Origin of the sequence: Aurantimonas endophytica (genome assembly GCF_014196845.1) — a bacterium.
GTDB lineage: Bacteria > Pseudomonadota > Alphaproteobacteria > Rhizobiales > Rhizobiaceae > Aurantimonas > Aurantimonas endophytica.
On sequence record NZ_JACIEM010000004.1, the window covers coordinates 617857 to 661287 of the forward strand.

The following is a 43431-nucleotide window of genomic DNA, read 5'->3' on the forward strand; positions in this document are numbered from 1 at the left end:
GGCGCCGTCAACCCCGTCTGCACCGGCCCTTACATGCTGACCGATTACCAGGCCGGCCAGTCGCTGACGCTGGAGATTAATCCTGACTATTTCACCGACGGTCCGAAGGGTACGCCCTCGATCGGCAAGATCGTCTACCGCACCATCAAGGACACCGAGACCCAGATCGCCGAACTCGTGACCGGCGGCGTCGACTGGATCTGGGGCGTGCCGCCCGAGAACGCCGAGATGCTCGGCAGCATGGACAACCTCACGGTTGTTGCCGCACCGACAATGCGCATGTCGTTCCTGTCACTGGACGCGGCCGGCCGGACCGGCGACACGCCGATGACGGACATCCGCGTGCGGCAGGCGATCGCGCATGCGATCGACCGCGACGCGATCGCGCAGAACCTCGTCGGCGAAGGCGCCGAAGTACAGGAGTCGCTCTGCGTGCCGGTGCAGTTCGGCTGCGAGACGGACGTGACGCAGTATCCGTACGACCCGGAGCGGGCGCGGGAACTGCTGGCGGAAGCCGGCTACGAAAACGGCCTGAGCGTCCCGTTCTACGCGTATCGCGATCGCCCCTTCTCGGAAGCCGTGCTCAACTATCTGCGTGAGGTCGGCATCAATGGCGACCTGCAGTTCCTGCAGTGGCGGGCGCTGCGCCCGCTGATCGCGGAAGACAAGACGGAGCTCGTGCATCTGACCTTCGGGTCGAACGGCATGCTCGATGCCTCGGCCTCGACCGGCTACTATTTCCAGTTCGGGCCGGACGATTATGCCCGCGACGAGGAAGTCCGCGACTGGCTGGCCGCGGCCGAAGCCACGATGGACGAGGCCGAGCGCCGCGACCTCTACTCCAAGGCGCTGAAGAAGATCGCCGACGAGGCATACGCCATCCCGCTCTTCGTCTACGGACGCACCTACGCGTTCAACAGCGACCTCGACTATCCCGTGACGCCGGACGAGATGGCGCATTTTTATCTCGCCCAGTGGAAGTAGTTTTCTCCGGATATCGGGGCGCAAAGGCGTCCCGGTATCCACTTTCGGGAAGCCCATGCTCCTTTTCATCCTGAAGCGCCTGGCATTGACCGTACTGGTCGTCGCCATCACCTCGATCATCGCCTTCCTGCTCGTGCACCTGTCGGGCGATCCGGCCGCCGCGATGGCGGGTGAGGGCGCGTCGGCCAGCGACATTGCGGCGGTCCGGCAGCTCTACGGCTTCGACCGGCCGCTCTTCGTGCAGTATCTCGACTGGATCGGCCGGGTCCTGCAGGGCGATTTCGGGCGTTCCCATTATCTGCGCATGGACGTGCGCACGATCCTCGCCGAGCACATACCCGTCACCGCGACACTTGGTATCCTGGCCCTCAGCTTCGCGCTTCTCCTGTCGATCCCGCTGGGCGTCCTTGCCGCGCTCCGGCCCAACACGCTGGTCGACCGGATCGCGCTCTGGATAGCCGTTGCCGGGCAGGCGCTACCGTCGTTTCTCTTTGCCCTCGGGCTGATGTACCTCTTCGGTGTCTATCTGCGCTGGCTGCCGATTTCCGGCGGATCGACCTGGGTGCATTTCCTCCTGCCCTCGATCGCGCTCGGCTATTACGCGACGCCGGCCATCATGCGCCTGACACGCTCTGGCATGATGGACGTGATGCAGTCCGACCACGTGCGCACGGCCCGCGCCTACGGGCTTTCGCCCTGGCGCGTCGTCGTCCGCCACGGCCTGCGCCACGCGATCATCCCCGTCGTCTCGCTGGCTGCCGTGCAGCTGGGCTTCATGCTCGGCGGCTCGATCGTGATCGAGACCATCTTCTCGCTCAAGGGGCTGGGCTACCTCGCCTGGGAATCGATCCAGCGCGCCGACATCGAGGTCATCCAGGCGATCCTTCTGGTGATCGCCGTCGCCTATGCGGTCCTGACCCTTCTCGCCGACCTTCTCAATGCGGCCCTCGATCCGCGCATCCGGATCAATTGAACGCCATGGCAACCGTCTCCCACCATCCGCCTGCCGCGATATCGCTTTCCCCCGGCCGCGTCGCCGTGCGCCGGGCCCTGCGGCATGGCAGTTTCTGGGTCGGCGGCACGATCGTGCTGCTGTTCATCCTGGCGGCCATCTTCGCGCCGCTGCTGACGTCGTACGACCCGTCGGCCCAGGACCTGACGCAGCGCTTCGTGCCGCCGGTCTGGGACGCCGAGGGGAGCGCTGCGCATCTGCTCGGCACCGACGGTCTCGGACGCGACTATCTGGCGAGGCTGCTCTACGGCGCCCGGATCTCGCTGATGATCGGGTTCCTGACGGTGCTGATCTCCGGCACGATCGGTACGGTCGTGGGTGTTGCCGCCGGCTACTGGGGCGGCCGCGTCGATCTCTTCGTCAACTTCCTCATCACCATTCGCCTGACGCTCCCGGTCGTCCTCGTCGCGCTCGTCGTGGTGGCGCTGATCGGCAGTTCGCTCACACTGCTCGTCCTGGTGATCGGCCTGCTCCTCTGGGACCGCTTCGCGATCGTCATGCGCAGCGCGACGCAGCAGCTGGCCTCGCGCGAATACATCACCTCGGCGCGCGCGATCGGCAGTTCGACGGGGCGCATTCTCTTCCGCGAGATCCTGCCCAACGTCATGGGCCCGCTGATCGTCGTCGGCTCGATCGAGCTCGCACACGCGATCCTGCTCGAGGCGGCGCTGTCCTTCCTCGGTCTCGGCGTCCAGCCGCCGCAGGTCTCCTGGGGCCTGATGGTGGCTGAAGCCAAGAGCCAGCTGCTGTTCCGTCCGTGGATGATCGCCGTCCCCGGCGTGGCGTTGGTCCTCTTGATCTTCGCGATCAACCTGGTCGGCGATGCCCTGCGCGACGTGACCACGCCCGAAGGAAAGGCCTGAGCGATGACCACACCCGTGCTCGACGTCGCCGGCCTGAAGGTCGAGATCCCGGTCGCCGACACGATCCTGCGGCCAGTCCGGGGCATCGACCTGACGGTCCATCGCGGCGAGACGGTCGCGATCGTGGGCGAATCCGGCTGCGGCAAGAGCCTCACCGCGCTCGCCATAATGGGTCTCCTGCCGCGCAGCGCCCGGCTCACCTCGGATCGCATCGACCTGACCGGCGAATCCCTCAGCGGCGCCTCGCACCGCCGCTGGCGCCAGCTGCGCGGCGACAAGATCGCCATGATCTTCCAGGACCCGATGACCGCACTGGATCCCTGCTACCGGATCGGCGACCAGATGAGCGAGATCCTGCGCCAGCACCGCAAGGTGTCGGCGAGCGCGGCCCGCGAGCGGTCGCTGGAGCTCCTGAACAAGGTCGGCATTCCCTCGCCGGAAGAACGGCTGGGCCAATTTCCGCACCAGCTGTCGGGCGGCCTTCGCCAGCGCGTCATGATCGCCATGGCGCTTCTCTGCGAGCCGGAGCTGATCATCGCCGACGAGCCGACGACGGCGCTCGACGTCACAATCCAGGCGCAGATCCTGCGGCTCCTGCGTGACATCCAGCGCGATACCGGCATCGGCCTGGTCCTGATCACCCACGATCTCGGCGTCGTCGCCGGCATGGCCGACCGGATTGTCGTGATGTACGGCGGCGAGATCGTCGAGTCGGGCGCCTGCGACGACGTGCTCGCCAAGGCGCTCCACCCCTATACGGAAGGGCTGATGCGCTCGATCCCGGTGCCCGGCGAGACGAAGGCCGGGGAAACGCTGGGCTTCATCCCGGGCGTGGTGCCCCGTCAGACCGGCGACCTGACGCGCTGCGGCTTCCTGGAGCGCTGCCCCTATGCGCACGTACGCTGCGCCGAGGGGCCGATCGCACTTCGCGGTGCCGGCGAGGGCCACATGATGCGCTGCGTGCTGCCGGCGGACGGCAGCGGCCGAGACCCCACCGCGTGGACGCGCCAGCCGGAGGCCGCGCTATGACAGAAGACGTCCTGTCCATGCGCGGCGTTACCCGCGACTACGCCGTCGGCGGCAGCTTCCGCAAGAAGCGGACGTTGCGGGCGCTGCGCGGCATCGATCTCGCCGTCGCGCGGGGTCGCACGCTCGGCCTCGTCGGCGAATCCGGCTGCGGCAAGAGCACGCTGGCCAAGATCCTGCTCGGCGTCGAGAACCCGAGCGCCGGCACCGTCCTCGTCGGTGGCAAGCCGATCGAGACCTATGACCGTCTGGAGCGCGCCCGCCTGATCCAGCCGGTCTTCCAGGACCCGTATTCCTCGCTCAACCCGCGCATGACCGTCGAGCGGATCATCGGCGCGCCGCTGAAGGTGCGCGGCGAGGGCAACGCCGCCTCGCAGCGGGCGCGGGTCCAGGAGATCGCCGGCGAGGTCGGTCTGCCGCACCATCTCGTCGAAGCGTATCCGAGCCAGCTCTCCGGCGGGCAGCGCCAGCGCGTCGCCATCGCCCGCGCGCTGATCGGCAAGCCCGAAATCCTCATCTGTGACGAGCCGACGTCGGCGCTCGACGTCTCGGTCCAGAGCCAGATTCTCAACCTCCTGCATCGCCTCAAGCGCGAACTGAACCTGACGATGATCCTCATCAGCCACAATCTCGCGGTGGTGAACCATCTCGCCGACGAGGTGGCGGTCATGTATCTCGGCCAGATCGTCGAGCACGGGGCGAGCGAGGCGATCTTCGAGCGCGCGCACCACCCCTATAGCAACGCCCTCCTCAAGGCAGTGCTGCCGCCGCGGGCGGGTTCCCGCCTGCCCGAACTCGGGTTGCAGGCCGATTTCCCGAGCCCGCTCAATCCGCCCTCCGGCTGCGCGTTTCACCCGCGCTGCCCGAAGAACGACGGGACGCTGTGCGTCAGGGTCGATCCGCCGGCGGCCGGCGGCAGCCATGTCTACCGTTGCCACCATCCGGACCACATGTCGGACGCCGACATGCGCGTGCTCGAACCGTCCCGCTGAAGAAGACGGCCATGACTAACCGGATCGACATCGACATCGCCGAACGCCAGGATTTCGCGGGCGGCCAGGAATTTGGCGAGACCGGCGCCTACGAGAGGCTCCGTGGCAGGGTCCGGTTCAGGGTGGATCCGTTCGCCGAGCCGCAGAGGGGCGTCACCGACATCGAGCTGGCACCGGTCGACGACGGCGGCCTCGTCTCCTTTACCGCCGACTTTTGCATCCTGAAGCCGCGCGACCTTTCCCGCGGAAACCGGCGCCTGTTCTTCGACTACGGCAATCGCGGCAACAAGCGCGCCCTGCAATTCTTCAACGACGCCCCGGCCAGCAACGACCCGATATCGCCCGCCGACGCGGGCAACGGCTTCCTGATGCGCCGGGGCTATGCGATCGTCTGGCTTGCCTGGCAGGGGGACCTCCTGCCCGGCGACGGGCGCATGATCCTCGACGTTCCGGTGGCGACCGAGAACGGCCGGCCGATCACCGGCATCACCCGCGCGGAATATATCGCCGCCGAGCCGGGCATGACGACAATGCCGCTCAGTTCGCTCGTCTCGACCCGCAGCTATCCGGCCGCCTCGCTCGACACCCGCGCCGCGAAGCTGACTCGGCGCCGCTACGCCAGCAGCCCGCGCGAGGAAATCCCTGCCGACGCGTGGTCGTTTGCGCGGGTAGAACGCGGCGGCGGCGTCGACAACCAGGGCATGGAGAACGCGGTTCTCGCCTCGGACAGTCACATTCACCTGCCGGGCGGCTTCGAGACGGGCTGGATCTACGAACTCATCTATGAGGCTCGGGACCCGCTGGTCCTGGGTCTCGGTCATGTCGCGGTGCGCGACTTCGTCGCCTTCCTGAAGTCGGGCAAGGCGAGTGCTTCGGGCGAGGCCAATCCGCTGGCCGAAGGCGACGTGCGCATGGAGAAGGCCTATGCTTGGGGCCGCTCGCAGACCGGCCGCTGCATCCGCGACTTCCTGCATCTGGGCTTTAACGCCGACCCCGCGGGCGGGCGCGTCTTCGACGGGGTGATGCCGCACGTGGCCGGCGCCGGCAAGATGTGGATGAACCACCGTTTCGCCAACCTCGTGCTGCTGCCGGGGCAGGAGCACGAGAACCACTTCACGCCCGCCGACCGGTTCCCGTTTTCCTACGCCGTGTCGACCGATCATTTCACCGGCCGCGAGGAGGGCATCCTCAAGCGCCCGGCCACCGATCCGCTGGTGATCCATACCGACACGGCCTGCGAATACTGGCACCGCCGCGCGTCGCTGGTCCATACCGACACGAAGGGCGAGGATCTGGCACAGCCGGACAATGTCCGCGTCTATCTCTGGTCGAGCTCGCAGCACTACGCTTCGCCGCTGCTCGCAGGCCCCGCACGGGGGATGGCGCAGACCTATTTCAACACCGTGGCGACCTCGATGTTCTTCCGCGCCAATCTCGACCGGCTGGACGCCTGGGCCACAACCGGCGAGGCGCCGCCACCAAGCCGCATACCGCTACGCGCCGACGGCACGCTGGTGAACGTCGAGGGATGGCGGTCGGCCTTTCCCGCGATCCCGGGCGTGGCCCTGCCGCGCTCGCCGAGCCGCCTCGAACGGCTCGATTTCGGCGACGCGATCGATCGCGGCCGGATCACCAGAGAGCCCCCGGCAATCATCGGCGACGATGTCTATCCGGTGCGCGTGCCGGCCGTCGACGCCGACGGCAACGATGTCCCCGGCGTACGCGCGCCAATGGTCCAGGCGCCGCTCGGCACCTATACGGGCTGGAGCCTGCGCCGCCGCGAGCACGGCCATGGCGCCATGGTCGGTATCACCGGCAGCTACATTCCCTTTGCCGACGCGCCGGACGAGCGCGAACAGACTGGCGATCCGCGTCCCTCGGTTCTCGAGCGGTACACGAATCCGCAGGATTACGTCCGGGCCATCCGCGCGGCGGCCGAGCGGCTGGTGGCAGAAGGGCTGATGCTGGAGGAGGACGTCGAGCGTGCCGTGCAAGGCGCCTCCGACTGGGGCCGCCCGCGCCACGACGTGCGGCTGTAAGGCGATGGCCCAGTCGTTGAAACCCAACGCGATGGTCGTCTGTCCACAGCCCGAAGCTGCCGAGACCGGCATCGAGATCCTCGAAAGGGGCGGCAACGCCGTCGATGCGGCGATCGCCTGTGCGCTGGCGCAGGGCGTCGTGGATCCGCTGATGTGCGGGATCGCGGGTTTCGGCAGCGCCGCCGTGTATCTGCCGGGGCAGGGCGTGCACCGCTATCTGGATTTCCATGCACCGGCGCCGGCGGCGGCGCGGGAGGACATGTGGGAGGATCTCGTTCGTGGCGAGACGCGGGACGGCTTCGGCTTCATCCTCGAGGGCCGCGTCAACGATCTCGGCTACCAGTCGATCGCGGTGCCGACGGCGCTCAAGGCCTACGAGACGTTGCACCGCGCCCATGGCCGCCTGCCGTGGAAGACGCTGTTCGAACCGGCTGTCGCTTGGGCACAAGACGGCTTCTTCGTCCGGCCGGCCATGCACACGTTCTTCATGGAGGGCGCCAAGATGGGCCGGGCGGCAACGGCCGAACGCCTCGCCTACAGTGCCGATGGTCGGGCGCTCTACTGCCGCCCCGACGGCACACCCAAGGAGATCGGCGCCCCGCTCGCCAACCCGGACTACGCGGTGACGCTGCAGCGGATCGCCGAGGCGGGGGCGGACACCTTCTACGGGGGCGACATCGCGGCGACGATCGCCGCCGACATGGCGTCGCATGGGGGCCTGCTGTCCCAAGAGGATCTGGCCTCCTACCGTCCCCGGTGGAGCGAGCCGCTGACCGCTTCCTATCGCGGGCGTCGTATCACCACTAACCAGCCGCCCGGCGGCGGCGTGATGCTGATCGAGATGCTCAACATCCTGGAGCATTTCGATCTCCGGGCGCTCGGCCACAACTCGCCCGACTATGTCCGGATCGTCTGCGAGGCGATGAAACGGGCGACCATCGACAAGGATCGCTACGTCGGCGATCCGGACTTCGTCACCATCCCCCTTGATCAGATGACCGACAAGGCCCATGCGGGCGCAATGGCCGACGAAATCAAACGCGGCGTGCGCGCATCCGTCCCGCGCCTGAAGAGAAACGACCATGAATCCGTCAACACGACCCATCTCTGCGTCGTCGACGGGGAGGGCGGCCACGTGTTGATGACGCATTCGCTTGGCATGCCGTCCGGCGTCATCACCGAAGGGCTCGGCTTCTTCTACAATGGCTGCATGGGCGTGTTCGACCCGCGTCCCGGCCGGGTCGGCAGCATCGCGCCTGGCAAGTCGCGGTTCAGCGCCATGTGTCCCACCATCGTGTTCGAGGACGATCAGCCGGTCCTGGCCCTCGGGGCGCCGGGCGGCACGCAGATCGTCATGGGCGTGCTGCAGACGATCCTGAACGTCTTCGACTTCGGCATGGACATTCGAGAAGCGGTGGCCGCGCCCCGCTTCTCGTCAACCGGCGATTCGATCGACGTCTCCAACCGCATTCCACGTTCGGTGACGCGGGCGCTGGAGGCGGACGGCTACGAGGTCATCCGGAACCCCTATGGCCACACCATCGGTTGGGTGCATGCGATCCGAATGACCCGGGGCGAGATCGTAGGCGCGGCCGATCCTGGCCGCGACGGCGTTGCCTACGCCGCCTCCATCAGCACGTGATCCCACCGGTTACCTACGCGTCCCGGCTGCATCGTGCCCATTCGTGCCGTTCAGAATACGAGGAATGTGTGCCCACGCTGCACTAAAATCTCCCCCAAACATCACGCAGATGATCTAAGGGGTCGTCAACGGATGGGTTGTCACGGAATGGATAGTCTTCTCGAACAGCATTCGATCATCGTTCTCGCCTACCACGGCGTAGAGCCGATCGACCTCGGTGCGACCTGTGGCGTCCTTTCTATGGCCCGTCGCATCATCCCAAACCTGACCTTTCAACTTGCGGCCCCCGAAGCCGGCGTCTTCGAGATGGCGAGCGGCGTTCGCGCCATTGCCGACCATTCCTATGCGACATGCCCTGCGGCCGACGTCTACCTGATGCTCGGCGGTCCGGGGTGGCCGAATGTCGCGGCCGACGAGGCGGCGCTGGGATTCCTGCGCGACGCGGCGACAAAAGGCGTGGTCGCATCCGTGTGCACGGGTGGCATGATCCTCGCCGCGGCGGGCCTGCTCGATGGCCTCCCGGCCACGACGCGCCGGCAACGCGCGCCGAACGAGGCGACCGCACCGCTGGATGCGATGGCGTTGTTAAGCCGCGGCATCAAAGCTGTTCCGGCGGTCTTCATCGATGCTGGATCGATCGTCACGGGCGGCGGTGTGACCCTGGCGATCGATACCACGCTGCACCTGATAGCTCGGCGTTACGGCCGCTCCGCGGCGCAGGACGTGGCCCGGCTGATCGAGTACGATCGGGCCTGGGCCGCTAATACGACCGCGTCCGACTTTCTCGCAGCTGCGTCCTAGCCGTATCGCAGGTCGCTTGCAGACCGAACGCGAACGATGCAGACCGACGACGGCTCCGCTTGACGCGAAGGCCGATGGCATCTCGAGATAGCCGGCGAGGAGGACGATCGTTGTCAGAAGCATTGCGGCGAGTTGCGGACGAGGGCATCAGCGAGCAACTGATCATTCTGGCCGAGGAATTGCGAAGCCACCGCAAGCGACACGGTCTTTCTCTCGAGACGCTAAGCGGCCTTTCCGGTGTCAGCCGGTCCATGATCTCGAAGATCGAGCGGTGTGAGACCATGCCGTCGACCAACACGCTGTCACGCCTGTCGGAAGCTCTCGGTACGACCTTTTCGCAATTGATGGCGCATCCCGTCGAGCGGGAGATCCTCGTGATCCCTGCCGCCGTGCAGCCGGTTCTTCGCGACGAGACCTCAGGATTCCAGCGCCGATGCCTGTCGCCGGTCCTTCCGGGCCGCGGCGTCGACTGGGTCCTGAACTATCTTCCTCCGCAAGGCTCGACAGGAGAATTCGTGGCGCATCGCCGCGGTGTCGAGGAATACATCTACGTTGCCAAGGGGCGACTTAAGGCGGTCATCGGCGAGCGCAGCCTCGTCCTGGAGAGCGGCGACTCGCTGTATTTCCAGGCCGACGTGACCCACGCCTTCGTCAATGTGGGCTCGGAGGCGTGTGAGTATTTTCTGATCATCGACAGCTCGCGCCTGCGATAAACATCATCTTTCCATCGAATGGAATTTAATCCACTATCGGTGCCATACCGACCCGTGGAGAATTCGATGACTGATCGCCGCCCCATCGCCACCGAAAAGGCATCCCCCGCCGCCGGCCCCTATTCGCAGGCCGTCGCCGCAGCGGGCTTGGTCTTCGTTTCCGGACAGTTGCCGACGGACCCGGCGAGCGGCTCGGTGCCCGACGGTATCGAGGCGCAGACGAATCAGTCCATTGCCAACGTGCTCGCCGTTCTGGAAGCAGCCGGGGCGAGCGCCGCATCGGTGGTCAAGACCACCGTCTTCCTGAAGGACATGAACGACTTCGCGACCATGAACGGCATCTATGCCGAAACATTCGGCAACAGCTTGCCGGCGCGCTCGACCATCGAAGTTGCCCGCCTGCCGCGCGATGTCCTCGTGGAAATCGAGTGCATCGCCGTGGCGGGCACCGTCTGAGGGCGCCGTCGTGACAATCTGGTCAGGCGGGCAGCTTCTGAACATCCACATCGCCCCGGCGGCCTCCTACGAGATGGAGGAATTGACGGAAGCGCGGCTGATCGAAGGCCGCGGCATCGAAGGCGACCGCTACTTTCTCGGCACCGGGACCTATTCGCCCAAGCCGGACGTGCGGGAGGTCACGCTGATCGAGATCGAGGCCCTTGAGCATCTCGTTCGGAACGACCCGCCGCTCCAGGAGGGGCCGCTGTCCCTCTTGCCGGTCGACCATCGGCGCAACCTGACGACGCGGGGCGTTCCGCTCAATCATCTGGTCGGCAAGCGCTTTCGCGTCGGCGAGACGATCCTCGAGGGCGGGCGATTGAACTTTCCTTGCAAGTATCTCGAGGAGTTGCTCGGGATGCCTGTATACCTTCCGCTCTACAACCGATCCGGACTGAACTGTCGGATCGTCAAGGGCGGCACGATACGGCGGGGAGACGCGATCGAGCCAGTCGAGTCGCACGGCGTCCAATGACCGCACGCCTCATCATGAAGCTCGTCGTGACGGACCGGCGCCGCGATGCGATCGGCGTCGACGTGATCACGCTTCGCCACCCCACCCGTCCGCAACTGCCGGAATGGTCGGCCGGCGCGCATGTCGACATTCGTCTCGCCGACGGGAAGATCCGGCAATATTCGCTTTGTGGCGACCCCGCCAATCGGCAGACCTATGTCGTCGCGATCAAGCGTGAACCGGCTGGCAGGGGCGGCTCGCTCTGGCTCCACGACAACGTGGCCAAAGGCGACGTGCTGCACGTCTCCGCACCGCGCACCAACTTTTCCCTGGTGGCCGGTTCGAAACGCCATGTCTTCGTCGCCGGAGGCATCGGCGTGACGCCGTTCGCCGCCATGGCCGCTACCTGCGTCGCCGCCGGGCAGGAATTCGAACTGCACTTCTGTGCGCGGGAGCGGGCCGCCGCGCCATTGCTCGCACGGCTGGAAGAGATCTGTGGCCCGCGCCTGCACACCTATTTCGCAGATGAGCGGCGCTTCTCTGCGCCAGACCTGTTGGCCGGACTTGTGGATGATGGTCAGACGCAGCTTTATGGATGCGGCCCGGCGCGGCTGACCGATGGATTGAGAGATGCTGCCAATGCAGCTGGTTGGCCTGACCAGCACCTGCATTTCGAGGTCTTCCAGGCAACCCTCGACGAGAACTTCAAGCCCGAGCCCTTCGACGTGACGATCGCCTCCACCGGGGAAACACTCCGAATCCCCGCGGACCGGTCGCTACTCGATGTCCTTCGCGAAAGGGGCTTCGTGCTGCCGGCGTCTTGCGAACTCGGCGTCTGCGGAACCTGCGATTGCGGCTATCGTGACGGGACGGTGATCCACCGCGACGCCGTGCTGGGCACCGCTGCCCGCCAAGACCGCATGATGCTCTGCGTTTCGCGCGCCCGGGTCCATGTGACGCTCGATCTCTGAACCTGACCTTCCGCTCGGCAGGGTAGCGTGCCGGAAGCGGCCCGGTCACTCGCGTTCGAGCGGGGTCGGCCAGTTGCTTTCCCCCAACGGTAAAAATTTGAGCGCTTCGGGCGTTCGCTGCGTGAGAATTGCGCGGTTGAACCCTGTGAGTGAAACGTCCGGCAGCGTCAAAGACCGGAATGCCGTCCCGAGCCATCTTGTTGCTCTTACCAGTCGGAATGGCACACGCCTTGCTTCTCATTCAGTGGAATAAATCCACCGTAGAGGAAAAAGGGGTTGGCTATGACACAGACATCGACACGCCTGGCACGGCAATTTCTAGCCGCGACGGCTCTCATGTGTTTCGTCGCGCCCGCTGGCGCGCAGGACAGCGCGATCAAGTGGAGCATGCAGAGCTGGTTCCCCAGCAACCTCCCGCAGGCGGGCACCCTCGGCAAGGAGATCGAGCGCAAGATCGAGGCGGTCTCCGGCGGCAATTTCCAGATCCAGTTCTTCGAGCCAGGGGCATTGATGCCGCCGGCCGAGTGTTTCGACGCGGTCTCCGCCGGTGCGATCGAGGCGTGCTGGACGATCGCGGCCTACTGGCAGGGCCGCAATCCGGCCTTCTCCATTTTCGCGGCGACACCATTCGGGCCGCAATGGCCGGAACTGCTCGGCTGGTTCTATGACGGTGGCGGTAAGGAGCTCTACGAGCCGCTCTACAACCAGTTCAACATCCATGGCATGCCGTGCGGCGGCATGAGCCCGGAGGCGGCCGGCTGGTTCAACAAGGAAATCAATACGGCGGAAGACTTCGCCGGCCTGAAGATGCGCATTCCCGGTCTTGGGGCCGCGGCGCTCGACAAGGCAGGCGCGTCCACGCAGTTGCTCGCCGCTGGGGACATTTACCCGGCGCTGGAACTGGGAACCATCGATGCGACCGAATTCGCGACGCCTTCCGCGGACCGCGTGCTCGGTTTCCACGAGGTGGCGGCGAACTATTACTTCCCGGGCTGGCATCAGCCCGCGACCTTCTACGAGCTGATCATCAATCTCGACAGCTGGAACGGCCTTTCCGACACGCAGAAGGTGCAGCTCGAAATGGTCTGCGGCGACAATGTTCGCCAGGCGATCGTCGAGGGCGAAAGCCGGCAGTCCGATGCGCTCGCCTTCTTCGACGAACAGGGCGTGAATGTCGCCCGCCTGCCGGAGGAGGTGCTTGAAGCCCTGAACAACCACTGGCTCGCGGTCGTTGAGGAATACTCCGCCCAAAGTCCGGAATTCGCGGCGGCGTGGGAATCGCTCGAGACATTTCGGGCCAAGCACAAGCGTTGGTCGGACCTGCAGGAAACCCATTCACTCGAGTTCCTCAACGACTGATCGCCCGGCGCTCGCGGGCCCTCGGGCTGGCGAGCGCTCCCGTGCCCTTCGAGGACCTGATCGATGCGTTTCCTGCTCCGGGCCAGCAGAGTGCTGGCGCTGCTCACCAACGGTGTCGGCAAGCTAGCTGCCTGGTGCCTGTTTCCCCTGATGCTGGTGATCGTCGGCGACGTGGTAATGCGTCGCTATTTCGCGATCGGTTCGATCCGGCTGCAGGAGTTCGAGTGGCACCTTCACACCGTGCTGTTCATGCTGTGCCTCGGATATGCCTATCTGTGCGATGCCCATGTCCGCATCGAGCTGGTGCGCGAGGGGCTGGGCGAGCGGGCGCGCCTGTTCATCGAAGCCACCGGCATCGTCTTCCTCCTCCTTCCACTCTGCTGGGTCATGGTCGACTACAGCGCCGACCTGGTTTCGCGTTCCTACGCGGCCGGCGAGCGTTCGCCGCACCCATCGGGTCTGCCCCATCGCTGGCTCATCAAGGCTGTCATGCCGGTCGGCTACGCCCTTCTCTCCTTGAGCGCATTGTCGATCCTGGCGCGCAGCGTCGTGATCCTGTTCGGCACGCCCGAACAACGCCAGGCGGCCCGGCTGCTGGTGGCGCCGAACAAATTCGAGGACGAGGCAGCGACGCAGGGTGCACGGCCATGATCGTCGAGGCCCTCCCGATCCTGATGATCGGCGCGCTCGCGCTGCTGCTCTTCACGGGTTTTCCCGTCGCCTACGTCCTGGGCGGCGTCGGTCTCGTCTTCGCTCTGGTCGGCAGCTCGCTCGGGGTCTTCCCCTTCGCCCGTTTCCTGATCATGCCGGGACGCGTCTTCGGCGGCATCGCGGAAAACCTCGTCCTCGTGGCCGTGCCGATGTACATCTTCATGGGCACCGTGATGACGGCCAGCGGCGTCGCGCGGGACCTGCTGATCTGCCTCCAGGTGCTGATGCGGCGGATGCCAGGCTCGCTGTCGCTCGCCGTGGTGGTGATGGGGACGATCCTGGCCGCGACGACCGGCATCGTCGGCGCCTCGGTCATCATGATCACCCTGCTCGCCCTGCCGGTGATGCTGGAGCGCGGCTATTCGAAGTCGCTCGCCACCGGCACGATCGCCGCCTCGGGCTCCCTCGGCATCCTGATTCCGCCGAGCATCATGCTGGTCGTCATGGCCGATCTTCTGGCAACGTCCGTCGGTGGCCTTTTCGTCGCGGCGCTGCTGCCCGGGCTGCTTCTATCGGCGCTCTACGCCGGGCTGATCGTCCTGACGGCCAAGCTGCGCCCCGAGCTCGCCCCCCCGATGGCCGACGACGCCGGCCCGCAGAACACCGGCGAACTCGTGCTGCTGCTGTTCAAGGGCTTCATTGCGCCGACGGCGTTGATCGTCCTCGTGCTGGGCTCGATCATCCTCGGCTGGGCAAGCCCCATGGAAGCGTCGGGCGTCGGTGCCTTCGGCGCGGTATTGCTGGCCGTTCTCAACGGCCGTTGGCGCTTCCGCTTCTGGAACAGATGCGTCCAGGAGACGGCGGTGACCAACGCCATGTTGTTCATGATCTTCATCGGCGCGACGGTGTTCGCCTTCGTGTTCCGCGCTCTCGGCGGCGATGAACTGGTGGGAGGCCTGTTCGAGCAACTCGGCCTGGGCCCGTGGGGCGTGCTCATCGTGATGATGCTGATCATCTTCGCCCTCGGGTTCTTCTTCGAGTGGATCGAGATCACGCTCATCGTGATTCCGCTTTTCGCCCCGATCGTGCGCCTGCTCGACTTCGGCGACCATGTCGCCCAGGCCGATGTCATCTTGTGGTTCGCCATCCTGATGGCGGTCAATCTTCAGACGTCCTACCTGACGCCGCCTTTTGCTATAACTCTTTTTTATATGAGGGGAATCACTCCGCCTAACGTGAAGATGACGCACATGTACAGAGGTGTCCTGCCATTTGCAGGAATGCAAATGATCGCGCTCGCGCTCATCGTCTATTTTCCACAGATTGCCCTGTGGCTGCCGACATTGGTTTTTTCAGAATGACATCCTGATCTCTGCTGAGAGGCTGGCACCTAACGCAACGACAGTTTGCGCTAAAGGGGCTAGGAAGAATAGACGAGCCCGACTGCGATGCCGCTATGCTCACCTCGTACGAGATACGGCGGCGTCCTAAATCGTTCACCTGCCACTGAACTGTCACCCAGCGGCGATCAGAGCCTCGGTCGCTTCGCTCCGCAGCCATTCTTCGGACTGTTTGAAGCTGGAGTTTTCGGGATTCGTCACGACGGCGTACCTGTGGTGCCGTCGGAATGATCAACGAGATCGGGCCTTGTTCCCAACTGCCCCGCGTGGGCGAATCTCGTTTGTAGTATTTGCGCCGATTCTTCAACTTTTCGGCTGCGTCGGCAGGCAGGAATGAGTGCTGGTAGAGGCGTTCCGCCTGGAAGCGCCCGTTGAAGGCAATGTCCGTCGGCTTGCCGTAAAGGGCGAAGTCGAGATTCACGCGCTCCGGGTAAGCCTGCAGATCGAGAACACGAGGCAAGATCTCTGCGCCCTGACCGACGCGGATCATCTTGGGATAGCTCTCAGCTACACTCAGTGCCTGATGGAGCTTCACGGTGGAGCCCGCCAATGATGTGAGCCGGATTTGATGGCGATCACAGTCCGCGCGCCGAAGGCAGCTTCCGCCTTGGAATTTCCGGGAGCTGCCAGTCCGCAATCGACCGACCACGACCGGATGCTGTTGCTCCGATCTGGGAACTGCTCATTTGGTATCGGTGGACCATCAAGATCGCTAGTATCGGAGCTCTATGACTCCAAGAGTCGATCTTCAAACGGCGAACGCCCGTTTGCGTGCGCCCTCCTGTGCCCACGGTAATTGCTTCCCGAGGGCCTGCCCGACGAGTCACTAGGCACGCGGACGCGCGGATAGTAGACGCCGCTCTTCGGATGCTTCCCGGGACGAGCCATTCGCACCACCATGTGTACCACGCGGCGATTGCGAACCTTACGCTATAGGGCGTAGAGCAAATTCCGTGGCTTATATACGGGATGGCGGAGAGGAAGGGATTCGAACCCTCGATACCATCGCTGGTATACTCCCTTAGCAGGGGAGCGCCTTCGACCACTCGGCCACCTCTCCGGGGACGGCAGATGCCCGTATTCAAGGGCTTCGTCAACCCACCATCTGACGCGGGCTTCCGGGCCGTAACGTGAACATACGCCATTTTCAGCCTCGTTCCCGCAAGAAATCCGCAGAGTCTTTTCCCGTTTCGTTCTTGAATCGCCACCCGCGCTTCCATGCGTCGGCGCCGAGCTCCGGGGTCCCGAGCTTCACATAGCGCTGCCACTCGTTCGACTGCCATCCGCCTTCGTCCTTGAGGCGCACCACGTCATGCGTCTGGGCATAGAACCACGTCGCCCACGAATGTCGGGCGGTGTGCGGCGTGAACAGGTGCTCGTCCATTTCGAGGCGCTTGCAGGCGGCGCCCCAGAACCGGAGCGGGTTGCCGCTGTTCTCCCGCTGCGCATAGGGGCGCCCGTCATAGCGCAGGAATAGGGGCCCAGGGTCGCCGAGATTGGGAATGGCAGATAGCGCCGCCACGACGCGGGGGATAAGCGTCACGGTCCGCTGCAGACCGTTCTTCGGGTCCCGCAGGATCGCATAGCGGTGCTCGAGCGAGATGTCGTTCCGGCCGTCGATCGCCAAGGCCTCCGAGACCCGAACGCCTTGGCCGAACAGGAAGGTGACTAGGGCAGGGGTCCAGGGGTTCGGCCACCGCCCGCGCATGACGGTCTCGACCATCGCGTTAGCCTGCTTCGGCAGGAAGAAGTAGGTGCGCTTGGCGCTGTCCTCGGGGCGCTTGACAAACGGGTTCTGCCCGCTGGAGCGCAGCACTGCGAGGACGGGAGCGTAGAACTGGCGACGGCGGGTTGCGGTCGCTGCGGACGGGTAGGCCTTTAAGGCGGCATCATCGATTTCTGCCTGACCTATATCGTCGATCCGAAGCCGCCCCAGTTGGGCAACCGGCTTCGCGAGGAATCGCGCCTCGCCGCCCTTCAGCTGGTAGAGCCGAGCCGCTTCGCTGAACGTGATAGAGGGTTCGCGACCGGAGCCGTTTTGCTCGCGGATCTTCCTTTCGATGCTGATGCGGATGCCATCGGCTTCGTCTTTGTCGCGCGTTCTCGCTGACCGCCTGACTTCAACGCTATGAGGCTCACCACGTCGCCAGACAGTGACAGTCCCTCGGATCTGGTAGATGCCGGACTTTGAGTCGGGCTCGATTGTGAGGGGCACTGCACCATCCTCTCGCCAAGAAGGCGCAACTGATCAGGCCGAAGCTTTACAGATCGACCAACGCGGGTGAAGGGGACGCCGTAGCGGCGGATAAGGTCGCGGACGTAGCGAGATGGGTTTTCGCTCTCTTCGTCCAGCCCTAGAGCCCGTGCGGCCTCATCAAGGGATATCGGTCGCTCCATCACTGACCCGGTTCCTTCCTCGATGGCACAGCCCGGTAGATCCCCGGCTCGCTGATCTTGCCGCCCTGGTATTCGCGCTCGCGGTTCATGGACGAGGATCCTTTGCGGGAGCGGCGGCGTACTCGCTGAGATCGACCACGCCCCAATATTCGATGAATGCCGTAGCCGCCTCGGCAAGCCTTTCCTGCCGCGCCGCATGGTTCGCTCTCTGCCGGTCCAGAACGGCCCACTGCGGGTCATCCTGCGAGCAGGCGCGATGCTGCGTGATGTATGCTTCCTCGGTCTCACGGCATCGATAGTCGCCTTCGTCGATCGACTGGCTGCAGACGTTGCAGACCATCAGGCCGTGCCGACTGGTGCTGGCGTTCTCGTATCGGCAGCCCTTCCACTTGCTACGGCTCATGCTGCCATCCCGGCCCGCAGGCTCTCGTTCTCGGCGCGGAGCCGGTTGTTCTCTGCGACGGTCTGCTGGTGCTGCTGTTCGCGCGCTCGTATGAAGCCGACGCCGTCCAGCCAGATCGCCAGTCGGATGGTGAAGGGGAGGCTGGTCATCGAATGCCCCCTCGGCTGCGCGACGAAGCTTTCGCTGTTCCGTAGGTCTTCCGCGGCCCACTTCGCCTCAAGGCTGGCGACTGCCGGGATCAGCGTGAACGCGGCCACAAGGACGATGAGGGCGGCGTCGCGCATCACGCAGCCCTCGCCAGACGCGCCCGGCGGGCCATGTCGATGTTCTGCCGGTAGCAGGCGACGACGAACGGACGGCCCTGCGGCATCTGCCAGAAGCCGGCGCCCTTGCGCTTGCCCATGAGGGTGAGACGCGCCTGCTCGGCAACGGCGAGGTGGAACATGATCCGGCCCATCACGCGGCCTCCGCTCGGCGGCTGCTGGTCATCGCCTCGGCGGTCGTTAGACCATCCCGGATGTTTCGGCAGGCGATGAACACGTCGCTGTAAACGCCGCGCCACATCTCGTTCTCGCGGCCGAACAGCTTGAGGGTTTCCTCAACAATGGCCCGGCGATGGAAGGCGAGGTCCGTGCTGTTGAAGACCCGCTCGGCGACGTCGGGCGCAGCCATGATCGCGGCTTCCTGTGCCGCTGTAATCGACGGCGCCCCGATGATGCGGATCGTCTCGATGATGAAATACCGATCGTCCATGACGTGCCTCATTCTGCTGCCTGCGCCACGACGGCGCGGTGCTGGGGAAGGTTCAAGGCTGCGATGCGATTGCGCTCGGCGGTGCCGTGGCGGCGCTCGATCTGGTCCAGCGAGGGCAGGGCGGCGAAGCGGGCTTCGGCGCGGCGGCGGGCCTCGCGCTCGGCTATGCCGTTGCGCTCCTCGTCCTCGGCGATGGCGTCGTTCTTCCGCTTCCAGTCCTGGTAGCTGAGGCCGTCGGGGAAGCCGTTGAAGCCGCGGCGCTCGATATTCATGACGACACTCCCGCCCGATCTCAGGCCGCTTCGGCGGCGCGAGGCTCGATGTCGATGCGGAGCGTGGTGGAGGACTTGAGGCAGCGTTCGATCGCACAGCCCATCACCTTCTCGACCGCCTTGCGATCCAGTCGCTTCGTCTCGATCGCCTTGATGCTGGCGACATACTGATCGCCGCCCACGGCGTGACGATCGTCAGACGCCATGTCGAAGATGACGGTCTTCAACTCGTCTTCGCGAGCCGCCAGAGCCTTCTTCTGCTCCCGGATATCGGCAAGTTCGTCGACTGGATGGCGGTTGGTGGCTGGCATCTCGATCTCCATCGGCTGGGGTAGTGCGATGGAGGAGATATCGCAGAATATGCGATACTACGCAAGAGGGCTATCTTATAACATGCGATATCGCCGGACAAACAAAAACCCCGGCGCCAGGGCCGGGGTCGGTTGGTGCGGAGGCTCTTGAGGTTACGCGGCTAGCCGTCGCAGCTCGCTTAGGTCGGCCTTGAGATCGATAATCTTCGCGGCGCGATTGAGAATGAGTAGCTGATCCGACCCAAAACTCGATCTCGACGAAAGTGCCGCGACTGTCCTCGGAGCGTTGTCTAGTCGGCGGATATCATCGAGTTTCACGTACGCAGACGATACCGAGGCCGGGGCCGGTGTAATAACCTCGATCGCAATCTCCCGGTGATCGGTGCGAACCAACGCATCGACCTTCCAAGCATGCGTCGACGCGCCCGATATCGCGGCCTCTGCGAACACATTCTTCACGCCAAATACGTCCGTCAGGCGATCCACGATAGACACGCGCATCTCCGCGTCCAGCTTCTTCGCCAGGCGCTCCGCCGTGATCGCCACCGCCCGTCGAGACGCGTCCGCAACTATTGCAACCCATCCCGCTGCCGTTTCCGGTCGGGCTTCTGCCTCAAAAATCTCGAAATGATTAAACCGAACACCCACTTCGCTCGCGACAGTGTTTGCCGCCCTGCGGAAAATGGGCAACGCACCCATCATGTCCGCCTCGGCATAAGCCGCGCCATCATCAGTTATCAAGCAGCGCCCGCCCTCAACCGAAATGCGCACGCTGACATGCGCCCCGGAAGGGAAAAGGACGGGCGTTGTGATCACTCCACCGGAGCTCCCGGCGCGCACGCGAACCAGCTCACTCGCAATTCTGTCGAGCAAGATCTTTGGAGCCTCTACGCCCCAAGTCAGAGAAGTTGCGGTGCCCATGGCGGTGCAGGTATGTCCATCGCGTTGTCAAGCTGGAAGGTATCACGCAGATATTGCAATAGCGCGTTAAAACTGTCGGGCTCCGGATCAATGGGTTTGACGACCGGAAGGTTTCCCGCCTGCATTGCCTCTAGGCCGAGTGCAGCATTCTCAGGGAAATCGTGAATGCTGGTCATAGCCATAAGACCGAGAAGTTCAGCCGGCCCAACTCGGTTTGTGTGCGGCTGTCGCGGTCGCCAATCAATACGAGCGATCCGGTAGTTGGTGCCATTCACATCCATGATGAGCTGAAAGGTCACCCGCTCGTCTGGTTCATCCGTCCAAGCCGTACCGACGATTGATACACCAAGGAGGTCAACAGGGGCACAATCGCAGACGATGGGTACTCTTAGGTAGCGGGCATTCTGACGGTCCACCTTCCAGTCGATTGGAGGTAGCGCGATTTTGGGCGCCTCGTATGCGGTTGCGAGTGACGCAAGTATGGACTCTTCATCATTCACGCCACCCCCGCCTCCCGCATGCGCCGCAGCCAAACCGATCCCCGGGTTATCCCCGATACGCACAGGCAGTTATCGACACCCTCGACTCTTCGCTCCAGTTCGGGAATCAATGGGAACGAAACATGAACGGAGGCGAGCGGCGTGTGTGGTGAGACGAGTGAAATTACAGCAGGCGCGCGACTTGTCTCAGATCTCAATGCGGTAGCCATAACCTGCCAGGAGTGCGGGCGATCGAACATGCTTTTCCCGAACGACGCGCGTCGGTGGGCTGCCCCTGATCGGGCTGCATCGTCATACCTGGCAGCGTTGTTCTGCAAGCGATGCCGGGACGGGGTAGCCAGAGGCAAGCTTCTGACAGTCCGTGTCACGTGGCGAGATGAGAAGGCGGAGAGGGCCCGGCTGAGCATGCTCAGACTATGCCAGACCCGACGATCTTATGAACGGCGACCACGCGCTTACGGTCAAAGCGCATGGTGAATCTCTCCGCCTCGGGCACGTCATCCGGGGCATCTTCCCGCGGCTGATATTGCTCGAGGACGAGCTCGCGAGAGTTCATAGAAACAAAGCGCTTCACGTAGCCGGCCATGTCTTGGCTCTCGTCCTCCTCGGCTATCTGGACGACGACGTAATCCGTCTGGCGAACAGGAAGATGCGGGTTCACGAACACCGCCTCGCCCGGGTGATAGCGAGGCTCCATTGAGCCTCCGTGGACGAAGACCCCATACGCATCAGGCACACCGGCCAGCTGCGGCGGGCAGAGCACATCCATGATTCGATTGCCGTTCAGCACGAACTTTCCGTCCAGGCCGGCGACCCCCGATCCAAGCATCGGGATCGTTCCGGTGATATGCGGGATAGGGACGGGCGGTGAGGCGTTGGAGGGCGGATCTTGCCGGGGAGGTTGACGGTCGCCGGAATAGAGCGCCCCCGGATCGACCTTCAACTCCCGAGCCAGGTTCTTCTCGTGCTTCGGCATGATGCGCGTGTGCGCGTTCTCGATCCGGCTGATGGTCTGCCACGTGACGCCGATCCGATCGGCTAGATCGGTCTGCGTCAGGCCCGCAGCTTCCCGCAGCTCTTTCACACGATTCTCCATCAAAAACCGGATATCAGCCATCGCACAAAATGCGTATCGCAGAAAAACCGATGCGCGGCGTTGACGACATCGCATAAACTGCGATATGAAGGGCTCTGACTTGGAGCCGTTGCATGAAATCCCTCAAAGACTGGCGCGAAGGAAAAGGCTGGAACACCCAGCGTTTGGCCGAAGAGCTTGGGCTTGATGAGCGGTCCGGCGCGGGCACTGTCTGGCGTTGGGAAACCGGCCGTAGCCGCCCCGATGCAGATGTGGTCGCGAAGATCGCAGAGATTACCGGCGGAGCCGTCACCGCTCACGACATGCACCTTACGAGGCTCGCCTTTCTACAGGTGAAATCACCGTCCGCCGGGGTCGCGGCATGATCGCTGTTCTCGCGCTTGCCGCATCCGCGGTTTGCTCCGGCTCCGCTCTTTTTCTCGTTTTCCGCGACGCGCGGCGAGGCGGAGGGGTTTTCCCCGTCCGCCTTCCGCAACCTTCTGACAATCTCATCGGCGATCTCGCCGATGCTGATGGCTCCACCTCTGCCTGCAAGCTCGTTGGTGGGCCTCTCGCTCCGTTCAATCGTTCGCTCCCGTCTCGTGTCCGTTTCCATGACCAGCAATTTGGCATGGAGGGACATGCATGTCCGACACGAGACGTGTCGCGCACGACACCAAGCGCGACGAGGGCGACATGAGCGAAATGGCCGTCATCGAGGCCCGGGAGCGCCTCGTGTTCCTGACGATACGCGAGCATCGCGGCCCGGCAGACACATGGACCGCTGCCCGCGACAGAACCGCCCGCAAAATTGGGCTCGACCCGTCCTACGCGCGCCGCCTCTGGCAGCGTTGGCAGGACATGAAAGATGTTTCAGGCGGCGCCTATCGCTCGCTGCTGCTCGCCTACCAGGCGCAGTGCGACCGCCTCGATGAAATTGGCGACCGCTATGACCGCAAAACGAAGGATCTCTTGAATGAAGCGCATGGCGAGAAGCGGCGCGAGAGCGGTCCGGAAAGCCATCTTCTACTGGCTGGTCAGCTTGTTCCGCCGCCGACATCGCCGCTTTGCCGAGCGGGACAGGAGCGAGCCTGAATGAGCGCGGTAGCGGAAATCACGAAATCGGAGCCCGTGGCGGGGCGCCGTGAGCGAGTGACCGGGGAGGGCGCCTCCCAGCCCACCCCGGTCGCTTTCACCATTCCTACCCCGCCGTCGGCAAACGCACTGTTTCGGAATGTGAAAGGCGTCGGCCGGGTCAAGGCAAAACGCTACGACGACTTCGTCCGGATGGCCGTCACCGCGATCCGGGGCCAAGGGATCCGCCCCATCGCAGGCAATGTCGTTGCGATCTTCGGCGTTGAGCGGATGTCCGACCGGGCCGACATCGACAATCGCATCAAGGCGATGCTCGACGCGATCGTCGAGGCCAAGACGATCGAGGACGACCGGTTCGTGACGGCCCTCGCAATTTCGTGGCTGCCTTCAGCCAACGGCATGTCGCACGTCCGCCTGCTGCCCGTGCAGCGGCTCGACGTGAGCTTCCACCCCTCGACCAACGGCGCGACCGGCGGGTGGTTCATCAATGCGCCTGATCAAGAAGAGGAGGAGCGTCATGGCCATTTCACTGGCTGACCTCCGCACCGTCCGGGCCGACAAGCCCCCGCGCGTGCTGATCTACGGAAACGAGGGCGTCGGCAAGACCACGCTCGCGTCCGAATTCCCGAACCCCGTCTTTCTCCAGACCGAGGAAGGGACGCCGGGCGAGCTCGCGCTGCAGAGCTTCGGTGCCCTCGACAGCTTCGGCGCCGTGATGGAGGCCATGGAGGCTCTCTACAACGACCCTCACGAGTTCCAGACCATGGTCCTCGACAGTGTCACGGCGCTGCAGCGCCTGGTCTTCGACGAGACGTGCCGGCGCGGCGACGAGCATGGCTCGGCCAAGGCCCGGATCGAGGACTTTGGCTACGGCAAGGGCTACGTCAACGCCAAGAACGTCCTGCGGGAGTTCCTGGAGGGCTGCAATCTGCTGCGCCGGGATCGTGGCATGGCGATCGTCATGATCGCCCACAGCGTCGTGACCAAGTTCGATGACCCGGAGACGGCCAGCTACGACCGCTACGAGATCGATCTCCACAAGCACCTGAACGGCGAGATCACCCGCGACCTCGACGCGATCCTGCTCCTCAAAAAGCCGGTCAACGTCAAAGGCGAGACCAAGCAGGGCGCCGTGTCGAAGAACGACAAGACCACGGCCCGGACCCGCGCCGAAGGCTCTGCCTCGACGGTGCTGATCCACGGCGTCGGCAAGCCGGCATTCGTGGCGAAGAACCGCTACGGCCTGCCCGAGAGCATGCGGTTTGACCGCGGCGCGGGTTACGACGCGCTGGCTCAATATCTCCCCAGAATCGGTAATTCAGCACCGGCCAAGGCCGCGGCTTAAGGAGCGACGAACATGGTGAACATTGCTGGCTACAACGCCGCCGACCACGAGCCGACCGGTGAATTCGAGCGGATCCCCGAGGGGCGCTACCACGCCGAGATCGTCAACTCGGAAGAGAAGGGGATCGGCGACAACGGCGGCAGCGGCGAGAAGATCACGCTGACCTGGAAGATCATCACCGGCCCGCTGGAGGGCCGCCTGATCTGGCAGGACATCCTGCACGGCTACAACGTCCCGGGCGAGAAGGGCGACAAGACCCGCGACATCGCGGCCCGGCAGCTTTCGGCGGTGTGCCACGCCGTGGGCAAGCTCGCTCCGAAGGATACCGAAGAGCTGCACCACATCCCCTGCGAGGTCAGCTACGGGCCTCAGCGGAAGAACCCGCAGTACGACGAGGTGAAGGCCGTGAAGCCCCTTAACGGCGGCGCGGCGAGCGGTGGCGGTGGCGGTGCCGCGACCCGGTCCAGCTTTGGCGGTGGCAAGGCGCCCCCGGCGAACAACTCGGCACTGGCTGCGGCATCGGGCGGCGGGTGGCCGAAGCGGGCGTAGCTGACGGCCGGGTGGCGATGAAGGCGTAGGAACCGACGCCACCCGGCACTTCCATCACGATCAGAAACACCGTCGCGAAGGAGCCTTCAGCGATGACAGGAAATCTGTGCCCTGAAAAGGGAAAGCGGCCACGCCGTACTGGCTGGCTCAAGAACCCCAAGATGGCCCGCAAGGGCGAGACGATCGGCGGCGGCTGGTTCGTCTTCCGCAGGGGCGACGACACTGGCCGGATCAGGCCGGCTTGGTGGCCGTTCGAGTATGGCTCGCAGTGTGAGGCGCTGGCAGAGGCAAAGCGGCGTTCCGTGCTCCACCCCTCCTACCGCTTCGATGTAGTCGGCGTCGCGTACAGCGTCGTGTCTGCCGCCGTGGCCCAGATGGCGGAGGCGGCGTGATGCGCATCATCGACGACACCTTCGCCCCCATCGATACGGCGCCCCGAACAGGAACCCCGATCATCGTCGCGCACGAGGATGTGGGTGCCTTCGCCATGCGGTGGAACCAGGCTGCGACGAACGAGATGTTCGCGCCCGGCGCCATCGGGATGTGGGAAGCGACCGACTGCTCCATGACTTGGGCTGAGGCGCCCGGTCTAGGTCCGTCGCACTGGAAGCCCCTCGGCGACGGAGGGCTGAACTGATGGTCGCCATCCCCACAACGGCGCTTTCTCCTACCATCGCCGCGATCGATGCGGCGGTTGAGGCGGGCGCGATTCGTGACTTCGACCTGGTCATTCGCGGCAGTTCCATCGGCCGCCCCTGTGAGCGGCACCTCTGGTACCGCTTCCGCTGGGCTCACGCTCCGGAAGCATTCTCCGGCCGCATGCTCCGTCTGTTCGAGACGGGCCACCTCTACGAGCCGACGATCGTTGCCCACCTTCGCGCCGCAAGCGTCACGGTGGATGAGGTGGACCCGGAGACGGGCGAGCAATGGGAGGTGACCGCGCTCGATGGTCACTTCAAAGGTCACCTCGACGGCAAGGCCGTCGGGGTCTTGGAAGCAACTGTCACGCCGCACCTCCTCGAAATCAAGACGCACAACTACAAGAGCTTCCAGCAGCTCAAGAAGGTCGGCGTCGCCGTGGCGAAGCCAGAGCATGTCGCGCAGATGCAAGTTTACATGCACCTGTCGGGCCTGACTCGTGCCTTCTACCTCGCCAAGAACAAGAACGACGACGAGCTCTACGCCGAGCGGATCCACTACGACGCCGCGCAAGCCGGGGCGTTGATGGCCAAGGCTGAGAGGGTGCTGGAAGCACCGATGCCGCTGCCGAAGCTCTCGGAAGACCCGGCCTACTATCAGTGCCGCTTCTGCCCCTCCCACTCCCTATGCCACGCCAGCGAGCAGGCCCTGCGGAACTGCCGCACGTGCTGCTTCGCATCGCCGGTGCAAGGCGGTGACGCGGCGTGGCGTTGCTCGCGGCACGATCGCGATCTCTCCATCACTGACCAGCGATCCGGTTGCGCCAACCACGTCTTCATTCCGGGCCTCGTCGATGGCGAGCAAGTCGATACCGACGGACAGAACACGATCACCTATCGGATGAGGGATGGTTCGGAGTGGGTCGACGGGAGGGCTGCGTGATGCGGCCCCTCGTCGTCGACAGCTTCGCCGGCGGCGGCGGGGCGAGCACCGGGATTGAGATGGCGCTTGGCCGCTCGCCGGACATCGCCATCAACCACAACGCCGTAGCCCTCGCGATGCACCTCGCGAACCATCCTGACGCGCGGCACCTGTCGAAGAACATCTGGCAGGTGGACCCGCTCGAGGCCGTTGGAAACCGACCCGTCGGGCTCGCCTGGTTCTCGCCGGACTGCAAGCACTTCTCCAAGGCCAAGGGCGGCAAGCCGGTGAAGCGCAACATCCGCGATCTCGCATGGACCGTCGTCCTCTGGGCGAAGCGTGCGCGTCCGGCCGTGATCATCCTCGAGAACGTCGAGGAGTTCCAGACCTGGGGCCCGCTGATCGAGAACGAGAAGGGCGACTTCGTCCCGGATCCGGCGCGCCGCGGCGAGACGTTCAAGCTGTGGGTCGCCGACCTGAAACGCTGCGGCTACAAGGTCGAGGGGCGCGAACTGGTCGCCGCCGACTATGGCGCGCCAACGACCCGCAAGCGGTTTTTCCTGATCGCCCGGCGCGACGGGCTGCCAATCGTCTGGCCCGCGCCGACGCACGGCAAGCCTAGCGACCCCGACGTCGTCGCCGGACGGAAACTGCCCTGGCGCTCGGCGGCCGAGATCATCGACTGGTCGCTGCCCTGCCCGTCGATCTTCGAGACGTCGGCCGAGATCATGGCGAAGCACGGCGTCCGCGCGGTGCGGCCGCTGGCGGAGGCGACGATGGCCCGGGTGGCGCGCGGCACGAAGCGCTACGTGCTCGACGCGGCCGAGCCCTACATCGTCAAGTTTCAGTCCGGCTCGACCGGCTCGCCCATCGACGCGCCACTGCCGACGGTAACCGCGAACAGCTTCCACAAGCGTCCCGGCGGCGCCGCGCCGGTCGGACTGGTGGTGCCAAGCGTGATCCGCGCCGACATGCACAGCGCCGCCGCGCGCAACGGCGTGCATGGCCCGGAGGAACCTCTCCGCACGGTGACGACGAACAACCCGTTCGCCATCGTAGCGCCGTCGCTGATGCCGCTGACGCACCAGGGCGGCGACCGCAACAACACGGTCGAGGAGCCGGTCCGGACGATCACCACCGCCCATCGTGGCGAAATGGCGATGATCGCTCCCGTCCTAACTGCCGCGCAGCACGGCGGCTCGCTGCGCGGCGCCGACGAGCCGATGCGCACGATCGCCGCCTCGGACAAGGACCAGCACGCGATCATTGCGCCGACGCTGGTGCAGACCGGCTACGGCGAGCGGGACGGCCAGACACCGCGATCGCTCGACATCGGCAAGCCACTCGGCACCGTGGTCGCCGGCGGCGCGAAACAGGCGCTGGTCGCCAACTTCCTCGCCCAGCACAATACCGGCGTCGTCGGCCATGACGCCCGCGAGCCGCTGTCGACGATCGTGCTGAAGGGCTGCACGCAAGGCGTCGTCGCCGCGCATCTGCAGAACATGCGCGGCAGCGACCGGCGCGACGCCCCTGTTGCTGAACCGGCCCGAACGGTCACAGCCGGTGGAGGGCACGCCGCGCTCGTCTCAGCCTTCATCGAAAAATACTACGGCGCCGGCATCGGTCAGCCGGTCGACGACCCATTCGCCACGGTCACCACGCGCGATCGCTTCGGCCTCGTCACGGTTGACGTCGCCGGCGAGCCATACGTCATCACCGACATCGGCCTGCGCATGCTGACCCCGCGCGAGCTGTTCCTCGCCCAGGGGTTCCCGCCCGAATACCAGATCGACGGCATCGTCCTCGACGGGAGGGTCCTGACCAAGAGCGACCAGATCTCGTGCGTCGGCAACTCGGTATGCCCGCCGCTCGCCGCAGCGCTTGTCGCCGCGAACTGCGCCCACCTCGCCGTAGAGCCGATGATGGAGGCGGCGGAATGAGCCAAAACATGTCTCGCGCCATCATGACGCAGCGGCACGAGGTGCACGACAGCATTCGGATCGACTGCGTAAGGAATGCGCTATCCACCTCCACCGCGTCGCTCGAGACGTCGGATCTCGGCCAACCTCAGGCGTTCAGGCTGAGTATAGAGCCGTTCGAGCAACGCACGGGTGAAATCCAAGAGATCTTCCGCGTCAATCTTCGTCAGCGTTCCTTGATGAGCGCCGTCGTTCCCGTCCTCTCGAATGCAATGGGAGAGCCCCTCCAGATCGCGGGGCAGTCTGCCGTTCTCAAAAAGCCAAGGAAGACGAAGCCCGAGGTCGCGACGAATTCGGCGGTTTGGCCCTCCCTCTTCATCCTCCGACGGCAAAAGCGGTCGGGTGGCCAAGTCAACGCATGCCCTGAACATCGCTCCAGCAGCGTTCCAACATTGGACCGCTACGGCAGTGGCACCCTCCCGGAAGACCTTCTCTATCTCGGGATCGACATATTCGGGGGGAGCCTCCGCACCCATGTCCTTAATGCTGACGTAGCCTTCGATTTGCACGACATGATCGAGGGAGCGACGCCCGTCGAGGGGGAAACCTCTTTCGAAAAGGGAATTATCCTCGATATTCCGTTGACCGAGTATAAAGATCGTCGATCGCAAGCATCGACGGCACACACCGAAACCTTCGAAATATCTCTTCCACCTATATTCGAACTTCGTCGGTGTTGCCGCGAGGACGTCAAAGGTCACTTGTCCAGCGTTGCACCTGGGGCAGTCGCCAACCAATTCATTCAACTCGAATCCTCCCGATGGCGTGGAGGCTGTCAGAGTGCAGTCCTCGACACAAGGGCAGCCCCTCCAGACTGGGGGGGCGTCATGATTGAGCCCGATAAGCCGCTCTTCACCGATCATCTCACGTCGACCGAGAACCTCAGCAGAGTGAGGTCGACGCACCTCGGTCAAGCGCATTTCGCAGGTACCGGTCCCTCGGGCAAGACCTGCCTCGAGTGCACGAAGTGGCAGATGCGCGACATGGACGATCGGCGCGTCGCGTACCGATACACCGGCGGCGACCGGCGCGGATGGCTCGCCATCGGCCCCGCCAAATGCACCCACCCCATCCTCAACAAGGCCGATCGGCTCATCCCGGCAGACGCCGGCGCGTGCCGGTTCTTCGACCAATCCGACCTTCCGCCGGCAGCCTATCGCCGCGACGGACGGTTCAAAAAGGAGACGAAGGCATGATGCGCAAGATCGAAGTCTCGCCAGCCGACAAGCCAGCCGCCATCGAACCGGGCCCAGCGCCGATGCTGCAGTGGATCGACATTGAGCAGCTCGTCGTCGACGACAGCTATCAACGCGGCCTGCAGCGCAGCAACTGGACGGCCATCCGGCGTATCGCGAACGGCTTCCTCTGGTCGCGGTTCTCTCCGGTGTTTGTCGCGCCGATCGAGGGCGGAAAGTTCGCCATCATCGACGGCCAGCACCGCACCCACGCCGCGGCGATCTGCGGCTTCGAGCAGGTGCCGTGTCAGGTTGTCCAGATGGACCGGCAAGAGCAGGCCGCGAGCTTTGCGACCGTGAACGGCGCCGTCACCAAGGTGACGCTCTGGAACATCTTCAAGGCTGCACTCACCGCCGGCGCGGAATGGGCCGTGGCATGCGACAAGGTTTGCCGCGACGCCGACTGCCGTCTCATGACGTCGAACGCACCGACGGACGCGAAGAAGGCGGGCGAGATCTTTGCTATCGCGTTGGTCCGAGATCCCGTTCAGGCGGGCCATGGTGCGAGCGTCACGCTGGCTCTGTCCGGCGTCCGTCGATCTGAATTCGGCCAGGACGCCGAGGCCTACAACAACGAGATCCTGAAGCCCCTAATCGCGGCGGTCTGCGACCGGCCATGGCTCGCTAAGGCGGGCGTGGATCTCGCGCCGTTCATGGACGAGTTCGACATCTGGGCCGCGCTCGACCGCGCCGCCGACTTCGCCAAGCGGAAGCGACGCGAAGGTGCATCCGGGATTTCGCGCTACGACATTGCAGCGGCAGAGATCGGCGAGGGGCTCGACCGCGCCTTCCCGCAGCGCATGGCGCTCCCGAAGATCGGAGCGGCGGCATGATCCAGGCACGCTATTACCAGACCGAAGCCGAGAACGCTGTTTTCGACTATTGGGCCGCCGGCGGCGGAAACGCCTTGGTCGACCTCGCCACCGGCACGGGGAAGTCCGTCGTCATGTCGAACGTGACGCGCCGGCTTCTCACTCAGTTCCCGCACATGCGGGTCCTGATGCTGACCCACGTCAAGGAGCTCGTGGAGCAGAACTTCCGCGCCGTGCTCCGCTCATGGCCGGATGCCCCGATCGGGCTCTACAGCGCCGGCCTCGGCAAACGGGACGCCCACCACCGCGTCACCTTCGCCTCGATCCAGTCCGTGTTCCGGAAGGCCAAAGCTCTCGGGCCGCGCGACCTGGTCCTTATCGACGAGGCGCATCTCGTGCCGACCAAGGGCGCCGGCATGTACCGCAAGCTGCTCGACGGCCTCGGCGAGATGGCCGACATGCGCGTATGCGGCTTCACCGCCACGCCGTTCCGGCTCGACAGCGGGCGCCTGGACGACGGCTCGGACCGGCTCTTCGACGATACGGTCTATTCCTACGGCATCGGGAAGGGGATCGAGGACGGATATCTTGCCCCGCTGATCTCCAAGGCATCGGCGTCAGAGATCGACGTGTCGAACGTTCAGCGCAGGGGCGGGGAGTTTGTGGCCGGGTCGCTCGAGGCGGCCGCAATGGATCATACCCTGATCGCCGCGGCAGTCGAGGAAACGATCCGCTATGGCGCCGACCGGCGGTCGTGGCTCGTGTTCTGCGCCGGCGTGAAGCATGCCGCGGCTGTCAGGGACGCGATGCGGCGCCGCGGCGTCATCGCTGAGATGGTGACGGGTGAGACACCACCAGGCGAGCGCGATCGGATCGTGCGGGACTTCCGCGAGGGCCGCGTCCGGTGCCTGACGAACGCGAACGTCTTGACCACCGGTTTCGACGCGCCAGGCACCGACCTGGTCGTGATGTTGAGATCGACGCTCTCGACCGGCCTCTACGTTCAGATCGTCGGCCGCGGGACAAGAATGGCGACGGGCAAGGAGAATTGCCTCGTCCTAGACTTCGCCGGCAACGTCAGGCGTCACGGTCCCGTCGACGCGGTCAGCATCATGCCGAAGGGTGGCGGCGGCAAGGATGATGACGGCCGAGCCACGGTCTCCGATGTCCGCGCGAAGGAATGCCCGCAGTGTGAGACGCTCGCCGCGCTGAATGCGCAGTCCTGCAAGGTCTGCGGCCACGAGTGGCCAAGGGATGAGAAGCCGCGCCATGAGGCGGAAGCGGACGGCACCAGCGGAATCCTGACCAGCGAGGCCGTACCACCGCAGATGGTGCCGGTGGTCGATTGGCAATTCCGGCGCTGGACCAAGGTGGGAGCACCGGACTCCATCCGCGTCGATTACCTCGCCGGCCTGCAACGATATCCAGAATGGATCCACCCAGAGCACGGCGGATATCCCGGTCGAAAGGCTGCGGAGTGGTGGGTCTTGCATGGCGGAGCCGCGCCATTTCCTAGCACCGTCGATGAAGTAATGGCCCGGCAGGCGGAGTTGACGCCGCCGGCCACGATCTCGGTGAAGCCGTCGAAGCAGAACCCGAAGTTCACCGACATCGTCGGCCGGACCTTCGCGGAACGGAGGGCAGCGTGATGGGCTACGCGGCGCATTCCTCATTCACCCAGCGCGGCATCGAGGAACGGCGGAAGGCGAGGGCGGAAGCCGAGCGTCAGGCCATGACCATGGCCATGATCGACGACCGCCGCATTCGCGCCTGCTGCCGGCACATCATCCGCTTGCGACACGAGCGGATGATCGATCGAGCGATTGCTCGTGCCGCGGCCCACGCCGCGCAGGACACAGCGTTTCGCCCATCGACCTACAGACCGACACTTCGGCGGACGCTCCTCCGGATCGCCGCGGTATTCAAGCTGCACCCCAACGACATCGTCGGGGGAGGTCGCCACCGGCAGGTCGCGTTTGCGCGGCACGCCTTCATGTACTGGGCTCGCCGGCTGACGGGGAAGTCGCTGCCGCAGATCGGACGCTTCTGCGGCGACCGCGACCATACCACGGTGCTGCACAGCGTCCGCATCTACCCCTCCAAACGCAGGGAGATGGGTCGCTATGTCCGCTCCATCGCCTGAGGCCAGACCACCAGCCATTCGCTTCGACGATCAGTGCTGCGGCGTCTGCGCTCGTCAAGCTTCCGGCTTCGGATATGCGCCGAAGCAGCGCTATGGCCAGCCCGCGCCGCCCATCATGTGGGTCTGCGAGAGCGACGATTGCATCCGCATCGCAAGGGACAGCTATTCCATGACCGAACCCGTCTTCAATCGCATCGAAGCGCTGGCCGTGGCCGAAGGGCTGGACCGGGGAAGGGACTTCGCCATCAGCATTAGCACTGCAGATCTCGCCGAAATGACTGACGCGCAGCGCCTTGACTTCGCGCGCGCCATCGTTGCGGGATACCGGGACGCGCTGAAGGTGAAGCTGCGGGAAGAGGCACCATTCTGACCATGGGCCTGGGATCCCCACCACCATCAACCGGCGAGCCGGCCAACCTCGCCGTCGCACTCTCACTCGCGGCAAAGGGCTTTGCCGTATTCCCGGTTCAATCTGGCGGTGAGAAGGCCAAGGCGCCGATGCCGTTCTTCCGGTGGCGGCAGGAAAGCACATCCGAATCATCCACCATCAGAGAGTGGTGGCGGAAATGGCCCGATGCCGCGCCGGCGCTGGACGTTGGGAAATCTGGCCTCTTTGTCATCGACGCCGATCGTCACGATCCCGAGCATGACGGCGTAGAGGCGTGGTCGGATCTGATGGCCGGCGAGAGCGCCTCGCCAGAGGGCATCCCGATTGTGGCGACGCCGAACGATGGCAATCACTGGATATTCCGGCAGGACGGGGGGCTCGGCAACCGAAAGGGGCGGCTGCCAAAGGGGGTCGATGTCCGGGGTGACGGCGGCTACATCGTCGCGCCCGGTGCCATCATGGCCGACGGTCGACGGTATGAAGTCCACGGAGACCCAGCCGACGCGCCACCGGTCCCGGATTGGCTGACGAAATGGCTGGAACGGGGCGGCGGAGAGGCGGCGGAAGATAATTCTGCTGTGCCAGATACCCGGGATTTCCGGGTATCTCAAACCCCATCCACCACCACCTCCGACACCACCTCCGACGAGATCATCGAGCTCCTCGGCTACGTCCCGGCCGACTGTGGCTATGACGAGTGGGTCCAGGCCCTCATGGCCGTCCATGCCGCGAAGGGTGGATCCGGCGAGGGGCTGTCGATCGCCGACACCTGGAGTTCGGCCGGGTCAAAGTACAAGGCCGGGGAGGTCGCGAAAAAGTGGCGGTCGTTCCGCTCCGCCGGCGTCAACGGCGCCACCCTCGCGGCGCTGGCCAAGCAGTATGGTGCGGACCTTAGCGCTATCCGGATCGCCCACATGCCGCCCGAGGATCCGGCTGCACTGGATCATGGCCGGAGCGTCATCGCCGCTTTGTCCCGGTCTCGCCGCCTAATCGAGCACCCTGACGGCACCGTCACCGACGAGGACGGCGTCGTGGTGGAAAGTGCCGCGCCACCACCAGCAACCACAGCACCGACGAACCCGTCCTCATTCCCGCCCGGCCTCGTCGGCCAGATCGCCCAGTGGATCTGCGACACGTCGCGGCGGCCGCAACCCGGGCTTGCCCTCGGCGCTGCACTGACGATCGTAGGAACCGCGGCGGGGCGCCAGTTCGTCGGCCCGACCGGATCCGCCACGCATCTCTACGTCCTCGGCCTAGCCCCGACCGGCGCTGGCAAGGATTTCGCGCTCCAGCAGATCGAGCGGATCCTCGCTGCGGCCAGGATGTCGCATCACATCGGGCCGTCCGAATTCATCTCAATGCCGGCGGTGGTCAACTTCCTGGTCAGGTCGCCGCTGTCCCTCTGCGCCATGGACGAGTTCGGCGACTTCATGGCCCGCATCGGCAACAAGCGCGCCTCCGGCTTTGAGAGGTCCATCTCGAAGGTGCTGCGGACCATGTGGGGCAAGTCTTTCGCGAACTACACCACACCAGAATGGGCCGGGAAGGAGGCCGCAACGATCCACGCTCCGGCTATCTCGATCTATGGAGCCTCGACGCCGGAGCAGTTCTGGCGAGCCATGGAGGGCGGGAGCGTCGAGGACGGGACGCTGAACCGGTTCCTGCTCGTCGGAAGCGATGGCCGGCCAGACGAGCGCGACCCGGCCCTCGACCCCGCCACGGTGCCGGCCGCGATAGTGGATGCGCTCCTCGCCATCTATGAGCGCTCCGGCGCGATGCAGGCCACGCTCAGGAACCAGGCCGACATGGACCCCACGCCGAACCGCCAGGTCGTGGCGTGGGCCGGTGCCGATGCGAAGGCGGTGTACGACCAGTTTAGCAAGAGGGTGGAAGCCAAACTTTCAGACCCCGACAGCGCAAGCTTCTATGCCAGGACCGCCGAGATGGCGTTGCGCATCGCGACCATTGTTGCGGTGGGACGCGGACCCTTCTCTGCCATGAACGTCGTCACGGCCGATGACATGGAATTTGGGAAAGTGGTCGCGATGAGCAGCGCCGAGACCATGATCACTGGTGCGGCTGATTATATGGCCGACAGCGACAATCAGGCCTCGGCGCAGCGGGTTCGCAGGATCATCAAGGATCGCGGCGGGCGGGTGCAGCACAAGGTGGTGCTCAAGGCGATGCAGCATTCGATGAAGGCGCGCGACCTTCGGGACCTGCTCGGCGCCATGGTCGATGCTGAAGAGCTCGAGCTGCAGAAGGTGAAGCCGGCCTCAGGTGGGCCGGAGGTCACGTGGTATCGGGTTCTGGAGTAGCGGCTGTTGCAGCTGCTTCCTTTGCTTTCTTGCGGCTAATCTGATCGTTGATGAGGGGGCCCGGGTCTTCGCTACCGTAAATTACGGAAAGCAGTCGAGCGTGCACGTGCGACACGTCTTTGGTCCATTCCTCGATTGTGTGCTCGAAGCCCTCTATTATGTCCACTATTAGTTTTCCGGGGACCTCCTTTATCACGTTATCCGTCTGCGTGCCTTTGATGAATTGATATACTTTTACAACGTCTGTCACCATTGATGCATTCAAGGCACCAATTTTCGGCATCATTGAATCATACACCGGCGTTTCATGGCGGCCGATGATCCGAAAGGGAGCGGTGATTTTCGTTTCTCCGATCTGTTCGTAAAAAAACTTGTTCAAACGTCTGGTAGACCCGGCATCTAATACCAGTCCCCATATAGCAATAAGTTCTCCGTCGATTGCCGCCGCAATCACTTGTCTGTCGTTCGATCTCGATTCCTCTGCCGCTGATCTGTCGAGTTCTGACTGTCTTAGTTGAGCGGCCGCCGCGATTTCGGCCTGTTGTGCCATGGCTTCCCGATCCAGCTCTGCTTGATGGATTTGAGATCGCTTGAGAGAGCGGAAGCCGGATCGAGCCTGCCATGACACGATAAGGAAGCCGAAGAGCGCGGCTATGAGGGTGGCCCACCCCGGGTCCAGCTTTGCAGGGACGGCTGCCCACCCGCTTGCTGCGGCTTCCCTTACCCACTCCGGCATCGAGCCACTCCACCCCAAAACCATAGTTCCCGCATCGTTCCGAAAACTCCGGGAACTACGGGAACTATGCCATAAATTCTTGGGAACTACGGGAACTATGCCGGGAACTATGCTCAGCGCCTAAATCGTTGTATTATATATATAATTGTTCATCGTTCCCGTAGTTCCCGCTTTTTACCGTCCTACTCTTTTCGTGACCTACTATTGCCGTTTATCTCCATTTCCGGCATTAACGGGTCTAAAATTGGATATTTCACGTGCGCGAGGGAACGACGCTATGGACCGGGTATCTCAGCTAGAGACTCGCATCGAGAGGCTGGAGGCTCTGCTTGCCGGTTTCGCCGGAGCCATTGTCGATGATGCGCGAAGGGAGAGGGGTGCGAGGACGATCCGGAACCTCGCGGATGCTTTCAGTCCGCACACCGCTGCTGAGGTCGACGCCGACATCCGCAGGATCATCACGGTCGAGGCGGTTCGGTTGATCCGTGCCGGCGGGGAAGTCAGCCACGCGGACCTGGTTCGAAGCCTGAAGGGCAAGGCTAGGTCGAACCGGATCAAGATGGTGATGACGGCACTCGCTGTCGACGGTGAGATCTGGATCCGGAGGGATGGGGAAGGAAAGCGGGGAAGACCGTCGATCGTTTATGGTCTGGTCAAGAAGCTGGCTTGACGCGGAACATCCATACCGCCACCATCACCGAGCTCACGACGCCCCGTTCCGGGCTCCTCGCCGCCACACGAGGAGCCAATAATGTCAAAGCCAGAAGTCAGCCCACCCGACGCTACCCCGGTTCTATCGATGCGGGACAGGACGTCGGGTTATGACGTCGCGCCCGACATCATCGACGTAGCGGCGACGCTCCACTGGTACGCCCTTCAGGTGCCGCCCCAGAAGGAGTTCGTGGCGCAGAAGATCCTTCGTCGGTACGGCCTCAAGACGTTCGTCCCGGTGCGGACCGAGTTCCGGCATTCCAGCAAGAAGTCCCGGCACCTGCGCCTGCCCAAGCAGCCCGTCAGGTTCGCCGTCGCGCCGCGCTACGTCCTGGCCGGCTTCGAACCGGGACGGCCGCTCTGGTTCAATCTCTTCGCCCTCCCTTGCATCTCAGGCGCAGTCGGGATCGATGGTGCACCCATAATGTTGCCCACCAAGGAAGTCGTGAAGCTGATCCGCAGGACGGCGACAGGGGTCAATGCGCCCGAGGCTCAGCGATTCATGCGGACCCATCACGAGTTCGGCGTCGGTGACGACGTCAGGGTGGTCGATGGGCCATTCGAGGGGATGGTCGTGCCGGTGGTGGGGATTGCGCAGGGATTGGCCAGACTGGAGATGAAGCTCTTCGGCGGGGCTGTGGACGATGTGCGCGTTCCCCTTGACTATCTCGAGGCGGCATGAATCTATGCGTGCAGGACGACCCCGGCCTTTGCGGATCACCGCATGTCAGTGCTCGGATCCAGCCCCAGCGACAGCTAGGCGGCACGGATAGGGTCTTATGGGGCTAGCGTTGCTGGCCCCTTTTTTGTTTCCACCACATCACGGACATGGTCATGACGCTCACCGCGAAGCAGCGTCGCTTCGTGGATGAGTATCTCGTCGATCTCAACGCCACGCAGGCGGCAATCAGGGCAGGGTATTCGGAACGTACGGCAAGGCAAGTCGCCTCGGAAAACTTGGCAAAACCTGACATCGCTAAAGCCATATCCGACGCCAAGACAGAACGCTCCGCCCGGACCAGGGTCGATGCCGATTGGCTGCTGCGGCGTCTGGCCGATGAGGCCGAGGCCGATGTCGGGGATCTATATGACGCCGATGGCGCACTCCTGCCCGTCCACCAGTGGCCGCCGATTTGGCGCAAGGGTCTGGTCGCCGGCCTCGATGTTGAGGAGATCCGGGAGGAAGGCGTCGTTGTGGGGTTGATCCGAAAGGTGAAGTTGTCCGATCGCATCCGGCGCCTCGAGCTCATCGGCAAGCATGTCGAGGTGCAGGCGTTCAAGGACCAGGTCGAGACAAGCGGCAACGTCACCGTGAACATCACCGGCCCGGATGCCGACCTTTAGCCTCACGGCGAAGCAGCAGGAATTGCGAAACACCGCTGCCGGCCCTGCACGCCACATACTCGGCTATGGCGGCAGCCGTAGCGGCAAGACCTTCGGCTTCTGCTACTGCGTCGCGACTCGCGCGCTCGCTGCTCCGTCGTCACGGCACCTCATCGCCCGGCTGCACAACATCGATGTTCGCCAAGCCGTGATGATGGACACGTGGCCGGCAATGATGAGGGCCGCATATCCCGGTGTTCCGTACACCCAGAACAAGCAGGACCAGTTCATCACGCTGCCGGATGGGGCGGAGGTCTGGTTCGGCGGTCTCGACGATAAGGAGCGGGTCGAGAAGATCCTAGGGAAGGAGTTCTCGACGATCTATTCCAACGAGTGCAGCCAGATCGCCTACGACACGATCCTGACGCTCCGCACCCGTCTTGCGCAGAACGTGAAGCGGCGAGATGGCCGTGACCTGCCGCTGAAGGCCTATTACGACCTGAACCCCGTCGGTCGTTCGCACTGGACCTATCGGGAGTTCGTCGAAGGCGTCAGGCCGGAGAACAGGCTCCCACTGCCTTCGGGCACCCGTGCCTACGTAACGCTAAACCCTGACGATAATCCGCATCTCCCGGCGGCCTATCTCGAGGAACTGGATACTCTGCCAGAGAGGCAACGCCAGCGCTTCAAGGAGGGGAAGTACCTCAGCGAGGTGCCGGGTACGCTCTGGCCGCAGGACCGCATCGACGCAGCTCGGAGGGCGGCACCGCCGCAGCTGACCCGCGTCGTTATCGGCGTGGATCCGTCGGGCTCGGACGGCATGGGCGGCGACAGCCAAGGTATCGTCGTCGTCGGCAAAGGCGTCGATGGCCATGCCTACGTTCTTGATGATGCGACGTGCAAACGGTCGCCCGCAGGGTGGGGGCGGCAGGTCGTCGATACGTTCGGTAAGTGGCGCGCCGACAAGGTAGTCGCCGAAGCCAACTACGGCGGCGCCATGGTCGAGAGCACGATCAAGCTCGCGGACAGCACCGTGCCGGTGAAACTGGTCACGGCCTCGAGGGGCAAACATGTGCGCGCAGAGCCGGTAGCTGGGCTTTACGAGGACCGCGAAGGCTTTCCGGCTCGCTGTCACCACATCGGTACGTTCGTCGAGCTCGAGGACCAAATGGCGATGTTCACGACGGATGGATACCAGGGCAGCGGGTCGCCCGATCGTGCCGATGCTTTGGTCTGGGCGCTGACGGAACTGATGGTGAAGTCTGAACCCAAGCCGGGGTCGGGGCGAACCCAGACCATCGTGGGTGCATACTGATGGCGGTCGACGCAAAGCACCCGGAATGGCAGGACCGGGCGGACGAGTGGCGCGAGATGCGCGTGACGGCCCGCGGCGCCAAGGCGGTAAAGGAGGCAGGCGAGGACTTCCTGCCGATGCCTTCCGGCTTTCGGGTTCAGGCAGATAGTGGCCGCGCCATGTATGGCGCCTATCAGAAGCGGGCGCAGTTCCCGGAGATCGTTGCCCCCACGATCCGCGGAATGGTTGGCGTCATCCACCGTACCGAAACGCAGATCGAGATGCCGGACGCGATGCTCGGGATATGGGAGCGTGCGACATCGGACGGGCTCGCGCTCGAGGCGTTCCACCGCCGCATCACCGGCGAGCTGCTGCTGACTGGCCGGTACTCGATCCTGGCTGACGCTGCCTCCGAAGGGTCCGACCTGCCATTCCTGGCCGGGTACTCCGCCGAGGCGCTGATCAACTGGAGCACCGATCGAGACTTCTACGTGCTCGACGAAAGCGGGCTGGAGCGCAACGAGTTCGAGTGGTCCAACAAGAAGCGGTACCGCGTGCTGCGGCTCGTCGATGGGCGCTACGAGGTCGAGACATATTCCGGCATCGAAAAGGACGCCGACGTTCTCCAGCCAACCGCACGCGGCGGCCAGAGGCTTGATGGTATCCCCTTCGTGGTGATCGGCCCCCGCGATCTTGCCGTTGCGCCTGAGGAACCGCCACTGATCGGCGTGGCGCGAGCTGCACTGGCGATGTACCGCCTCGACGCTGACTATCGCCACCAGCTCTACATGAGCGGCCAGGAGACGCTCGTCGTCATCAATGGCGACGCGCCGGAGGCCATCGGCGCCGGGGTAGTGATCACCCTAACGTCAGGCCAGGGCGAGGACGGAAAGGAGTTCACACCGGACGCAAAGTATGTCGGGCCTTCAGGTACGGGGATCGCGGCGCACCGCACTGCGATCCAAGACGAGCGTGAGAATGCGGTGGCGGCCGGGGCCCGTATCTTCGACAGTGCCAAGAAAGCTGCTGAGAGCGGGGAGGCGCTCCGGCTTCGGTATGCGGCTCAGACGGCCACGTTGACGTCGATCGCCCAAGCCAGTGCACAGGGACTGGAGAAGGCGCTGCGGCACGCCGCGGTGATGGTCGGTGCTGATCCCGAGAAGGTCGTGGTGAAGCCGAGCCTCGACTTCATGGACAGCACCATGTCTGCGCAGGAGGCGCAGCACCTCGTCACGGTCTGGCAAAGCGGCGCCCTGTCGAAGCAGACGCTCTACGAGAACCTGCAGCGCGGGGAGATCGCCAGTCCGGAGCGCTCGTTCGACGAAGAAGAAGAGTTGATCACGTCCGAGGGGCCGGAGCTCGGGCTCGTCGGCCGAGAGGATGAGGTGGCGGCGTGACCGTCAACGAGGATCTGCTAGACGGCGCCGTTCGCCATCAGGTCTATCTCCAGCGCTTCTCAACGTCGACCGTTCGGAAGCTGATCGGCCTTCTGAACCGGAGCGACGTGGACCTCGTCGCCCAGATGACGAAATACGATCCGATGGATGTCTCGGGCGCATGGTCGCAGAAGCGGCTCGCAAAACTTCTTGAGGCGATCCGGGTTGTGAACCGGGATGCTTATCGCCTCGTCGATCGAGAGATCACGGATGTTCTGCGGAACCTCGCGATGTACGAAGCGGGGTTTCAGGCGCGGGCAATCTCTTCGACCCTGCCCATCGCTATTGACATCGTGACGCCGTCCGCGGAGCAGCTCTACGCGGCGGTCAATTCGCGCCCCTTCCAAGGCCGGGTGATGAAGGAGTGGGGTAAGGATCTCGAGGCAGCTGCATTCAGCCGGGTCAGGGATGCTATCCGGCAGGGCTATGTCGAGGGACAGACGACGGACCAGATCGTCCGGCGCATCCGTGGAACTCGGGCTGCGAAATTCGAGGACGGCATCCTGCAGATCAATCGCCGAAGCGCCGAGAGCGTCGTGCGGACCGCGGTCAACCACACCGCCAACGTCGCTCGGCAGGAGACCTACAAGGCAAATGCCGACCTGATCGCGAAGGTGCGTTGGGTGGCTACATTGGACGGGCGAACCTCGGCCGTTTGCCGCGGCCGAGATGGGCAGACGTTCTCCCTTGATAGCGGACCGCGCCCGCCGGCGCACTTCGGTTGCCGGTCAACGACGGTTCCGGTGACGAAGAGCTGGCGAGAGCTCGGCTTCGACATCGACGATCTACCGCCAGGCACACGGGCGAGCATGAACGGGCAGGTGCCGGCAACGGAGACCTACCAGTCATGGCTCAAGCGTCAGCCCGCGGCCTTCCAGGATGACGTGCTGGGCTCGACCAGAGGCGCTCTATTCCGCAAGGGTGACCTGCCGTTGGATCGGTTCGTCGATCGCAACGGGCAAGAGCTGACACTGGACCAGCTGCGGATGAAGGAAGCTGGCGCTTTTCAGAAGGCGGGGCTTGCGGCATAGTCCTAGGGTGAAAGACGATTTCCGAGACCGATCGCACCTGACAGCCGTCGAGGGAGATATTCCTCACGATGCTCCCGCTGTGCCGTGGAGACGTCAGTCACTTGCTGAAAGCGAGCAGGTGACGTGCTGGCAGTGCAAGAAGGACATCGGTATCGCGACGAGCGCGGTGATCGAGGTCACGGTCGCGCCGCGCCGGACGCCACGGAACACCAAAGCCGGCGGGACGAAGCAATGGGCCTGCGCTCACTGCCTTGCACGCGGGAAGGTGACGAAGCTGATCGGATAGGCCTCGTCACCCATTGGCCATCATCTGCCCCGATCGTCATTTGATCATGGAGGAGATGACATGAGGATCAGTCGAGCCAGCCTTGCATTCGCTGCCATGCCGCTTCTGATGGCCGGTACTGCCAGTGCCACGGACCGGGATGACGCAGAACATGAGTTGCCAGAGCCTGTCGTGATCATGGAGGCCGAGCCGCCGCCACCGTTCACATATTGGGCGCCGGAAGGCTCGACGATCATAAATCATCCCCGCGGCGATGGGGTGTGGATCGCGGAGCAGGAGGACGGTCCAGCCGTCTATTACTACGGAGACCAGTGCAAGGCTTCGGAGTTTCAGAAGTACGTGGGGATCGCCCTAGAGTCCTTGCCGACTGAAGCGCCGGGCCACCAGCTTCGCTTCGCCTGCACTGAATGCGCTGTGACATCGGAATTGAAATTCGAACGGATGAATATCTGGTTCGATGAGGAAACGGATACCATAGAGGAGATTTCCTGCGGGTAGGCCCTGCGGAAGCTCGCGCGCTCGCACCTATTCTCTCGGGGTTTCGAAGCGGGCCTGCAGCGTGACGAGCGGTCGGCGGAGGAAGATCTATCGTTTCTTTATCGCGAGGATGTCGAGACCGATCCGTCAGGGCGGGGCTGTTGCCGGCCAAGTTCATACGCCCGCAACCGGTTGTCCGGGAACATCAGTGCTTCTGCAAGCTTGTCTCTTGGCGAACGCGAAGGAGCCAGACATGTCCAAGACCGATCCAGTGACTGAAAACCCAAACGACAAGATGCCGAAAGGCAAGCCGCGCGACCCTGATCGCATCGTCTCTGAAGACGACGCCGGATCTGCGCCGATCGAGCAGGAGCAGCAGGACGAGCGCGACGACGACTTGCTGAACGGCGGTCCCTCAGTCGGGCCGTGAAGGCAAGCAGACCCGTCGCGACAGCCCGCTAGGCGAGCCTGAGCCGACAAGACCCGACGGTGGTCAGGCTATCAGATAGGCAATCGCCTTATCGTAGATCGAATTCGAAGGCTCGCCATCACGGCGGGCCTTTTACATTGGAGGCAGCCACGCCGCAGCTTCGCAAGAAGCCGGTCGTCATCGAAGCACGGCAGCTTTCCAGAGAGAATGGGATTGAACTGGCGCACTGGTCAGGCGGCCGATGGA

50 protein-coding genes, 1 tRNA gene and 1 pseudogene (1 of these 52 only partly in view) are annotated in these 43431 nt (G+C 64.2%); 38 read left to right on the forward strand and 14 right to left on the reverse strand.

Going from position 1 to position 43431, the window contains the following annotated elements; all coding sequences use genetic code 11:
• The 15 genes from GGR03_RS17320 to GGR03_RS17390 form a co-directional block, all read left to right on the forward strand.
• Window positions 1-984, forward strand: the 3' portion of a protein-coding gene (locus tag GGR03_RS17320; RefSeq protein ID WP_183209991.1) for an ABC transporter substrate-binding protein. It extends 558 nt beyond the left edge of the window; only the last 984 of its 1542 coding nucleotides appear in the window; its start codon lies off the left edge, out of view; its stop codon occupies window positions 982-984.
• A gap of 55 nt (window positions 985-1039) precedes the next feature.
• Window positions 1040-1957: an ABC transporter permease gene (locus tag GGR03_RS17325; protein ID WP_183209992.1), complete on the forward strand. Its 918-nt coding sequence runs from the start codon at window positions 1040-1042 to the stop codon at window positions 1955-1957.
• Between the two features lie 5 nt (window positions 1958-1962).
• The gene (locus GGR03_RS17330; protein ID WP_183209993.1) at window positions 1963-2859 is read left to right on the forward strand and encodes an ABC transporter permease; all 897 of its coding nucleotides are present in this window, start codon (window positions 1963-1965) and stop codon (window positions 2857-2859) included.
• 3 nt (window positions 2860-2862) lie between these two features.
• Entirely contained in the window at window positions 2863-3888 is a 1026-nt protein-coding gene (locus GGR03_RS17335; protein ID WP_183209994.1) for an ABC transporter ATP-binding protein, read from the forward strand.
• Complete coding sequence (locus GGR03_RS17340) at window positions 3885-4877, forward strand: oligopeptide/dipeptide ABC transporter ATP-binding protein (RefSeq protein WP_183209995.1); 993 nt, start codon at window positions 3885-3887, stop codon at window positions 4875-4877. The genes GGR03_RS17335 and GGR03_RS17340 overlap by 4 nt, the downstream gene beginning before the upstream one ends.
• An 11-nt stretch (window positions 4878-4888) precedes the next feature.
• Entirely contained in the window at window positions 4889-6916 is a 2028-nt protein-coding gene (locus GGR03_RS17345; RefSeq protein WP_183209996.1) for an alpha/beta hydrolase domain-containing protein, read from the forward strand.
• Window positions 6917-6932: 16 nt separating this feature from the next.
• Complete coding sequence (gene ggt, locus GGR03_RS17350; RefSeq protein ID WP_183209997.1) at window positions 6933-8558, forward strand: gamma-glutamyltransferase; 1626 nt, start codon at window positions 6933-6935, stop codon at window positions 8556-8558.
• Between the two features lie 147 nt (window positions 8559-8705).
• The gene (locus GGR03_RS17355) at window positions 8706-9359 is read left to right on the forward strand and encodes a DJ-1/PfpI family protein (protein ID WP_246368193.1); all 654 of its coding nucleotides are present in this window, start codon (window positions 8706-8708) and stop codon (window positions 9357-9359) included.
• A 110-nt stretch (window positions 9360-9469) separates the two neighbouring features.
• On the forward strand, window positions 9470-10072 hold the full coding sequence (locus tag GGR03_RS17360) for a helix-turn-helix domain-containing protein (RefSeq protein WP_246368117.1): 603 nt from the start codon (window positions 9470-9472) through the stop codon (window positions 10070-10072).
• Between the two features lie 66 nt (window positions 10073-10138).
• A complete protein-coding gene (locus GGR03_RS17365) occupies window positions 10139-10528 on the forward strand; it encodes a Rid family detoxifying hydrolase (RefSeq protein WP_183210000.1) in 390 nt (129 codons plus the stop codon).
• Window positions 10529-10601: 73 nt separating this feature from the next.
• On the forward strand, window positions 10602-11045 hold the full coding sequence (locus GGR03_RS17370) for an MOSC domain-containing protein (protein WP_183210092.1): 444 nt from the start codon (window positions 10602-10604) through the stop codon (window positions 11043-11045).
• A gap of 14 nt (window positions 11046-11059) precedes the next feature.
• Entirely contained in the window at window positions 11060-11995 is a 936-nt protein-coding gene (locus GGR03_RS17375) for a PDR/VanB family oxidoreductase (protein ID WP_246368119.1), read from the forward strand.
• A 282-nt stretch (window positions 11996-12277) separates the two neighbouring features.
• Window positions 12278-13354: a TRAP transporter substrate-binding protein gene (locus tag GGR03_RS17380; protein WP_183210002.1), complete on the forward strand. Its 1077-nt coding sequence runs from the start codon at window positions 12278-12280 to the stop codon at window positions 13352-13354.
• 63 nt (window positions 13355-13417) lie between these two features.
• Window positions 13418-14005 carry a TRAP transporter small permease subunit gene (locus GGR03_RS17385; RefSeq protein ID WP_183210003.1) on the forward strand — a complete coding sequence of 196 codons (588 nt, stop codon included), beginning with the start codon at window positions 13418-13420 and terminating at the stop codon, window positions 14003-14005.
• Complete coding sequence (locus GGR03_RS17390; protein ID WP_183210004.1) at window positions 14002-15366, forward strand: TRAP transporter large permease; 1365 nt, start codon at window positions 14002-14004, stop codon at window positions 15364-15366. The genes GGR03_RS17385 and GGR03_RS17390 overlap by 4 nt, the downstream gene beginning before the upstream one ends.
• 270 nt (window positions 15367-15636) lie before the next feature.
• On the opposite strand, the pseudogene GGR03_RS24375 reads toward GGR03_RS17390, so the two are convergent.
• The 12 genes and pseudogenes from GGR03_RS24375 to GGR03_RS17450 all read right to left on the reverse strand — a co-directional run.
• Window positions 15637-15904 (reverse strand): annotated as a pseudogene (locus GGR03_RS24375) (integrase core domain-containing protein); the annotation flags it as partial.
• Between the two features lie 471 nt (window positions 15905-16375).
• Window positions 16376-16465: transfer RNA gene (locus GGR03_RS17400), tRNA-Ser, on the reverse strand.
• Between the two features lie 87 nt (window positions 16466-16552).
• Window positions 16553-17620: a tyrosine-type recombinase/integrase gene (locus GGR03_RS24780; protein ID WP_252920288.1), complete on the reverse strand. Its 1068-nt coding sequence runs from the start codon at window positions 17618-17620 to the stop codon at window positions 16553-16555.
• A 267-nt stretch (window positions 17621-17887) separates the two neighbouring features.
• Entirely contained in the window at window positions 17888-18205 is a 318-nt protein-coding gene (locus GGR03_RS17410; RefSeq protein ID WP_183210006.1) for a hypothetical protein, read from the reverse strand.
• Window positions 18202-18489, reverse strand: a complete 288-nt coding sequence (locus tag GGR03_RS17415) for a hypothetical protein (RefSeq protein ID WP_183210007.1) — start codon at window positions 18487-18489, stop codon at window positions 18202-18204. The genes GGR03_RS17410 and GGR03_RS17415 overlap by 4 nt, the downstream gene beginning before the upstream one ends.
• Window positions 18489-18662, reverse strand: a complete 174-nt coding sequence (locus GGR03_RS17420) for a hypothetical protein (protein WP_183210008.1) — start codon at window positions 18660-18662, stop codon at window positions 18489-18491. The genes GGR03_RS17415 and GGR03_RS17420 overlap by 1 nt, the downstream gene beginning before the upstream one ends.
• Window positions 18662-18958 carry a hypothetical protein gene (locus GGR03_RS17425; protein WP_183210009.1) on the reverse strand — a complete coding sequence of 99 codons (297 nt, stop codon included), beginning with the start codon at window positions 18956-18958 and terminating at the stop codon, window positions 18662-18664. The genes GGR03_RS17420 and GGR03_RS17425 overlap by 1 nt, the downstream gene beginning before the upstream one ends.
• A gap of 8 nt (window positions 18959-18966) precedes the next feature.
• On the reverse strand, window positions 18967-19230 hold the full coding sequence (locus GGR03_RS17430; protein WP_183210010.1) for a hypothetical protein: 264 nt from the start codon (window positions 19228-19230) through the stop codon (window positions 18967-18969).
• A 20-nt stretch (window positions 19231-19250) separates the two neighbouring features.
• Window positions 19251-19541, reverse strand: coding sequence for a hypothetical protein (locus GGR03_RS17435; protein WP_183210011.1), 291 nt, complete (start codon window positions 19539-19541; stop codon window positions 19251-19253).
• Between the two features lie 153 nt (window positions 19542-19694).
• Window positions 19695-20357, reverse strand: a complete 663-nt coding sequence (locus GGR03_RS17440; protein ID WP_183210012.1) for a hypothetical protein — start codon at window positions 20355-20357, stop codon at window positions 19695-19697.
• 83 nt (window positions 20358-20440) lie between these two features.
• Window positions 20441-20962, reverse strand: a complete 522-nt coding sequence (locus GGR03_RS17445; protein ID WP_183210013.1) for a hypothetical protein — start codon at window positions 20960-20962, stop codon at window positions 20441-20443.
• A gap of 409 nt (window positions 20963-21371) precedes the next feature.
• Window positions 21372-22079 (reverse strand): XRE family transcriptional regulator, encoded by a 708-nt coding sequence (locus GGR03_RS17450; RefSeq protein ID WP_183210014.1) that lies wholly within the window; start codon window positions 22077-22079, stop codon window positions 21372-21374.
• Between the two features lie 92 nt (window positions 22080-22171).
• Between GGR03_RS17450 and GGR03_RS17455 the strand changes: the two genes are divergently transcribed.
• The 9 genes from GGR03_RS17455 (at window position 22172) to GGR03_RS17495 (ending at window position 28526) form a co-directional block, all read left to right on the forward strand.
• Window positions 22172-22423, forward strand: a complete 252-nt coding sequence (locus GGR03_RS17455; RefSeq protein WP_183210015.1) for a helix-turn-helix transcriptional regulator — start codon at window positions 22172-22174, stop codon at window positions 22421-22423.
• A 259-nt stretch (window positions 22424-22682) separates the two neighbouring features.
• The gene (locus tag GGR03_RS17460; protein ID WP_183210016.1) at window positions 22683-23132 is read left to right on the forward strand and encodes a hypothetical protein; all 450 of its coding nucleotides are present in this window, start codon (window positions 22683-22685) and stop codon (window positions 23130-23132) included.
• Window positions 23133-23669 (forward strand): RusA family crossover junction endodeoxyribonuclease, encoded by a 537-nt coding sequence (locus GGR03_RS17465; protein WP_183210017.1) that lies wholly within the window; start codon window positions 23133-23135, stop codon window positions 23667-23669.
• Window positions 23650-24477 (forward strand): ATP-binding protein, encoded by an 828-nt coding sequence (locus GGR03_RS17470; protein WP_183210018.1) that lies wholly within the window; start codon window positions 23650-23652, stop codon window positions 24475-24477. Before GGR03_RS17465 ends, GGR03_RS17470 begins: the two co-directional genes overlap by 20 nt.
• A 12-nt stretch (window positions 24478-24489) precedes the next feature.
• A complete protein-coding gene (locus GGR03_RS17475; RefSeq protein WP_183210019.1) occupies window positions 24490-25026 on the forward strand; it encodes a DUF669 domain-containing protein in 537 nt (178 codons plus the stop codon).
• Window positions 25027-25118: 92 nt separating this feature from the next.
• Window positions 25119-25418, forward strand: a complete 300-nt coding sequence (locus GGR03_RS17480) for a hypothetical protein (RefSeq protein WP_183210020.1) — start codon at window positions 25119-25121, stop codon at window positions 25416-25418.
• Window positions 25418-25663 carry a hypothetical protein gene (locus GGR03_RS17485; protein ID WP_183210021.1) on the forward strand — a complete coding sequence of 82 codons (246 nt, stop codon included), beginning with the start codon at window positions 25418-25420 and terminating at the stop codon, window positions 25661-25663. The genes GGR03_RS17480 and GGR03_RS17485 overlap by 1 nt, the downstream gene beginning before the upstream one ends.
• Window positions 25663-26607: an oxidoreductase gene (locus GGR03_RS17490; protein ID WP_183210022.1), complete on the forward strand. Its 945-nt coding sequence runs from the start codon at window positions 25663-25665 to the stop codon at window positions 26605-26607. Before GGR03_RS17485 ends, GGR03_RS17490 begins: the two co-directional genes overlap by 1 nt.
• Window positions 26607-28526, forward strand: a complete 1920-nt coding sequence (locus GGR03_RS17495) for a DNA cytosine methyltransferase (protein WP_183210094.1) — start codon at window positions 26607-26609, stop codon at window positions 28524-28526. The genes GGR03_RS17490 and GGR03_RS17495 overlap by 1 nt, the downstream gene beginning before the upstream one ends.
• An 80-nt stretch (window positions 28527-28606) precedes the next feature.
• On the opposite strand, the gene GGR03_RS24785 is transcribed toward GGR03_RS17495, so the two are convergent.
• Window positions 28607-29485, reverse strand: a complete 879-nt coding sequence (locus GGR03_RS24785) for a DUF4145 domain-containing protein (protein ID WP_343058855.1) — start codon at window positions 29483-29485, stop codon at window positions 28607-28609.
• 54 nt (window positions 29486-29539) lie between these two features.
• Here GGR03_RS24785 and GGR03_RS17505 point away from each other — a divergent pair, with 54 nt between their 5' ends.
• The 6 genes from GGR03_RS17505 to GGR03_RS17530 all read left to right on the forward strand — a co-directional run bounded on the left by GGR03_RS17505 (window position 29540) and on the right by GGR03_RS17530 (window position 35461).
• Entirely contained in the window at window positions 29540-29761 is a 222-nt protein-coding gene (locus GGR03_RS17505) for a hypothetical protein (protein ID WP_183210024.1), read from the forward strand.
• Complete coding sequence (locus tag GGR03_RS17510; protein ID WP_183210025.1) at window positions 29758-30633, forward strand: ParB N-terminal domain-containing protein; 876 nt, start codon at window positions 29758-29760, stop codon at window positions 30631-30633. Before GGR03_RS17505 ends, GGR03_RS17510 begins: the two co-directional genes overlap by 4 nt.
• Complete coding sequence (locus tag GGR03_RS17515) at window positions 30630-32261, forward strand: DEAD/DEAH box helicase (RefSeq protein ID WP_183210026.1); 1632 nt, start codon at window positions 30630-30632, stop codon at window positions 32259-32261. The genes GGR03_RS17510 and GGR03_RS17515 overlap by 4 nt, the downstream gene beginning before the upstream one ends.
• Before the next feature lie 89 nt (window positions 32262-32350).
• A complete protein-coding gene (locus GGR03_RS17520; protein ID WP_246368121.1) occupies window positions 32351-32755 on the forward strand; it encodes a helix-turn-helix domain-containing protein in 405 nt (134 codons plus the stop codon).
• Entirely contained in the window at window positions 32736-33125 is a 390-nt protein-coding gene (locus tag GGR03_RS17525) for a hypothetical protein (RefSeq protein ID WP_183210027.1), read from the forward strand. Before GGR03_RS17520 ends, GGR03_RS17525 begins: the two co-directional genes overlap by 20 nt.
• Before the next feature lie 2 nt (window positions 33126-33127).
• Entirely contained in the window at window positions 33128-35461 is a 2334-nt protein-coding gene (locus tag GGR03_RS17530) for a bifunctional DNA primase/polymerase (RefSeq protein WP_183210028.1), read from the forward strand.
• On the opposite strand, the gene GGR03_RS17535 is transcribed toward GGR03_RS17530, so the two are convergent.
• The gene (locus tag GGR03_RS17535) at window positions 35436-36197 is read right to left on the reverse strand and encodes a hypothetical protein (RefSeq protein WP_183210029.1); all 762 of its coding nucleotides are present in this window, start codon (window positions 36195-36197) and stop codon (window positions 35436-35438) included. The genes GGR03_RS17530 and GGR03_RS17535 overlap by 26 nt on opposite strands.
• A gap of 277 nt (window positions 36198-36474) precedes the next feature.
• Here GGR03_RS17535 and GGR03_RS17540 point away from each other — a divergent pair, with 277 nt between their 5' ends.
• The 8 genes from GGR03_RS17540 (at window position 36475) to GGR03_RS17575 (ending at window position 43185) form a co-directional block, all read left to right on the forward strand.
• Window positions 36475-36867, forward strand: a complete 393-nt coding sequence (locus tag GGR03_RS17540) for a hypothetical protein (RefSeq protein ID WP_183210030.1) — start codon at window positions 36475-36477, stop codon at window positions 36865-36867.
• 81 nt (window positions 36868-36948) lie between these two features.
• Window positions 36949-37590 (forward strand): transcription termination/antitermination protein NusG, encoded by a 642-nt coding sequence (gene nusG / locus GGR03_RS17545; protein ID WP_183210031.1) that lies wholly within the window; start codon window positions 36949-36951, stop codon window positions 37588-37590.
• A 152-nt stretch (window positions 37591-37742) separates the two neighbouring features.
• Window positions 37743-38252 (forward strand): terminase small subunit, encoded by a 510-nt coding sequence (locus tag GGR03_RS17550; protein WP_183210032.1) that lies wholly within the window; start codon window positions 37743-37745, stop codon window positions 38250-38252.
• Window positions 38239-39546: a phage terminase large subunit gene (locus GGR03_RS17555; protein ID WP_183210033.1), complete on the forward strand. Its 1308-nt coding sequence runs from the start codon at window positions 38239-38241 to the stop codon at window positions 39544-39546. The genes GGR03_RS17550 and GGR03_RS17555 overlap by 14 nt, the downstream gene beginning before the upstream one ends.
• Window positions 39546-40922 carry a DUF4055 domain-containing protein gene (locus GGR03_RS17560; protein ID WP_183210034.1) on the forward strand — a complete coding sequence of 459 codons (1377 nt, stop codon included), beginning with the start codon at window positions 39546-39548 and terminating at the stop codon, window positions 40920-40922. Before GGR03_RS17555 ends, GGR03_RS17560 begins: the two co-directional genes overlap by 1 nt.
• Window positions 40919-41992, forward strand: a complete 1074-nt coding sequence (locus GGR03_RS24790) for a minor capsid protein (protein ID WP_183210035.1) — start codon at window positions 40919-40921, stop codon at window positions 41990-41992. Before GGR03_RS17560 ends, GGR03_RS24790 begins: the two co-directional genes overlap by 4 nt.
• Window positions 41993-42338: 346 nt before the next feature.
• Window positions 42339-42776: a hypothetical protein gene (locus tag GGR03_RS17570; RefSeq protein ID WP_183210036.1), complete on the forward strand. Its 438-nt coding sequence runs from the start codon at window positions 42339-42341 to the stop codon at window positions 42774-42776.
• A gap of 232 nt (window positions 42777-43008) precedes the next feature.
• Window positions 43009-43185 (forward strand): hypothetical protein, encoded by a 177-nt coding sequence (locus GGR03_RS17575; RefSeq protein ID WP_183210037.1) that lies wholly within the window; start codon window positions 43009-43011, stop codon window positions 43183-43185.
• Window positions 43186-43431: the final 246 nt, after the last annotated feature.

What these genes read in the sequence shown, in the direction of transcription:
- GGR03_RS17515 (WP_183210026.1), top strand. Translation starts at nt 30,630, where the DNA reads ATGATCCAGGCACGCTATTACCAGACCGAAGCCGAGAACGCTGTTTTC.
- GGR03_RS17535 (WP_183210029.1), bottom strand. Translation starts at nt 36,197, where the DNA reads ATGCCGGAGTGGGTAAGGGAAGCCGCAGCAAGCGGGTGGGCAGCCGTC.
- GGR03_RS17465 (WP_183210017.1), top strand. Translation starts at nt 23,133, where the DNA reads ATGAGCGCGGTAGCGGAAATCACGAAATCGGAGCCCGTGGCGGGGCGC.
- GGR03_RS17430 (WP_183210010.1), bottom strand. Translation starts at nt 19,230, where the DNA reads ATGAATATCGAGCGCCGCGGCTTCAACGGCTTCCCCGACGGCCTCAGC.
- GGR03_RS17495 (WP_183210094.1), top strand. Translation starts at nt 26,607, where the DNA reads ATGCGGCCCCTCGTCGTCGACAGCTTCGCCGGCGGCGGCGGGGCGAGC.
- nusG (WP_183210031.1), top strand. Translation starts at nt 36,949, where the DNA reads ATGTCAAAGCCAGAAGTCAGCCCACCCGACGCTACCCCGGTTCTATCG.
- GGR03_RS17410 (WP_183210006.1), bottom strand. Translation starts at nt 18,205, where the DNA reads ATGAGCCGTAGCAAGTGGAAGGGCTGCCGATACGAGAACGCCAGCACC.
- GGR03_RS17455 (WP_183210015.1), top strand. Translation starts at nt 22,172, where the DNA reads ATGAAATCCCTCAAAGACTGGCGCGAAGGAAAAGGCTGGAACACCCAG.
- GGR03_RS17370 (WP_183210092.1), top strand. Translation starts at nt 10,602, where the DNA reads ATGGAGGAATTGACGGAAGCGCGGCTGATCGAAGGCCGCGGCATCGAA.
- GGR03_RS17560 (WP_183210034.1), top strand. Translation starts at nt 39,546, where the DNA reads ATGGCGGTCGACGCAAAGCACCCGGAATGGCAGGACCGGGCGGACGAG.
- GGR03_RS17480 (WP_183210020.1), top strand. Translation starts at nt 25,119, where the DNA reads ATGACAGGAAATCTGTGCCCTGAAAAGGGAAAGCGGCCACGCCGTACT.
- GGR03_RS17335 (WP_183209994.1), top strand. Translation starts at nt 2,863, where the DNA reads ATGACCACACCCGTGCTCGACGTCGCCGGCCTGAAGGTCGAGATCCCG.
- GGR03_RS17525 (WP_183210027.1), top strand. Translation starts at nt 32,736, where the DNA reads ATGTCCGCTCCATCGCCTGAGGCCAGACCACCAGCCATTCGCTTCGAC.
- GGR03_RS17460 (WP_183210016.1), top strand. Translation starts at nt 22,683, where the DNA reads ATGTCCGACACGAGACGTGTCGCGCACGACACCAAGCGCGACGAGGGC.
- GGR03_RS17475 (WP_183210019.1), top strand. Translation starts at nt 24,490, where the DNA reads ATGGTGAACATTGCTGGCTACAACGCCGCCGACCACGAGCCGACCGGT.
- GGR03_RS17435 (WP_183210011.1), bottom strand. Translation starts at nt 19,541, where the DNA reads ATGCCAGCCACCAACCGCCATCCAGTCGACGAACTTGCCGATATCCGG.
- GGR03_RS17365 (WP_183210000.1), top strand. Translation starts at nt 10,139, where the DNA reads ATGACTGATCGCCGCCCCATCGCCACCGAAAAGGCATCCCCCGCCGCC.
- GGR03_RS17425 (WP_183210009.1), bottom strand. Translation starts at nt 18,958, where the DNA reads ATGGACGATCGGTATTTCATCATCGAGACGATCCGCATCATCGGGGCG.
- GGR03_RS17520 (WP_246368121.1), top strand. Translation starts at nt 32,351, where the DNA reads ATGGCCATGATCGACGACCGCCGCATTCGCGCCTGCTGCCGGCACATC.
- GGR03_RS17540 (WP_183210030.1), top strand. Translation starts at nt 36,475, where the DNA reads ATGGACCGGGTATCTCAGCTAGAGACTCGCATCGAGAGGCTGGAGGCT.
- GGR03_RS17510 (WP_183210025.1), top strand. Translation starts at nt 29,758, where the DNA reads ATGATGCGCAAGATCGAAGTCTCGCCAGCCGACAAGCCAGCCGCCATC.
- GGR03_RS17340 (WP_183209995.1), top strand. Translation starts at nt 3,885, where the DNA reads ATGACAGAAGACGTCCTGTCCATGCGCGGCGTTACCCGCGACTACGCC.
- GGR03_RS17485 (WP_183210021.1), top strand. Translation starts at nt 25,418, where the DNA reads ATGCGCATCATCGACGACACCTTCGCCCCCATCGATACGGCGCCCCGA.
- GGR03_RS17415 (WP_183210007.1), bottom strand. Translation starts at nt 18,489, where the DNA reads ATGCGCGACGCCGCCCTCATCGTCCTTGTGGCCGCGTTCACGCTGATC.
- GGR03_RS17355 (WP_246368193.1), top strand. Translation starts at nt 8,706, where the DNA reads ATGGATAGTCTTCTCGAACAGCATTCGATCATCGTTCTCGCCTACCAC.
- GGR03_RS17490 (WP_183210022.1), top strand. Translation starts at nt 25,663, where the DNA reads ATGGTCGCCATCCCCACAACGGCGCTTTCTCCTACCATCGCCGCGATC.
- GGR03_RS17325 (WP_183209992.1), top strand. Translation starts at nt 1,040, where the DNA reads ATGCTCCTTTTCATCCTGAAGCGCCTGGCATTGACCGTACTGGTCGTC.
- GGR03_RS17550 (WP_183210032.1), top strand. Translation starts at nt 37,743, where the DNA reads ATGACGCTCACCGCGAAGCAGCGTCGCTTCGTGGATGAGTATCTCGTC.
- GGR03_RS17330 (WP_183209993.1), top strand. Translation starts at nt 1,963, where the DNA reads ATGGCAACCGTCTCCCACCATCCGCCTGCCGCGATATCGCTTTCCCCC.
- GGR03_RS17575 (WP_183210037.1), top strand. Translation starts at nt 43,009, where the DNA reads ATGTCCAAGACCGATCCAGTGACTGAAAACCCAAACGACAAGATGCCG.
- GGR03_RS17420 (WP_183210008.1), bottom strand. Translation starts at nt 18,662, where the DNA reads ATGGGCCGGATCATGTTCCACCTCGCCGTTGCCGAGCAGGCGCGTCTC.
- GGR03_RS24785 (WP_343058855.1), bottom strand. Translation starts at nt 29,485, where the DNA reads ATGCGCTTGACCGAGGTGCGTCGACCTCACTCTGCTGAGGTTCTCGGT.
- GGR03_RS17385 (WP_183210003.1), top strand. Translation starts at nt 13,418, where the DNA reads ATGCGTTTCCTGCTCCGGGCCAGCAGAGTGCTGGCGCTGCTCACCAAC.
- GGR03_RS17380 (WP_183210002.1), top strand. Translation starts at nt 12,278, where the DNA reads ATGACACAGACATCGACACGCCTGGCACGGCAATTTCTAGCCGCGACG.
- GGR03_RS17555 (WP_183210033.1), top strand. Translation starts at nt 38,239, where the DNA reads ATGCCGACCTTTAGCCTCACGGCGAAGCAGCAGGAATTGCGAAACACC.
- GGR03_RS17345 (WP_183209996.1), top strand. Translation starts at nt 4,889, where the DNA reads ATGACTAACCGGATCGACATCGACATCGCCGAACGCCAGGATTTCGCG.
- GGR03_RS17470 (WP_183210018.1), top strand. Translation starts at nt 23,650, where the DNA reads ATGGCCATTTCACTGGCTGACCTCCGCACCGTCCGGGCCGACAAGCCC.
- GGR03_RS17505 (WP_183210024.1), top strand. Translation starts at nt 29,540, where the DNA reads ATGCGCGACATGGACGATCGGCGCGTCGCGTACCGATACACCGGCGGC.
- GGR03_RS17375 (WP_246368119.1), top strand. Translation starts at nt 11,060, where the DNA reads ATGAAGCTCGTCGTGACGGACCGGCGCCGCGATGCGATCGGCGTCGAC.
- GGR03_RS17530 (WP_183210028.1), top strand. Translation starts at nt 33,128, where the DNA reads ATGGGCCTGGGATCCCCACCACCATCAACCGGCGAGCCGGCCAACCTC.
- GGR03_RS17570 (WP_183210036.1), top strand. Translation starts at nt 42,339, where the DNA reads ATGAGGATCAGTCGAGCCAGCCTTGCATTCGCTGCCATGCCGCTTCTG.
- GGR03_RS17390 (WP_183210004.1), top strand. Translation starts at nt 14,002, where the DNA reads ATGATCGTCGAGGCCCTCCCGATCCTGATGATCGGCGCGCTCGCGCTG.
- GGR03_RS17450 (WP_183210014.1), bottom strand. Translation starts at nt 22,079, where the DNA reads ATGGCTGATATCCGGTTTTTGATGGAGAATCGTGTGAAAGAGCTGCGG.